The sequence below is a fragment of the Pseudoalteromonas sp. PS1M3 genome, assembly GCF_016865405.1.
Classification (GTDB): domain Bacteria; phylum Pseudomonadota; class Gammaproteobacteria; order Enterobacterales; family Alteromonadaceae; genus Pseudoalteromonas; species Pseudoalteromonas marina.
The window spans coordinates 173,015-230,685 of record NZ_AP022625.1 but is presented as its reverse complement, the minus strand read 5'-3'; the positions used below and the strand labels follow the sequence as shown (position 1 = coordinate 230,685).

Sequence of the window (57,671 nt, the reverse complement as noted above, 5' to 3'; positions counted from 1 at the left end):
AATTCATCTAAACACACAACATGCAGCTCATTTTGCTCAGCAAAACTTTTAACATGTGCGGCTGTGTTACCATTTTTTCGTGCCGATGAATAAATAATAACGGTGTTACGACTAAGTTTTTGTTGCATTTTTCCAGCTCCTTTTTTAATGTTGAAGGGAGCTTAAAACCTCAAGTTATATTGAGGTCAATACATGGAATAAAATTAATGTCTGCTGAGCAAAAAAAGCTGATCGACGCCACTTTAACAGTAGGTTACGTAGCAAAAAGAAGTGGTGTAAAAGTGTCTACATTACACTTTTACGAAACTAAACATTTAATAAAAAGCTGGCGAAACAGCGGCAATCAACGCCGCTACAAACCCGACGTACTTCGCCGAGTGGCCGTTATAAAAGCAGCACAAGCCATGGGCATTTCGCTAGACGATATAAAACAAACACTTGCCTCACTCCCCGATAACCGCACGCCCACTAAAAAAGATTGGTCTGCGCTTTCAAAACGCTGGCAAGCTCAATTAGATGAACGCATAGCGTATATGCAACGCATACGCGACCGCGTAGATGGATGTATTGGCTGTGGGTGTTTATCACTTAAAAGCTGCCCTATTTATAATAAAGACGATCATTTAGGGAGTGAGCAAAGTGGAGCAGTGTTGTTAAAAAGTGGTTAAATCAAGCAATGTGATTAGTGAAAAAAACTAGGGCGTGTTGATCTTTGTGGTATGAAAAACAAACAGCATGAAGATAAGGTATAATTGAATTCGCCAGAAAACTTTACACCGAACCTACATGCCAAGATTAATGCTAACAGACGGGACATGGAATGTCTTATCAAAAGTAATGTACTTAAGTGGTCGAATTTATAATAAGCCCGACCATAGAAAAACGCTCGAAGGCATACTGTATAAGATGCGCACAGGTATTCCATGGCGAGATTTACCTTCTGATTTTGGCCGTTGGAGTGCTATCTACAGACGGTTTAATTTATGGTCCAAAAAAGGGATTTTGAATGAACTGTTTCGCGCATTATCTCGTGATGCGGACATGGATTGGGTCTTCATTGATGGCAGTATTGTCAGGGCTCATCAACATAGTTGCGGTGCAAGAACTGCTGACAATGAATCAATTGGAAAGAGCCGAGGTGGAAATTCTACGAAAATTCATCTTGCAGTCGATAGCGGAGGGTTGCCTGTTTATTATGAATTATCCTGTGGAAATACGCATGATATCGTCCATGCAGAGTCACTCGTAGCTAATTGCCCAACAAGTAATATGGTTGTCGCAGATAAAGGCTACGACAGTGAAAAACTGAGAGCGTTTGTTCGTGATAATAACGCTACACCCGTTATTCCACGTAAGGGCAACAGTTTAGTAGGCAATGAAGATATTGACTGGTGCATGTATAAATATCGGCACTTGGTTGAGAATGCATTTGGCCGTATTAAGCAATATAGAGGGATAGCCACGCGGTATGAAAAGCTTGAACGAAATTATCATTCAATGCTCGCTTTAGCATTTACTATGATGTGGCTACCAATGTGGGCTGATTGATATATGTACTACAAAGATCAACAGCCCCTAGTGACATGAATATATTTCGCTTCAAAGGAAGTAAAAAAAGGATTTTGCAGTGAACCCCACAACTCCGTCATCTCAAAGTGAGCCCAAAAACCCTGCGGCCACTCAAAAACTAGCTCAAGCACTTAAAACAGTTGATAACAAAGAGCTAAAGAGCACAGGCTTTTGGTTAAATCAACTTTTTATGGTTATCTCTACCATATTTGGCGTGTATTTAGCCGCTCAAAGTGGTTTAGAACAAGCTTTAAAATTTGATTCTTTTAGTAAAATGGAAGATAACTATTATCTACGTACTTCTTTATTTGATGAAGTTAACGATAACGTAAATGCCGTTACGGAATATGCAGAGCGCTTAGCAAAAAGCCCACCAAAATCTGAAATGGAATTTTTTAAACCTACTTTAGAGAAGTACATATGGAAAACAATGCAGTTTTCACGTACTACACTTGAAACACCCAGTGAGTTTTTAACTAAAATTCGTCGGTTTTATTCTAGAGCAGACTTTGTAATCAATGCAGCAATATCAAGGAAAATGTCAGCTAAACAAGCCGCAATTGAACTAAAAAAAATTACTCATTTAATAAAAGATGAAACTTTACCCGCATTAAAACAAAATGCGGAACAGTTAAAAATGGAATTAAAACAAAATGATATTTCTGTTGGATCGCTAAAGGAGCTAAAAAATGCCAACTAAACACTGCCCACATTGTAAAACACACGCTTTAGAAGCTACAAACTACCAAGGTGAAGAAATAGACATCTGCCTTGAATGTGGTGGCCTTTGGTTTGAAAAAATGAAGTTAATCGCATGATTGACGAAATCAACGATGGTCCTGTCGGTGAGAAATTTGAAACCAGCTTTGGTGATTCATTAGGTATTTCAGAACTCGACTGTCCTGATTGCAATAAAAGCTTGGAACGTTTTCATCTTCTAGAAGATTTTCATACCGAAATTGATATTTGTAGGCATTGTGATGGTACCTGGATTGATAAAGATGAGCTTGAAAGCGTTAAAAAAAGTCCAGAATTAAAAGCTTTTCTAAACGAGCTAAATCAAAGAACAAGCTGGAAAACGTATTTTTTTCAATTTTTAACTCAAATGCCTGTTGAATATAATATAAAACCTCAGCGAAAAGCATGGGTCACTTTCAGTTTAGTAGCACTCAACACATTAATTTTTGCTTTATACTTTTTCAATAGTGAAGCATTTGGCTTCGCCATTGAGTTTTTTGCCATGACACCGTCAGATATAAGTGAAGGCAATAAAGTATGGACACTACTCACTTGTATGTTTTTGCATGGCTCAATAATGCATTTGCTAGGGAATATGTATTTTTTATATGTGGTAGGTGACAACTTAGAAGATGTTTTAGGACACAAGCGCTTTTTAATCTGGTATTTAGTGTGTGGGCTAATAGCTTCTCTCTCTAGTTACCTTGTTAGCCCAACATCAGCAATACCTAGCGTAGGTGCAAGTGGTGCAATTGCGGGCTTATTTGGTATGTACTTAATGTGGTTTAGGCATGCCAGCCTCACTTTTATGATTATTATTTACCAGAAAAAACTGTCTGCTGCTTGGTTTTTTTGCAATTTGGTTGATTATAAATATATCTGGTGCGTTAAGCGGCCCTGATGGCATTGATTATGGCGCACATATTGGGGGCTTTATTGCCGGGTTATTGATTGGCTATTTTTTAAAAAATAAAATATTAGAACAAAACCCTATTATTAGATTACTTAACCAAAGCGAAGCACAGTTAAAACGATAATGTTGTGATTCAATCATCGCCCCACTGATTTAGTTGTTTTTCAGTGGGGTCGTTTTTTTAAAAGCTTGCCTTAGCTATTTCCAAATACCCAAAAAACTCTAAAGCAAAAAAATATAAAACTATATTTAATAAAATGCACACCCAAAGTACCGTTATAAAACGCTTTTTTTGTGATTTATGACGCAACAATTGCTGAGCAATTAACGCCCCTGGCCAGCCCCCACATAGTGCTAATAAATGAAGAGTTCGCTCGCTCGTACGAGTCACTTTTTTATTTACCGACTGCTTAGCTTTGTGTTTATCCCACGCATACATAATAAATGTTATGGCACTAATAGCAGTTATATAAGTAGGCGCCAAAATAGTTACGCCCCACTGAAAATGTACAAACCATACTATGGATATAAAAAGTAAGGATAGAACTATTAAGATTTTCTTTATCAAGTAATTATCGCCTATACTGGTCTGTATCAATTCAAATAATAAGAGAATAATTATGACATATTTTAAAGTGCTATTTTTTACTTTGTGCTTTTTAGCTTTTACAACTCACGCAAAAGAACAACCACTTAAACTTGATAAACACCTTAGTGTATTTCAGCCTTATTTAGGCTCGTGGCAAGCTGATTTTGATGTTGCACCAGGCACTAAACCAGTTCAAGACGTAGGCTTATGGGAGCGTGCGCTTAATGGTAAGGCAATAAGAACAAAACACTCTATCAATGAGGGTGAATATGGTGGCGAGTCGATGATTTTTTACGATAGCAAAAAAGACTCACTAGTTTTTTATTATTTTACAACAGCCGGTTTTTATACAAAAGGCACTATAAAAGTACTCAGCCCTACGCAGTTTGTTGCTTACGAAGAGGTTACAGGTAGTAAAGAAGGCATTACTAAAGTGAAGTCGACCAGCGATTTAAAAGATGGGAAATTGGTTGTGTCTACCTCCTATTTAAAAAAAGGTGAATGGACCAAACCAGAGTCACGCATTTATACGCGTAGCAATCAAGCCGTAAAATTCAAATAGCTCCCGGTGCTTACGGCACAAAAAAGGCAGCTTTCGCTGCCTTTTTTGTTAATTATAACGCGATTATTTTGCGAATTTTTTAAATGGTTCGTCCACTGGCGTATTTGCTAGGTGGTTAGTGTAGTTGCTCATTACCTTTTGCGATAAACCTACAATAATCTCAAGTAGTTGCTGTTGACCGTAACCCGCTGCAAAAAACTTTTCTATTTGCTCGTCACTAATTACGCCACGTTCACGCGTCATAGCCAATGTTGTTTCACGTAATGTTTCGAGTTTTGCATCTGCAAGCGGTGTTTTATTCACTAAAGCATCAACAATACCTTGGTCAACTTTCATTGACGCTGCAATGGCACTGTGTGCTGGTACACAGTAATGACAGTCATGTTCAACGTTAATTGATTGCCATACCACTGTTAACTCTTCTGCGTTAAATGAAGTGTTTTGAAATAATTCGTGAAGTACTTGGTAACCTTTTAATAGCGTTGGTGCTTCAGCCATTACTGCGTGTAAATTAGGTAACATGCCGAATGCAGCAACTGAATCGGCTAATAAAGGTTTTGACTCTTCAGGTGCATTTTCTGCTGTATATAAAGTAAATTCTGCCATTGTTAGCTCCAAAAATAAGTTGTTTAAGTAACGTCGAAGCACATACTATTTGATTTTGAGCGACTGCTCAAGTTAAAATTGAGCAAATGTTCAAATTAATTGAGAAACAGCATGGTCAACAAAGTTAAATTTGAGCGCGAGACTGTTGTCCGCCTTGCCAGTCAGCTATTTTGGGAAAAGGGATTTAATGCCACTTCGACCCGCGATCTACAGGACGCAATTAATATGCGCCCAGGTAGTATCTATTCTGCGTTTGGCTCAAAGGAAGGGTTGTATATTGAGTCTTTAAAAAATTACACCATGCAAATAGAAGATCAAATAAAAACGTGTTTATTGGCTTCGCCTACTATTATTGGTGGTTTACAAACGTTTGTTGAAAACGTCATCATTAAAGATAAAAAAAATGCCCCGAGCGCTATTTGTATGCTAGTAAAAGCAAATTGTGAGTTTGCCGATGAAGACAGCTGTTTGTATTCATTAAGCCTTGATTTATCAGACAAATTTGAAGATTATTTAAGCGATTTATTTGCACAAGCCATTGCGCGTGAAGAGCTAAAAGGTGAGGTTAGCCCAAAAGACTATGCTCGCTTTTTTAAAGTGCAATTTACAGGCCTACGCGGCTATTTTAACCGCCCGGGTGTTGAAGAGCTTGCACAACCTATGATCGATCAAATGTTTAAAATTATGAAAACGCTGTAAACTAAACAACTCAATTAATGAAAAAACGGCGGTAATATAATTACCGCCGTTTTTTATTTTTAGGAATTATATACCTGTTAGGTTTTTAACTTATTGAGTTCGCTATCTTGTTGAGCAACCAGCTTATTAAGAACTTCGCTACTATCGCCTGCCTGCGAAGATAAACCAGACAACTGAGATGCCGCATCAGAAATAAGCGTTAAATTACGATTTATTTCTTCTGTTACTAAGCTTTGCTCTTCAGCCGCTGTTGCAATATGCGTTATTTGATTGGTTATTTCATCCACTTTTACAACCACACTGTGCAACGCGTCAAAGGCGACAGAGGTTTCGTCAACCGCATTTTGTGCTCTTACAACACCTTTTTCTATAACGGTGGAAGCATTACCAACCTCATGCAGTAGGCTGTCTATTAGGTTGCTAATGTCATCAGTAGATGAACGGGTTTTAGAAGCAAGCGCTCGTACCTCATCAGCAACAACTGCAAAACCTCGGCCGTGTTCGCCTGCCCTTGCTGCTTCAATAGCTGCATTGAGTGCCAGTAAGTTAGTTTGCTCTGAGATGGTTCTGATCACATCTAAAATTTGCGTTATGTCTTTACTACGCGTCGCTACTTTTTCAACTGCTTGGTTTGCCTCTTTTATTTCTTCAGACATGGTTTTTACTTGCGTCATAGCCGACGACAAGCTCGACTCACTGCTTACCACTAAGCCGTTTATTTCGTCAGCTTGCTGCGCTGATTGTTCTGAAGCTCTTGCAACTTCAAGCGCCGTTGCGCTCATTTCGTTCATAGCGGTAACAACGCTTTCTATTTCTTTAAACTGCGCCTGCACATTATGTTTTGTGTCGATGGCTATATGCTGGGCAATTTCGCCTTGTTGCTTAGTCTGATCTGATACGGCTTTAAGCTCAGCAATTAGGTCGCGTAATTTAGTTAAAAAGCGGTTAAAGCCACCAGCCAGTGCAATTAGTTCGGCATGGCTGTCTACATGTAAGGTGTGTGTTAAGTCGCCTTCTGAACTGGCTAGGTTATCAACGCGTTCTTGTATTTGTTCAAGTGGGGCTATAACACCTGCTACAACCAATTTCATAACTACAAAAGCAACACCCGCAATAATTAAGCCGGTTACTAAAATAATAGTACCCAATGCTGCTGCGGTACTTTGCATATTTTCACTCAAAGCCTGTGGGCCAGCCAGAGCTAAATTTGCAGGTACTTCAATAATGAGCGACCACTGAGTGTCTGCAAGCTTTATATTTATAGGGTAATTAACCAGGTAAGTGTCATCCGCTTTTAAAAGATTGTTTTCACCCCGTACCTTTTCAACTTTACTGGTAATAGTGGATGACATTGCTTCTTTGTAAGGCCGGCCAAGCTTTGTTTTGTAGTGGCTACTGCCTACGATTAAACCAAAATCACTTAATAAGGTAACCTTAGCTTGACCGTTATACAGCTCTTTTGAAAGCTGCTCTGTTAATTTTTGAAAAACCGGCAACGTTAAATCAACACCAGATATACCAACAAACCGGCCGTCTCTGATAATAGGAACCGTAAGAGACGTCATCATTTCTGAATTGCCTGGTGTAATTTCGTATAAGTAAGGTTCCATAATACACGGCTTTACGTTGTCTTTAGCACACAAATACCATTCAGACTCTCGCAGGCCAAATTCATTAAGCTTAGTGAAATATTTTTCGGCAGGGTCGTCTACAACTTGCTGCTCGACCACGCCTTCTTTACTGCGTGTAAAATAAATTTCGAGTGTACCAGCACCATCAACAGAGTGACTGTAGCCATTTGTAAATTGAGTATCTTTGGAATCATACCCATTTACTTCAAACTGGGAGTAGATGGAAGAAAGCGACTCATTATTATTTAATATGGATTTATTTAGATTAACAACGGATTCGCGGCTAAGTGCGTCATTACCAGCCGTGCCACTTAATATGGCAGCTAGTGAAAAAGGGACACGGTATGCCTCGTTAATAAACCCTGCAATTCTTTCACCGTATACAGCCGCGTTTGCACTTAGTTTTTCTTCAACTTCTGCCACTATATATTTTTCTGACTGGCTTGATAGCTCATCGTTACTCGACGACAGCTCCCACCACAGAATGCTCGATAGCAGTAACACGGTTATAAATATGCTACCTACTGTAAGCCATAATAGTTTTTTTGCTAACGATATTTCTCGCATTGACCTGCCCTTTGTTTAAACTACAAGTACAGTTTAGACGATTTTACTAATCAAGCTATCGATAACCGCGAACAAAATTTAATTTAATACAATACGTTGAGTTTTAACGCTTAGCCAAAATAGCTGTGGTTATTGAGGCACCTATGAGTAAAGCAACGCTCACCCACAAACACGCTACAAAACCATAAACCTGAAACACCCACCCCGAAAGCACCGTACCCAGTAAACGCCCCATGGCATTAGCCATATAATAAAAGCCAACATCAAGCGATACACCATCGCTTTTAGCAAAGCTGACAATTAAATAACTATGCACTGATGAGTTAACTGCAAATACACCGCCAAAAATAAGTAAACCTATAATTAAGGTAGCATGCACAGCCACATCTAATTGCATGAGTAGTGCTAAAAGTGCAGTTACACCACTTAACAGCAACACCCATAAATAGGCATGTTTAACGGTATCTACACTTGAATTGCTGGTGCCGGTAATACGCGGCGCTTGCGATTGCACACCACCGTAGCCAATCACCCAAAGTGCCATAAAGCCACTAACCCACCAAAAGTTCCAGTTAAACTGCTGGGCTAAATAAATAGGTAAAGCCACTACAAACCATACATCACGCGCGGCAAACAAGCATAATCGTGCTGCACTTAGTAAATTTATTGCACGGGATTTAGAAAATAGCTCTTTAAACTTAGGCTTATTTTTAGCCTTACCCATGTCGCCTTTTAAAAATACAACGCTAATCATCCACGCAATAGTAAGTAGTATAATAAGTGCTTTTAAAGCCCCGACAAAGCCCAGTACCGTAAGTAGTAACCCGCCTAAAAAGAAACCGACCCCTTTTAACGCGTTTTTAGAGCCCGTTAAAATAGCCACCCATTTGTAAAGCTGCCCTTGGCCGCTTTCTCCCTCGGGCACTAAATGTTTAATAGCGCTTTTGGCACTCATTTTATTTAAATCTTTGGCTATACCGCTAAGCGCTTGCGCCGCCATAACATAAGCCACTGTAAGCCACTCACTTGGCGCGCATAACATGGCAAGCGCCATTATTTGCAGCGCCAAGCCAAAGTTCATAGTTTTATTAAGGCCTAAATGAGCCCCTAGCCAACCGCCCACTAAATTGGTGATCACACCAAAAATTTCGTAAAACAAAAACAGCATGGCAATGGCCAGCGCACCATACCCTAACTGATGAAAATGCAGCACCACCAGCATACGTAGTGCGCCATCGGTTAAGGTAAATGCCCAGTAATTACCAGTAATTATTAAATACTGTTTTATTGCTGTAGGTAAATTAGCGAGTTGCTCAAACATGGTTAACGCCCTTAAAACCTTTAATTAATGGTTAAACCAAGTCACTTTTAGCAACTTTAAGCATAAGCTCGGCAGTACGATTAGCGTAGCCCCATTCGTTATCGTACCAAGCGTATAATTTAAGCTGGGTATTATTAATAACCATGGTAGAAAGCGCATCAATAATGCTACTGCGTGGATCGGTTTTGTAATCAATCGATACAAGTGGTTTTTCTTCATAACCTAATACGCCAGCAAGCTCATTTTTAGACGCTTGAGCAAACCATTCATTCACCTCAGCGGCAGTTACACCACGCTCAAGCTCAAATACACAGTCGGTAATAGATGCGTTAGTTAACGGTACGCGCACGGCATGGCCATTTAACTTACCTTTTAGCTCAGGGAATATATGCGTAATGGCTGTTGCACTACCGGTTGTGGTAGGTATTAAACTTGTCCCGCATGAACGAGCACGACGTAAGTCTTTATGTGGCGCATCAATAATAGTTTGGGTATTGGTAATATCGTGAATAGTGGTCATTGAGCCGTGCTTTATGCCTGCTTTTTCTTGCAGTACTTTTACAATAGGCGCTAAACAGTTAGTCGTACACGAAGCCGCAGTCACAATTTTGTGCTCATCTGGGTTATATAAATTATCGTTAACGCCCATAACCACATTTAAAATGCCGTCTTCTTTTACCGGAGCGGTTACCACAACGCGCTTAACACCTTGTGCTAAATATTGATTTAACAGCTCAGTGGTTTTCATTTTACCGCTGGCTTCTATCACTACATCGCAATCAGACCAATCGGTATCGCTAATGGTTTTATTATTGGTAACTGCAATAGTGTGTTTGCCTACACTAAAGCTATTCTCGTTTGCTGTAACGCTGTGCGCTAAACGCCCGTGCACTGAGTCAAACTCTAATAAATGGGCATGTGTTTTAGCATCGCCTGCAACATCATTTACTTTAATAAATTCTACTTCTGGCCACTCTAGTGCTGCGCGCAGTGTTAAACGTCCCATACGGCCAAAGCCGTTAATACCTACTTTAATTGTCATAATAAATACCTTTAGTAAAGTTATATCAATTTGCTTAATTAACAGCAGCTTGCTGCACGCTCTGGGCGATTACCCATAGCATTGAGTCGATTTAAATCGTCGTTATAAAACGCAGAATTTTCGTTTTTGGTTTGTGCTATTACGCTAAGAGCCCACTCCGGCAAGGCTTTATTAATGCTGTAATACACCCATTGATTTTGCTTACGGTCGCTCAATAAGCCACATTGCCTAAGCTGCGCTAAATGGCGCGACACTTTAGGTTGGCTAAGTTCCAGCGCTGCAACAAGCTCACACACACACAGCTCTTGCTCATGGCTAATTAATAACATGGCTTTTAAGCGTGTATCGTCGGCTAAGCATTTGTAAAATTGTAGTGGGTTGAGTTGTTCCATAGCATCCTCGTTTAGTTAGTGTGCATACAATAAAACAAAATGAGAATATATGAAATAGTGAATATACGATTTTTCGTATGTTTATTTAAAAGCCCACTTCAATTAATGTGATCTCTAGTAAATTGCAGCGCACAAAAAAGCCCAGTGGCAAACCCCTGGGCTTTTGTAGCGTTTTAGTATGGGCATACTTGGTGTGCTTTATCGCTGCTGCCATTTAAAGCCTTATGCTAACAAGGTATTTACGCAGGTCTGTGCGATAAAAAGATGCCCTACGCTTTGCTCTACTTCACGAGCAAATTCTAAATCAATAAGCAGATACGTTATACATTGTGCCTGCACAGTAGCTATTGAGGTAATTACCACTAAGTTGCAAAAGAAAGCGCAAGATGATCAAGTAATGCTCGTATTCTTGCCGGTAAGTGGCGGTTTGAAGCATACACTGCATTTAGCTCCAATATGCTTGCTTCGTAGGGTTCGAACAGTAACTGCAATGAGCCGTCTTTTACGTAAGGCTCTGTCACGTATTGCGGGCCCATGCCTATTCCCAGCCCTTGAGAAGCCATGTGGGTTACTGCTCTGGGGGAGTTAGAAGCAAAATCGCCGCTAACATTAACGGTGAACGTATTGCCATCTTCCTTGAACTTCCAGTTTTCAGGGTCGTTTTGAGAAGTTTGCAATAAACAATTGTGTGTTGCCAGCGCACGGGGATGGCTTGGTTTGCCATTGCGCTTTAAATACTCAGGAGAGGCAAAGAAAACAATACGCATATCCATCAATTTTTTTGCGATCAGCGTTGAATCTTTCAACGGCCCAAACCTCACAGCAACATCCACACCTTCATCGATAATAGCCACGTACTGATCAGACAGGTTCAACTCAACATTAATTTTCGGATGCTTGGCTAAAAATGGGGCCAGTGCATCGACTAATTTAGTACTGCCAAATGCGGTAGGTGCGGTTAAGCGAACCGTGCCAGACAGATCAGACTGCCGATGCTGAATGACATCTTCTAGCTCTTCAAATTGTTCCAACAAAGGAACGCATCGCACAAAATACGCCTGCCCAGTTTCGGTCAACGTAACACTGCGCGTAGTACGGTGGAACAACAAAGCACCGTGTTTTTGCTCCAGCTGAGCAATGTATTTACTCGCCAGTTTAGTGCTTATGCCTAGTTGCTTAGCACCACCTGTGAAAGATTTTTGCTTTGCCACCGCAATAAACGTGCGCATGCCGTCAAGTGTATCCATAAGAGCTCCTTATATTGCTTCGTGTAATGCTTTGCCCAATTTGTGAACATTCTGTACATAGTTATTCCATAAATCAACATATTGTTCATAAGAAACGCAGCGCCTAATATTTACCCATGTCACGACAGGTCAGTGGCTAACAGCAAAAGTCATTAGTTAACGATTAAATAAGGTAAATATCATGTCAAACGCCATTAAAATTCACGGTTTTCCATTATCCGGTCATGCCCACCGAGTAGAGTTATTTGCGAGTGTTGCAGGCATAGCCCATGAAGTTATTTATGTAGACTTACCCGCGGGGGAGCATAAACAAGCCCCCTTTTTGGCTCTCAATCCATTAGGTGTAGTACCAGTAATTGAGGATTCTGACGTGGTAATCCACGATTCAATATCAATCTTGATTTACTTGGCACGCAAATACGCACCTTCATATATTCCGCAAGATCTTGCCAGCGAAGCTGAGATGCATCGTTTTCTTGCCATGTCTGCAGGAGAGATATCCTACGGTCCTGGTGCAGCGAGGTTAATTAATGTTTTCAACTCGCCGGTTGATCCTGTTTTCGCTAAAGAAACAGCAGCAAAAGCCCTAACAAAACTGGAACAGCAACTCAATGGCAATGACTTCTTGGTGGCTAATAAAGTGAGCTTGGCTGATTTTGCGATATACAGCTATGTCGCCCACGCTCCCGAGGGGGATGTATCTCTTGACCCATATCCGAATATACGTCGCTGGTTATCTAACGTAGAAGGGTTAAGCGGTTTCGTTCCTATGCAGGCTACAAAAGCGGGACTGGTAAAGTAAGTATTTGTTAAAGCGGCTCTGCCTTTCAATGAATAGGTTTGAGCCCGACATTCTTTTGCATCACCAGTTTAATATTTTTGGCAAATGCTTTTCCGGCGCACTGCGCTAATGGAGTCATTATGAACACACACATTACTTCAAGTGCTTTTCACGAAGGTGAACAGCAAATGCAAAGACGTGCCGGAAGTTACGAAAAAATGCGTACTATTGGCCGCCGCGCGATCCGCGAATTTATGCCAGATCAGCACAGGCAGTTTTTCCAACAACTGCCGTTTATGGTGCTGGGTAGTACATCAGATAAGGGGCAACTTTGGGCGTCAATTTTGCCTGGAAAGCCCGGCTTCGTGCAGTCCCCTTCCCCGACTCAGCTCACAGTAAACACCCCAATTTTATCAGGTGATCCATTAGCAGCAGCAATCACACAAGGTGCTCGATTGGGTTTATTGGGGTTAGAAATGTCGACCCGGCGTAGAAATCGCGTCAACGCTTGTGTTACCAGCGCAGCGAACAACCAGTTTGCTTTAGAGGTTGAGCAATCTTTTGGCAATTGTCCGCAATATATTCAAACTCGCGACCTTCACTTTATCCGTTCGCCAGATGCGCCATACAAGGCCCCGCGCGCTGAAACGTTTTTTGAACTAAGTGATAGCCTAAAGGCCTTTATCCGCCAAGCGGATACGTTTTTTGTTGCCAGTTCTGCGGGTCACGAACCTGCAAACGAAGTAAACCGTCAGGTATCTGCCCGTAATGCTATGGGGGTTGATGTGTCACACCGTGGTGGCATGCCAGGTTTTATAAAGGTTGACGAAAACACCCTCACCATTCCTGATTATGCAGGAAATAACTTCTTCAATACGCTGGGAAACTTCTTAGTCAACCCCAAGGCAGGGTTATTGTTTGTTGATTTTACCAGCGGCGATGTTTTTATGTTAACCGGCACGGTTACCTTGCTGGCGAGTGACTCACCGATAATTAAAGGGTTTCAAGGTGCGCAGCGCGGCTGGCAATTTACCCTAACCCAAGGGGTGACATTAAAAGCGGCACTGCCATTTCGCGCTCAATTCGACAGCTATTCTCCCAATTCTGAAGCAACGGGTACTTGGTCACAGGCAGAAGCAATCGTTAAAGCACAAGCTAAACGCAACCAGTGGCGCGCATTTACCGTCAGTAAAACCGAAGACGAGAGTAGTACAATCCGCTCATTTTATTTACAGCCTAAAGATGACTCTCCCGTACTGCCATTTTCCCCAGGGCAACATTTAACCCTGCGTATTAAGCAGCAAAATACTGAAAACTGGCTTGTGCGCAATTACACTGTATCCAGTGCCCCAACGCAAAGTGGTTATCGTATTTCAGTAAAACGTGAAGAGTATGGTCTGGTATCAAGTACCTTGCATTCTCGAATATCGATTGGCAGTGAAATACAGATTAAAGCACCAAGCGGCCATTTTTTTATCGATAACACACAACAGCGCCCAGCCATTTTAATAGGTGCGGGTGTGGGCATAACGCCAATGGTAGCCATGGCTAATGATGCAGTTAATGAAGGTATACGCACTCGCTATATCCGCCCAATGGCAGTTATTCAAGCGGCCAAAAACAGTGAGCAACGCGCTTTTTATGCAGAACTGAGCAACATTGCTAAGCGAAGCGCTGGGCGTATTCAGTATTATTCTGTGTTAAGTGATATTCACTACGCTCAGACAGAGAGTTCTGCGGCGTCGAACAATTACACTTCCCAAGGGCGAATTAGCCAAAGCTTGGTAATGGACGTACTCAATGCAATGGCCACAGAGCATAGCGTCGATTTCCCATCGCTGTTCGACAAAGACTTTTATCTGTGTGGCCCCCAAGGTTTTATGCAAAGTATGTATGACTTACTGATCGGCATTGGGGTAAAAGATCAAGATATTCATGCCGAAGCGTTTGGGCCATCATCTTTACTTCGCCAATCAACAGATACCAGCAACCACGCTGAGCTAGAGGCTGAATCTGCTGTGATAAAGTTTGCCCACTCGGGTATTGAACAAAGCTGGAATAAAGGTGATAGCCCCTTGCTAGAGGTGGCCGAAAGCAAAGGACTTACGCCACCATACAGTTGCCGCAGCGGCCAATGTGGCTCATGTGCGGTTAAACTAAAAAGTGGTGCTGTAACGTATCGCACCAAGCCAAGTGCGCATATTGACCCATCAGACGTATTGTTATGCTGCGCTGTGCCAGCGAAAGATTGCGACACTGTTATATTAGATTTGTAGCTCAATTAAACAGGCTAATATTCAAAGTCACTTATTGATGAAACCTATACAAGTTATTCAACGTTACTTTACCCAAAGAGGATTTAAACATGAGTACACGCCCACCACTGCCCCCTTTTACCCGCGAAAGCGCCATCGAAAAAGTGCGTCTAGCAGAAGATGGTTGGAACAGCCGTAACGCTGAAAAGGTATCACTTGCTTATACAGTGGATACCAAATGGCGTAATCGCAGCTCTTTCGTGAACAGCCGCGAAGAAGCCGCTGCATTTTTAACAGGAAAATGGGAAAAAGAATTGGAATATAGGCTGATAAAAGAGTTATGGGCTTTCACTGAAAATCGTATTGCCGTGCGTTACGCGTATGAGTGGCACGACGACAGCGGCAACTGGTTTCGCTCCTACGGCAACGAAAACTGGGAATTCGATGAAAATGGCTTAATGCAAAACCGCTTTGCTTGCATCAACGACTTACCCATCAAAGAATCAGAGCGCAAATTTCACTGGCCCCAAGGGCGCCGCCCCGACGATCACCCAGGACTGTCGGAGTTAGGGTTGTAAGCACACCCAATACAGACGATAAAGTTTGCCCTCTATCGGCGTTCATGCAGAACGCCTTAACCCTTTTCATCCTCCCAACATTTTTCAGCATTAAAGAGCTGCTTACTTAATCACTGCAAGACAAATACAGCTGTGTCAATTGATGGTACATGGGTTAATTTAATCATGCTGTTTTCATGTATTTATAAAGCTATTTCATAAACTTTGCATACAAAAAAGCCCAGTGGCAAACCACTGGGCTATTACAATGCTAAGTGATCAGTTAATTAAATAACCGAAAGCTCTACTTCAATATTACCGCGAGTAGCGTTTGAGTATGGGCATACTTGGTGTGCTTTATTTACCAGCTCTTGCGCTGCTGTTTTATCCATATCACCGAGTGATACAGCTAATTTAACTGCAATGCCAAAACCGCCTTCAATCGCGCCAATAGATACTTCAGAGTTAATGTGTGTATCACTTGGTAGCGCAATTTTTTCGCTACCGGCTACAAATTTTAGTGCACCAATAAAACACGCTGCATAACCAGCTGCAAATAATTGCTCTGGGTTTGTGCCTTGTCCGTCGTCGCCACCTAGCCCTTTTGGGGTTGATAAGTTTACATTTAAACGGCCATCGTCTGATTTAGCTACACCTTCACGACCACCGGTTGCAGTCGCTTTTGCTGTGTAGGCAACGTTTTGTAATACATTCATAGTGAACTCCAAAGTTTATCAATTAATTTAGTTTGCATGCAAAATAATAGGGCAAGTAATTAGAGATTGCAAATACTTTGCATGCAAATTAAAATGTTTTGTGAGTTGAAGGTATTAACGCACTAGGAGTTGGGTATGTCATTTGAGCAATTAAAATTAAAAAATCAGCTGTGTCATAGGTTATATATGGCATCAAATAGCATTGCACGTGCTTACCGTGAGCCTTTAGCTGCACTTAATTTAACGTATCCGCAGTATGTAGTAATGATGGCGCTGTGGGAGCAAGACAAAATAACCATAGCGCAGCTAATAGATAAAACCGCTATTGATGGCGGTGCTATGACTCAAATACTCAAAAAAATGACCGAAAAGTCTCTACTGGCTGTTATTAAAGATGAGCACGATAAGCGTAAGCGCCTAATTCAGCTTACCCAAAGTGGGCAAGCCCTTGAAAACGAAGCTGCTGATATTCCAAAAACTATATTATGTAAGTTTGAAAGTGTAGACCCCACACAAGCCAAACAGCTAATGCAGCTGCTTGATTTAGTAATAAGCGATTTAACAACTAAAAACGATGATGAGTTAGCCAACTAACGCGGTTATTTTTTGTTGAATAAACGCCCTAAATGCGCTGATCACCGGGGTCATTTGGCGTCGGTCGGCGTACATCATATAAAGCGGTAGCGGATCGCTTTGCCACTCGGGGCATAAATGAACGAGTTGCCCGCTTGCTAAATCATCAATTACATCTAAGTACGACTTATACGCAATGCCTTTGCCCTCTAGCGCCCAGCGCCTAACCATTTCGCCATCGTTTACTATGTGTTGGCAATTTAGCTGTACTTTTTGCACTGCGCCATTTTTATAAAATCGCCACTCTTTAAACACCTCGCCAAAGCGCATAAAGGTAATGGTGGTGTGCTGCGTTAAATTAAGTGGATGTGTAAGCAATCCATTTTTAGCAATATACTCAGCAGAGGCCACTAAAATACGCGCATTATTTAAAAAAAGTGGCGCTGCAATTAACTGCGAATCTTTTGGTACACCAAAGCGCAGTGCAATATCAATTGATTGGCTGTAAATGTCGCTTACTTCGTCACTTAAGTGCAGTTTAAGTTTTACATTCGGGTAGTGTGCTAAAAACTCATTAAGCCATTCACTTAGTTTATTGCGCCCTAAGTCGCACGGGGCCGATACCTGTAGCGTTCCCGTTACTTCGCCCACTGCGGTTTGTACTGCAGCTACCCCTTGTTGAATAAGCGAAAGGGAGTCTTTGGCGTAACTTAAAAACTGCTCCCCTGCCACACTTAAGCGTAAGCTGCGAGTAGAGCGAATAAACAGCACGTTTCCTAAGTCTTTTTCTAGGCGCTTAATAGCTGCACTTACCGCCGCTGGGGTTTGCTCGTTTTGCCGTGCAGCTTCAGAAATACTGGCGCAACTGGCTACATCCATAAAAGTTTGAATATCGTTAAATGATCGCATATTTTCAATTAAAATTTGAAAGTGCTTTAGTTTTTCATGTCTTTTTCTATTTTTCAACTGAGCTATAGTGCTTATAAGTTAAAAACACTTGGTTAAAATCATCAGGAACGCACATGAAAGCATTTGGCTACACCAAAAACACTAAAACGCTTACAGCAAGCTCTATACAAGCAATTGAGCTTGATACCCCAACAGCCAGCGGGCACGACCTACTTATTGAAGTAAAGGCTATTTCGGTAAACCCTGTAGATACAAAAATACGTGCAAATGTAGCGCCAGAGCAAGGCTACAAAGTATTAGGCTGGGACGGCGTAGGCGTTGTAAAAGCCGTTGGCGAGTCGGTATCGTTATTTAATGTGGGAGATCGTGTATTTTACGCTGGCGATTTATCGCGCCAAGGTAGTAATGCGCAATTTCAATTAGTTGATGAGCGTATTGTAGGGGGTGCGCCTAAAACATTAACCGACGCACAAGCCGCAGCGCTGCCGCTAACCAGTATTACCGCCTACGAAATGCTGTTTGAGCGCTTACAAGTGCCTAAAAATAAGCAAAATACTCAGCAATCTATTTTAGTTATTGGCGCCGCAGGTGGCGTTGGATCTATTTTAGTACAGCTTGCCAAGCAGCTTACGGGGCTAAAGGTGGTAGGTACTGCATCACGCGAGCAAAGCGTAACCTGGCTTAAAGAGTTAGGAGCCGATCACGTGCTCGATCATTCTAAAAACTTAAACGAGCAGCGCAAAGAGCTAGGTTTAGCTGAATTTGATTACGTTATTGGCTTAACCCATACCGACCAATACCAAGATCAAATAGTAGAGTGTATTAAACCGCAAGGTAAATTTGCGCTAATAGATGACCCTACATCGTTCGATATTTTAAAGTTTAAGCGTAAGTGTATATCGGTGCATTGGGAGTTTATGTTTACCCGCTCGCTATTTATTACCGCCGATATAACAGCGCAGCACACCTTACTTAATGAAATTAGCGAACTGATAGACGCAGGTACACTTAAAACCACGCTAGGGCAAAATTTAGGATTAATTAACGCTGCTAATTTATATAAAGCACACCAAATTTTAGAATCGCACACCTCACGCGGTAAACTTGTTTTAGAAGGCTTTTAACCATGAATCAGATTAAAAAAATACTTTTAGTTGCAGCCTGCAGCACCGCGTTTTTAACCAGCAGTGTGTTTGCTAATACCGCTAATCAAAACGCTGATTTAAAAACAGTAGCCACATTCGACGCGCAGCACCCACCGGGTAATATTGCTATTACGCCCTCGGGTCGTAAGTTTTTATCGGTACATGGTTTTTACGGCCAAAAACAAAAAATTATGGAGCTATTAAGCGATGGCACCACCAAACCCTACCCTAATGAAGAATGGGCATACGCGTATAAAAACGGCAAAGGCTTTTACGACGTACTTGGCATAAATGTATCTGCCGATGGCGTGTTATGGATGCTTGATACATCAGGCCCTGATCATGCTGGGCGTTTAGTCGGATGGGATACCAATAAAGAGCAGCTGCATAAAATAATTTATTTAGCTAAACCCACCATTACCGACACCTCGTTTTTAAACGATTTAGTTATCGATAATAAACACGGCGTTGTATACATTGCCGACACCGCACAAGGCAGCCAAGCCGCTATTATTACCGTAAATTTAAAAACAGGTGAGGCGCGCAGAGTCTTACAAAATAGCCCATACACCACAGCCGAAAATATCGATATGGTCATTGAAGGGCGCACCATGAAACTAGGCGGCCAACCAGCACGTTTAGGGGTAAACCCAATCACACTCGACCCAAGCGAACAGTGGCTTTACTTTGGCTCTATGTCTGGCACGTCGGTTTATCGTATTGCCACAAGCGATATTAACAATAAAAGCCTGAGCGCAAGCGCCCTTGAAAGTAAAGTAACGCGTTACGGCACTAAACCCATTTCCGACGGCATTATTGTTGATGGCGGCGGCAATGTATATGTTACCGACATAACCAACGGCGCAATTGGCGTGGTAAAACCAAGCGGTAAATACCAGGTATTATTTAAAGACGAGCGCTTAAGCTGGCCTGATGGCTTTAGTTATGGCGCCGATCATAAAATATATTTTACCGTAGATGAGCTACATCGCTCGCCAGTATTAAATAACGGTAAAAATGCCAGCCAAGGAAAATTTAGTGTGCTGTCCTTCGACCCACTAGTAAAGGGTAATGTAGGGCGCTAAATACAGCGTATAAACCATACGCCACGCACCCGCTGCGTGGCTTTTTGGTGCAACTTTTAAGCCTTTTAGCCCCAAAGTGGTGCTAAGCGCTCAAAAGTTATTTTTAGTGTTTTAATAAATATCTGATTTGTATTCATAAAATATTCAATTAACAGTTGGCATAATTCTTTCAAAGTACAGATGTGTTCAGTGAAACTTTCAAGGAAAATACCATGGCTAACCTATACCACACCCTTTACCTACTATGGCGTTTAGACATTAGCGTATGGCAGGTAAACGATCCGAGCAATACCCATACTACGTGCGATAAAGAGCGAGTTTACAGCCGATAAATTTCGTATTTATAGGCTTTGCAAGCGCGGCCATTGCGTTGTATTGTTAAGTAACTAAAAACAATATGATTGGAACGTGTATGCACGCCTTAGAAGTAAATTTTGATGGCTTAGTTGGCCCTACTCACAACTATGCGGGTTTATCGTATGGTAACGTTGCCTCGTTAAATAATGCGGCAAGTTTTTCAAACCCTCAAGAAGCTGTGTTACAGGGCCTTGAAAAAATGAAAGCCATGCACGACAAAGGCCTAACACAAGGTGTGTTTGCGCCCCACGCACGCCCCGATTTAAACGTACTACGTCGCCTAGGTTTTACCGGCAACGACTCGCAAGTTATTCATAAAGCATTTAAAGCCGACCCTATTTTATTGCGCGCGTGTTATTCGGCCTCTGCAATGTGGACCGCCAATGCAGCCACTGTTTCACCTTCGCCAGACACCCTCGATGGCAAAGTGCATTTTACCTCAGCTAATTTAAACAATAAGTTTCATCGCTCCCTAGAGCCTGCTACAACTACCCGCTTACTAAAAGCCATGTTTAATAACGATAGCTACTTTGCACACCACACGCATTTACCCGATCAGGGCTTTTTTGGCGACGAAGGCGCGGCTAACCATACCCGACTTTGCGACAGCCACGGCGAGCAAGGCCTAGAAATGTTTGTATTTGGTGCAAGTGCCTTTAACAGCCAATTACCAAAACCGGCTAAGTTTCCTGCAAGGCAAACACTAGAAGCTTCAGAAGCCATTTGCCGATTACATAATTTAAAAGAATCGAGCCAAATTTTACTGCAGCAAAACCCAGATGTTATAGACCAAGGCGTGTTTCATAACGATGTAATTGCAGTAGGTAACGCAAACGTATTGCTTTGCCACCAGCAAGCATTTTTAAACCAACAAGATGCCCTGCAAGAAATTCGCGATGCCTACACCGGCAGCAAACAGCTATACATAATTGAAGTACCTACCGATAAAGTAAGCATTAGCGATGCAGTAAGCAGTTACTTATTTAATAGCCAATTAGTAAGCCTAGATGATGGCTCAATGCTATTAGTAGCGCCACAAGAGTGCCAACGTAATAGCGCAGTAAACGCCTACATTGAAGAAATGATTTTAGCGGATAACCCAGTCAACCAAGTGCAGTTTTTTGACCTGCGCCAAAGTATGCAAAATGGCGGCGGCCCTGCATGCTTGCGTTTACGCGTAGCCCTTAACCAACAAGAGCTAAGCGCTGTAAACCCAGAAGTTATTTTAACCGATACTAAATACACACAGCTTTGTGACTGGGCAAAACGTCACTACCGCGATAAATTAGGCGCAAACGACTTTGCCGATTCAGCCCTACTTACCGAAAGCTACCAAGCACTGGATGAACTAACCCAACTGCTTAACTTAGGCTCAGTGTACGACTTTCAATTAGAAGGTTAATACCTCAGCCAACACAAAGGCTAATACAAAAATAGCGAGCCAAGGCTCGCTATTTTTATTTGTGCTTATGCTAATAGAGTTTAAGTTTCTTTACTTACTGTTATTGCCGATGCCATCGACTCAGATATATGCAGCGTTCGCTGCGGAAACGGAATGCTCAGCCCCGCGCCTTCTATGGCCTCTTTAACGCGCTTATTTAAATCCCACACGGTTTGCCAGTAATCGCCATTTACAGCCCATGCACGTAATTGAATATTTACTGCGCTTTCGCCTATTGAGGTAACCATTACTTTAGGTGCGGGCTCTGCAAGTAATCGGCTTTCTGATTCGGCAACTTCTTTAAGTACATTTAAGCCAACATCAATAGAGTCGGCGTACGAAATTCCCACCACTATATCCATGCGCCTTTTACCGTTGCGGGTAAAGTTTTTAATGTTGCCGCCCCACACTTTACCGTTAGGCGATGCGATATAAAGGCCATCGGTGGTTTTAAAAATAGTCGTAAATAAGTTTATTTCATTCACTGTGCCAAGCGTGCCGCTAGCATCTACAAAATCGCCTACTTTAAATGGCCTAAGTATTAATAACATAATGCCGGCTGCAATATTACTTAAGGTGTTTTTAAGCGCCAAACCAATCGCTAAACCCGCCGCGCCCATTAGCGCTATTAAGCTTGCCGTATTAACGCCAAAAATATCTAAAATAAACAGCCCAGCAATTATGTAAACTAAATACCCCGCAATGCTCGATAACAGCGGCAGTAGCGTTTCGTCTACTTTTTTTAATGGCGATTTAGAATTTTTAATCGCTTTTTTAACCGAACGCGCAATAAGTGCACTCGCAACTAAAATAGCCAAAGCTAATACCACTTTGTAACCTAAAGTGATGATAGTTTCTGAATGGCTTTGCCAAAACACAATAAGTTTATCTTTCATACATATTCCAAAAAACGGCTGACAACCAGCACAATTTAAATAAGCCAAATACGTTTTAGCTAATAATTTAACGTTAACGACCAAATACCTATAGGCCCTACAGGATTATTTTCACTCTATTTTGCGGTGATTAAATCTAACACTAGAACAAAAAACAACCGCGCTAACGAAAAGCCGCGCGAGTATATAGCCATAAATAAAATTAACCTATTTTTTTATACACACAGCTAAATTAAAGTAATAAATGAGTCGCTATATGTTCAATTTAGGTTAACTTCAGCCTGCTATGGTAAGTCTTATTCGATTCACTATTTAACTAATCGAATTTCTATAATTTTGAATATGTAAACATAGGAGAAATAATCATGGCGAAAGAAAAAGTAGTTCTAATTACAGGTGCTTCTAGTGGCATAGGTGAAGCGAGTGCAAAAACATTGGTTAATAACGGCCATAAAGTCATTCTTACCGCCAGAAGTGAAGATAAATTAGCTGAACTAGTTGAGTCATTAGGTGAAGATAACGCACTGAGTGTACCCGCAGATGCCACCGACTTTACCGAACTTGAAAACGTAGTAACAAAAGGGCTTAAAAAATTTGGCCGACTAGATGCCGCATTTGCCAACGCAGGTATGGGCGTTTCAACCGCAGGCACTGAAAAAGGCGATCCCGATGAATGGTCAACCATGATAGACATAAACATTAAAGCCCTGCTGTGGACGGCAAAAGCAACCCTGCCCCATTTACGCCAAAACAAAGGCCACTTTATATTAACCAGCTCAGCCGCTGGCCGTAAGCCAATAAAAGGCTCTATTTACGGTGCAACTAAATGGTTTGCTTACGGGTTTGGGCAAAACTTAGCTGAGGAAATGAGCGAATGGAACGGCCGCTGTACCACCATAGCCCCTGGCATGGTAAACACCCCATTTTTTGATGAAGCAAAGCCCGATAAGCTCGACCCGCAAGATGTAGCCGACGCCGTACTGTTTGCCATTGAAGCAAACCAGCGCAACAATGTTCGCGAGATATATTTAATGCCGACTAATTAACGCTGATTGGTTAAATTTGAGCTGTCAGGTTTAATGCCAATGGCGTTAAGCCTGATAGTTGTTTGTATTTTGAGGTTAGATTTTAATAGCGTAAAGTTGAACATTGCATAATTAAAGATCTGATTTGTATTAGCTGCGTACTTCTACACGCCAAGGTGGATTAACCCTATTAACACCCGCCCAATATAGCTTAATTTTATGACCTGACGGATCATGCAGTACGGCCTCTCGCCATAAATAACTCTGGTCTGTAGGTTCTTGTATAAATACAAAACCTTTAACTTTTAAAGCCTCAACCAGTTGATCTAATTGTTCATGTTCAAAATATATTACCGTGCCACAATCAAACTCACCTCGATCTAAAGACAAGGAGAAAGTTGAATCCCCGTCTGGGCATTCAAAGCGAGCATAATGCGGGGTGTCTACAATTTGAGTAAAACCTAAGTCGCGATAAAATTTAGTCGAAATTTCCATATCTGTAACAGGTAATGTAATTTGATTTAAGTTCATTTAACTTCCCTGTGAAAAAATTAAAGTAGGTGAGCACTTAATTAATTTACGATTGTTATGTAATACTTTACTTATTTCTTCACTAATTAAAGCCTGATACGTAGCTCATCAAAGTGCGAAAATAAAAGTATCTGTCTAGTTTATTATGTTTTTGTACTGTTTCACATTCGAAACCTTCGTCGCTATTTTTGAAACTCATACTTTACGAAACACATAACGCCGCAAATAAACGGCTAAAAATAGTGGGCTATAATTTGTGAGGTACGAACAAAGCCCACTGTTTTTTGTCCGCACTTTTAATTTACTTTGTTATACTGCGATTTACACAATACATTTTGATTAGCGCCACTACCATACAACTTTAACCTTTCTGTACCACCTGTTTTTTCAAAAAACTCTTGTAATGTAATTTCCTTTTGCTCGTAGCTCATTAGCTGCCAGAAACCGTAAAAACCTTGGAACCAAAAATAATAGAACACAGCTCCGACGGCTAATAGTAAATATGCCGATTTACCTACTTTTTGTTTGTACTTTATACCGCAATAAAATAACCAAATGCAGCTAAATATTGCCACAATAAAAAATGCAGAGAATGGTGTTATTACAGTATCAGAGTTACTCCAAATAGAGCTTAAGCAAGTGGAATCCCTGACTGAAACTATAGAGAAAATTAAAGTAATTTTAAAAAAGAAATACAACAGAACGGTAATGAACACCGCATATAAGATGCCGCTTTCCTTCCTTTCTTTTAAATTCAATACTTGACCTTACAAAGCAATATAACGCCCTAATAATGGGCAAAAAATTGTTGGCTAAAATGTTGAGGAACGAAAACAGCCAACTGTTTTTTGTCCTTATTAATTAGCTTGATACTCATTGAGCCTCCTCCCCAGCATCGCGATTATTCGCTACGCTGAAAAGGCAACCAACCTTACAGGAGAAAGCTCAATGAACTTTTACAATAACATGCATCCATATTATTGTGGAATCGATTTACACGCGCGATTACTTTACGTCTGTATCATTGATAATACAGGACTTATACTTGTTCACAAGAAAATTAAAGATGACCCAGAAGCACTATTAAAACTACTAAAACCGTATATCGGTGATATTGTGGTTGGCGTAGAATGCATGCATTGCTGGTATTGGGTCGCTGACTTTTGTAAAGAACACACTATCGACTTTATTCTCGGTCATGCGTTATATATGAAGGCGATTCATGGCGGTAAAGCCAAAAACGATAAAATAGATTCATATAAAATTGCCAAACTCATCCGTGGGGGGAACTTTCCACTTGCTTATGTGTATGACAAAGATATGCGTGCTACGCGCGACTTATTACGCCGAAGAACTAAAATTGTTCGCCACGGAGCTGATTTAAAAGCCCATGTCGCCAATACCGCCAGCCAGTACAATTTACCTGCCCACAACGTGAATTTAAAGAACGTCTGCGACAGAGAAAAGATGCGCTACTACTTCCCTGACCCCGTTGTGCAACGATCCATTAATTTAAATATGGCCATACTCGATTGCTATCACAGCGAGCTTAAGCCTTTAGAGCATTATATTGAACAAATGGCCAAGCAACACAATCCTGTTCACCTTAATATCTTGCAAACAATAAATGGTATAGGCCGCATTCTCGCACTTACCATTATTTATGAGATTGGTGACATTAATCGCTTTTCAAGCGTACAAAAGTTCGCTTCATATAGTCGGTTAGTCAAATGTAAAGCAGAGTCTGCCGGCAAAACCTATGGCACCCAAGGCAACAAAATTGGCAATGCACATCTAAAATGGGCGTTCTCCGAAGCCGCTGTATTGCTGCTGCGTCACAATCACAACGCCAACAAATACCTCGAAAAACTACAAAAACGAATGAGTAAAGCCAAAGCACTGTCAGCGCTTGCGCATAAGCTTGGTCGCTGTGTTTATTATATGCTTAAAAAAGAGACGGTATTCGATGAAGCAAAATTCTTAAAGAGTTAGTCACGGTATTGAGTGAGCTGAACATCTAACTGGATATAAGGCTGAGCATCAATCAATTGGGTGAGTTAATAACCAACAAGGTTTAACCTGATTATATGCCTACAGACCTAAGCCACTTGTCTTGATTAGACGCTCAGTACGCGTGCATTAATACAATAAACAAAGTCGCTTACACCTGACTTGAGCCTGAAACTAACTGGATCATAATGATGAAACCAGCCGCCTTGAATAGTGCCATGATGAGGTTAACCGATGAATGTCTAGTGCCCCAGCAACCCCAAAAGGATATGGGAAAAAGCTGGCTGCGATGAGATCGCAATAAGAGAGCCTCTATATGTGTTTGCCGTAAGCTACTTGCTTAACAGCCGCATCGACATACGAAGTAAACGAATTTGTTTATTGATTTAGAATTGACCGTCAATTTATAAAAACGGTCAAAAAGAAAACTAATGCCTATTGACAGAGTTAAGGCTCATATGTGTTATGCTTGACCAACTTATTTCGCTTAAGCGTCCTTAACAACCTAAATAACCTATATCTAGTTGTCGGGTGGAGAGAGTGCGACTCAACAACTTCTTCAGTATTGTTGAAGAGCGCTTTTGCAATGGCTCTTCCTGTCGATAGTAGTTCATATGCTTGATCATTGTTGATTGTATAGAAGATTCCTTCCTTATCCTCTTGACCTGAATACTCAGAGCCGAACTTTCTAGCGATTAATGCTTCTCGAAGACTATTTCTATCGTTTTTTAATTGAATTACACCGAACAAGGCCGGATTATATAGTGGCCATTCAGTGTAGTGGTCAATAAAATTTGGCCACAGCTTTAGAATCTTGGTATCTAACCTCAGATTCATTTGGCGCTAAACCGGCATTATAATGATGTGGCCTAACGTTGTTGTAATACCCGTTGATATAATCACTCACACTATATTTAGCATCTTTAAAGTTTTCGTATCCAACCTTTGGCATCCACTCCGTTTTAAAGCTTCTAAAAAATCGCTCCATTGGCGCATTATCCCAACAATTTCCGCGCCTGCTCATACTTTGTGTAATTTTATAGCGCCATAAACGTTGACGATATTTTAAACTTGTATAATGACTACCTTGGTCTGAATGAAACATCAGTCCACTTGGCTTACCTCTGCTTTCATACGCGAGTTCAAGCGCTTTTAGCGTTAAGTTAGTATCTGGCGACAACGACATTGCCCAACCAACGACTTTACGTGCAAACAAATCAACAACGACCGCTAAATAGGCCCAGCGATTGCCTGTCCAAATATACGTCACATCACCGCACCACACGGTATCTGGCTCAACAACATCAAATTGTCTATCAAGCAGATTTGGAATTTCAAGGTGCTCATTACCACCGCGTTTATATGAATGTTGAGGTACTTGGCAGCTTTCAAGCTTTAATTTAACCATTAGCTTAGCAGCACGATAACGACTCAATTCAAAATCATTGTTCGTTGCTATTGCCGCGATTGTCCGCGCCCCAGCTGAGCCGCCGCTCATTGCATGTATGGCTTTAACTTCAGCTTCTAGCCTTATTTGCTCTGGCGTCGGCGTTGTATCCCGTATAGCCCAATATTTATAGCTGCTACGATGCACATTGAATACGTTACACAGCACGCTAATTGGGTAACGCTCTCGTTGATTTAGTTTCTCAATTAACGAGAATTGTTCAGGGAGTCGGACATCAAGAGAGCGGTAGCCTTTTTTAATATATCCTTTTCTAATTTAATGCGTTGGATTTGCTTTTTAAGTTCGCGGATTTCAATTTGTTCGGGCGTCATTGGTGAAGCAGATGGTGTCTGGCCACTCCGCTCTTGCTTTAATTGAGTAACCCACTTACTGACGGTTGATTTACCCACCCCCATCGCTTTGGCTGCTTCTTCTTGAGTATAACTTTGGTCAACTACAAGCTGAGCTGTTTCTAATTTGATTGCCGCAGAATACGTTGCGCGTTTTAATTTCGTCATTTTTTCACCCAAATTTGTATGCTTATTAGCATAACATTTCTTTCTTAATGGGTGGCCAAAATCACTGTACCACTACAGTCGCCAAATATAGCCACCGCACTTATCTTTGAAGATTTAGAAGCAATTCAAGAACTAATAAAGCCTATTCTTACTCGTACAGATGTAATCTCTGCTATTGTTACTAATCGAACTGGAGATATTGTAGCAAAAACTAATTCGCACATGTTATCCGATAATGTTGAGCATGCTGTTGAAGTAAAAAAACAACTGACTATAGATGGTAACAACGTTGGCGAATTAGTAATCTATGCTAACAATAGCTATATCAATAATCGAATAGATTTTTATGTAAAGTTTATAATTAGTCTCACGCTACTATCCTTTGCTGTCAGCCTAATTATTTCATTGTTCCTGAGGCGTCGTTTTTTAAGCCCCATTTTATATTTAGCTCAAACAGCTAACGATATCACTAAATCAAATGACTATAGTTTACGTGCCGAGCAACTCTCTAATGATGAGGTTGGCGAATTAACCGTATGTTTTAACGATATGCTCTATACAATAGAGCAACGTGAACACGCTTTAGAAAATCAAGTTAAAACACGTACCCAAGAGCTTGAAAATGCTAACAGCGAACTTCACCGCTACGCATATCAAGATGGCCTTACGGACCTGCCTAATCGCCGCTATTTCTATGAAAAGATACAATCGTTAATCAATACGCATGATACAAATTTCGCATTAATTTTTATCGACCTTGATGGGTTCAAAGAAGTAAATGATAATTTAGGCCATGATTACGGTGACTTACTGTTGCATCAAGTTGCAAATAGACTAAAAGCATGCATTACTGAACAAGATATTATTGCGCGACTGGGGGGGGACGAGTTTACTTTAATACTTCAAAACGTCACCGACCTAGAAAGAGCCGCAAAAGTTGCAAATAGCGTACAACATGCCCTATTAACTTCAATTCAAGTAAAAAAAGAGACAGTGTATGTTACCGCAAGTATAGGTATTACTCTTTACCCAGAACATGGTAAAACAGTTGAAGAGCTCGTTAAGCGTGCCGACCAAGCAATGTATTTGTCTAAAAAGAAAGGTAGAAATAGGTACGAATTTTTCTCTTATTCAATTGAAGAAAAAGCCACTGAGAAAAGAAAACTCATAGAAGAAATAAAACTTGGTTTAAAAGAAAATCAGTTTGAATTGTACTATCAGCCTATTTTTTCTGTAGACGGTAAGAGCATTACTAAAGCCGAAGCATTGATCCGCTGGAATCATCCACAAAAAGGATTAATAGGGCCCAATGAATTTATCCCTATGGCAGAAAAAAATGGCTTAATAAGCGACATAGGCCGCTGGGTGAAATCGCAAGCAATACAAGACTGCACTTTATTCAATAAAATATCTAAACGCCTTATACAAGTTAGTGTTAATACCTCACCACTGGAGATTGATCGATCTGGTGAGTGGGTTGAGCAATGGATACAGGCAAGCAAACAATTCAATTTACCCGAACACTCTGTCTTAATAGAAGTAACAGAGAACACCCTAATGGGAACTGATTCAGAAATAAAGCGACAGCTAAGGCGACTAAGTGAATTTCAAATAGATGTTGCTATTGATGATTTTGGCGTGGGTTACTCATCATTGGCATATTTGCAACGATTAGATATCGACATCCTTAAAATAGATCGTTCATTTATAAAGGATATAGAAAAAAATGATAATAGCATTGCACTAGTAAGGGCTATTATCACAATGGCCCATAACTTAAATGTAGAAGTAGTTGCTGAGGGAGTAGAAAAACAAGAGCAGTACATGTTACTAAAACAGATGCAATGTGATTATATTCAAGGCTATTACTTTTCTAAACCAGTTTCAAAAAAGGTGTTTGTCAGCGAGTTCATTGAAGAATAACGCGCAATTAAAACCAGCGAGGCACTACCTGTGAATATTGTTTATATTCAACTGTAAAGCTCTCGGTTAAATGCTTTTCTTCTACCAGAGTTTGCCTGTATATAGCTGCGACCCCAATGACTAAGCATATTAAACTAAATAAGCTTGGCAACGCTAAGAAAAATCCAATTTGAGCGGCTATCACGCCCAAATACATTGGGTTTCTAGAAAACTGATATAACCCTTTTGTTTTTAATTCCCGTGGACCGTTTGGATCAACTCCTGAACGCCATAATGAAGCCATATTAAAATGAACAAGCATCGATAAAGCAAAACCTGCTGTCAAAAGTACATTGCCAAACATAACACCGGGCCAATCATTCAAACCAGCAAATAGCCCTAAGTAATTATCAAGTGAAGGAACAAACACTCGCAATACACATACAAACCATATCAAGGCTCTAAAGAACTTAAACACAGTATGGTTCCACCAACTTGCACAATACTTAACTCCAGGAAAAACAATGTTTTCTTTCTCAGTACGTGACATATAAATAATTCTATAGGTATAAAAGCCTGCTACAAATGTATAAAACAAAGCAAGGTAGATACGAGTAAACTCTATTAAAGAAGGTGAGTCATCAATAAATAAGGGGAAAGACATAGAGGACCCTAAATGAGTAAAAGCGTTAACAAAAGGAGAGCATAAAGTGAATCGCCCCGAGTTCATCGGAGACCAGTTTGTTTAAGTCAGGCCACTTTACCTGACTCGTTTAAATTATCATAGTAGTCTGTTTCATATTGAGCTGGTGAAATATACCCAATTGAAGATAATAAGCGTTGATTATTAAACCAATTGACCCACTCTAACGTTGCGTATTCAACAGCATCAACATTCTTCCACGGGCCATTTCTGCGAATAATCTCTGTTTTAAATAATCCATTTATTGTTTCAGCCAATGCATTGTCATAAGAGTCACCCACACTGCCTACAGACGCTTGAATTCCAGCTTCAGCAAGTCGCTCAGTGTATCGTATAGACAAATATTGGCTGCCTCTGTCGCTGTGGTGAATTAACCCTTCGGGGTTGCCACGATGCCAAATAGCTTGCTCTAACGCATCAAGAATAAGCTCTGTGTGCATTGTCGTTGATACACGCCAACCTACAATGTATCGTGAAAAAACATCTATCACGAAAGCGACATAAACAAACCCACTCCATGTGGCAACATAGGTGATGTCAGCTACCCAAAGTTGATTTGGCTGCTCAGCAGTAAATTGACGATTAACTAAATCAAGTGGCTTATCTTGTTGCTCGTCAGGTATCGTTGTCTTATGTGCTTTACCCCGACGAACACCTTGAATTCCCATAACTCGCATCAATCGTTCGACTGTACAGCGGGCGACTTGATGGTCGTCAAGCTGTAGCTGCTTCCATATTTTTCTTGCACCATAAACTGACATATTATCCTCCCACACTTCGCGAATGAGTATTATCAGCTCAGCATCACGCTTTTTGCGGTTAGACAGTCGCTCAGGCTCTCTTTGTATCTGTTTATGAGAATAATACGTTGATGGTGCAATCGGCAATTCCTTGCAAATTGACTCGACACCGTAATGCTCTCTGCAAGCATCAATAAAATCCACTATTACTTCTGTTTGCGGTCGAGCTCCGCTTGGGCGAAAAAAGCGGCAGCTTGCCTCAGGATATCATTCGTTCGCTTGAGCTCTTTATTCTCGCGCTCTAAGACGGCAAGGCGTTCTTCAGTTGATTGCGTATTAGAAGAGGGTTTAGACGGTTGAGCTTGAGATTTCTTGACCCATGCTCTAAGTGTTTCTGGGGTACATCCCAGTTTATCTGAAATCGATACTAGCGCAGCCCAAAGAGAAGGGTATTCATGCTGTTGTGTGGTAACAAGCCTAATTGCACGTTCACGAAATTCTGATGTATAGCGATTTGATTTTTTCATAGTTCCAGTTTCTCAAGTTATTGAGTCTCTGGCAAACACGGGGCGATTCAAAGCCCATAAGGATTTTTAACAAGTAAAGTTAAACAAAACCAATAATAACTTTATCTCTATAGGATGTATTAGCCCATACACTTAATTGTATCACTAGTATTTTTTATATTGTTATAAACTTAAATCAATACATAGAGAAGTAAATCTGTAAAAGTCACCGTGAAATAGAAATTATTATTATGTAAAGGCTGACTTGTGCGGATCTCGCTTTGACTTTGTTATGCATAATGTATGGGAATTAAAATACCGTTGAGCACAGGATATGCATCAGCAGCCGCTACTGAGTTCGGCATAGGGTTTTGACTATTTACTAAACCCCAGACGGAAAAAACGACTATCGCTAGTCGGGCTCTCTACAATTTTAAGCCTGCGTAATGTCGTGGTGCCCACAGCGGTAGAGAGTCACATAGCAAATGTTACCTATCATAGGTCAGTGTATTGAATAACCAAAACACTGTCCACAAAGAGGCGCTTCGCTCAGGAGACGCTTCGCTTTAGAAAAGGAAATACTGAATATTACTTTTCTATAAACATAAAAAAATTTAGCGAATTGAGCTTTATTGTATTTGAAGCCTGCGGCCTGCGTAATGTCTTGGTGTCCACAGCGGTGGAGAGTCACAGTGAAATGTTACCTACCATAGGTCAGTGTATTTAATAGCCAAAACACTCTTAACAAAGAGGCGCTTCGCTTAGGAGACGCTACGCTTTAGAGAAGAAAATGTTGAATATTACTTTTCTGCAGACGTAAAAAAAGCCGCTTCATTTCTGAAGCGGCTTTCTACAATTTGAAGCCTGGTAATGTCGTGGTGCCCACAGCGGTAAAAAGTCACAGTGAAATGGGGTACTATCGTTGTGTTGGGGCGGCCTTGTGCGGGGCTCGCCTTCGAGCTGTTTTGTTTGACTACTGAGTTTGGTATGGGCTATTGCTATTTATTAAACCCCAGACAGCAAAAAACCCGTTACATTGCTGTAACGGGTTTCTCTTATTTGAAGCCTGGTAATGTCCTACTTTCACATAGCAAATGCTACACTATCATCGGCGCTGTTTCGTTTCACTACTGAGTTCGGCATGGAGTCAGGTGGGTCCAAAACGCTATTGTCACCAAGCAAATTTGGGCGTTAATCCGTATTTCTACGCACTAACTGAATCTGGAAAATATCTGATAATATTTTTTAAGTCTTTCTAAGTAATATCTACTTTAGTTATATTAACTTCTGTCTTAACTGTCACACAAAACGCGTTTGGCGTTGTATGGTTAAGCCTCACGGGTAATTAGTACAAGTTAGCTTAATGGCTCACACCACTTCCACATCTTGCCTATCAACGTTGTAGTCTTCAACGGCCCTTCAGAGACTTTAAAAGTCTAGTGAGAACTCATCTCGAGGCCTGCTTCGCGCTTAGATGCTTTCAGCGCTTATCAGTTCCGAACGTAGCTACCGGGCAATGCCATTGGCATGACAACCCGAACACCAGCGGTTCGTTCACTCCGGTCCTCTCGTACTAGGAGCAACCCCTCTCAATTCTCAAACGCCCACGGCAGATAGGGACCGAACTGTCTCACGACGTTCTAAACCCAGCTCGCGTACCACTTTAAATGGCGAACAGCCATACCCTTGGGACCGACTTCAGCCCCAGGATGTGATGAGCCGACATCGAGGTGCCAAACACCGCCGTCGATATGAACTCTTGGGCGGTATCAGCCTGTTATCCCCGGAGTACCTTTTATCCGTTGAGCGATGGCCCTTCCATTCAGAACCACCGGATCACTATGACCTACTTTCGTACCTGCTCGACGTGTCTGTCTCGCAGTTAAGCTGGCTTCTACCATTACACTAACCGTACGATGTCCGACCGTACTTAGCCAACCTTCGTGCTCCTCCGTTACTCTTTGGGAGGAGACCGCCCCAGTCAAACTACCCACCAGGCACTGTCCGTAACCCCGATTCAGGGGCCAACGTTAGAACATCAAAACTACAAGGGTGGTATTTCAAGGACGACTCCAACAAGACTAGCGTCTCATCTTCAAAGTCTCCCACCTATCCTACACATGTAGGTTCAATGTTCAGTGCCAAGCTGTAGTAAAGGTTCACGGGGTCTTTCCGTCTAGCCGCGGGTACACAGCATCTTCACTGCGATTTCAATTTCACTGAGTCTCGGGTGGAGACAGCGTGGCCATGGTTACACCATTCGTGCAGGTCGGAACTTACCCGACAAGGAATTTCGCTACCTTAGGACCGTTATAGTTACGGCCGCCGTTTACCGGGGCTTCGATCAAGAGCTTCTCCGAAGATAACCCCATCAATTAACCTTCCGGCACCGGGCAGGTGTCACACCGTATACGTCATCTTGCGATTTTGCACAGTGCTGTGTTTTTAATAAACAGTCCCAGCCACCTGGTCACTGCGGCTCCCGTCCGCTTAGAGAGCAAGTCTCATCACAGATAGGAGCGTACCTTCTCCCGAAGTTACGGTACGATTTTGCCTAGTTCCTTCACCCGAGTTCTCTCAAGCGCCTTAGTATTCTCTACCTGACCACCTGTGTCGGTTTGGGGTACGATTCGGTATAATCTGAAGCTTAGAGGCTTTTCCTGGAAGTATGGCATCAGCAACTTCACTACCGTAGTAGCTCGTCTCGTGTCTCAGGTTTAATGTTCGTCCGGATTTACCTAAACAAACGCCCTACTCACTTTCACATGGACAACCATCGCCATGCTTGCTTAGCCTTCTCCGTCCCCCCATCGCAATTATACCAAGTACGGAAATATTAATCCGTTTCCCATCGACTACGCCTTTCGGCCTCGCCTTAGGGGTCGACTTACCCTACCCTGATTAACATGGGATAGGAACCCTTGGTCTTCCGGCGTGCGGGTTTTTCACCCGCATTATCGTTACTCATGTCAGCATTCGCACTTCTGATACGTCCAGCATACCTCCCGGTACACCTTCAACCGCTTACAGAACGCTCCCCTACCACTCATACAAAGTATGAATCCGCAGCTTCGGTGCATAGTTTAGCCCCGTTACATCTTCCGCGCAGACCGACTCGACCAGTGAGCTATTACGCTTTCTTTAAAGGATGGCTGCTTCTAAGCCAACCTCCTGGCTGTCTGGGCCTTTCCACATCGTTTCCCACTTAACTATGACTTTGGGACCTTAGCTGGCGGTCTGGGTTGTTTCCCTCTTCACGACGGACGTTAGCACCCGCCGTGTGTCTCCCGGATATTACTTTACGGTATTCGGAGTTTGCAAAGGGTTGGTAAGTCGGGATGACCCCCTAGCCTTAACAGTGCTCTACCCCCGTAAGTATTCGTCCGAGGCTCTACCTAAATAGATTTCGGGGAGAACCAGCTATCTCCCGGTTTGATTAGCCTTTCACTCCTAGCCACAGGTCATCCCCTAACTTTTCAACGTTAGTGGGTTCGGTCCTCCAGTTGATGTTACTCAACCTTCAACCTGCCCATGGCTAGATCACCGGGTTTCGGGTCTATACCTTGCAACTATTCGCCCAGTTAAGACTCGGTTTCCCTACGGCTACCCTAATCGGTTAACCTCGCTACAAAATATAAGTCGCTGACCCATTATACAAAAGGTACGCAGTCACAGAACAAGTCTGCTCCTACTGCTTGTACGTACACGGTTTCAGGTTCTATTTCACTCCCCTCACAGGGGTTCTTTTCGCCTTTCCCTCACGGTACTGGTTCACTATCGGTCAGTTGGGAGTATTTAGCCTTAGATGATGGTCCACCTATATTCAGTCAAAGTTTCACGTGCTCCGACCTACTCGATTTCACTTAAAATGTCTTTTCATGTACGGGACTATCACCCTGTATCGTGGCACTTTCCAGAGCCTTCCATTAACACATAATAAGCTTAAGGGCTGTTCCGATTTCGCTCGCCGCTACTTTCGGAATCTCGGTTGATTTCTTTTCCTACGGGTACTTAGATGTTTCAGTTCTCCGCGTTCGCCTCGTTAACCTATGTATTCAGTTAACGATACCTGCAAGCAGGTGGGTTTCCCCATTCGGAAATCCTAGTCTCAAGTGCTTTTTACTAGCTTGACTAGGCTTATCGCAAGTTAATACGTCCTTCATCGCCTCCAACTGCCAAGGCATCCACCGTGTACGCTTAGTCACTTAACCATACAACCCAAACGGGTCTTTGTTTTGTGACAGTTTAACTTCGCCAGAAGTTAATATTGAATACTAAAGTAGATACCAATCAATCGACTCATAAGAGTGATTAAATGGCACTGAATGATACTGCTATCATTCTTTTTTACTTTTGAAAACTCTGTACAAATAACAATGTTATTCATACGAATTTTATTATCAGCTTTTCCAAATTTTTAAAGAGCATATTAATTAACTAAGCCAGTGGCTTAACTAACTAACAATCATCTGTGTGGACACTACGAACAAATAAGTTCTAAATCGTATAAGGAGGTGATCCAGCCCCAGGTTCCCCTAGGGCTACCTTGTTACGACTTCACCCCAGTCATGAATCACTCCGTGGTAAACGTCCTCCCGAGGGTTAGACTATCTACTTCTGGAGCAACCCACTCCCATGGTGTGACGGGCGGTGTGTACAAGGCCCGGGAACGTATTCACCGCGTCATTCTGATACGCGATTACTAGCGATTCCGACTTCATGGAGTCGAGTTGCAGACTCCAATCCGGACTACGACGCACTTTAAGTGATTCGCTTACCTTCGCAGGTTCGCAGCACTCTGTATGCGCCATTGTAGCACGTGTGTAGCCCTACACGTAAGGGCCATGATGACTTGACGTCGTCCCCACCTTCCTCCGGTTTATCACCGGCAGTCTCCTTAGAGTTCTCAGCATTACCTGCTAGCAACTAAGGATAGGGGTTGCGCTCGTTGCGGGACTTAACCCAACATCTCACAACACGAGCTGACGACAGCCATGCAGCACCTGTATCAGAGTTCCCGAAGGCACCAATCTATCTCTAGAAAGTTCTCTGTATGTCAAGTGTAGGTAAGGTTCTTCGCGTTGCATCGAATTAAACCACATGCTCCACCGCTTGTGCGGGCCCCCGTCAATTCATTTGAGTTTTAACCTTGCGGCCGTACTCCCCAGGCGGTCTACTTAATGCGTTAGCTTTGAAAAACAGAACCGAGGTTCCGAGCTTCTAGTAGACATCGTTTACGGCGTGGACTACCGGGGTATCTAATCCCGTTTGCTCCCCACGCTTTCGTACATGAGCGTCAGTGTTGACCCAGGTGGCTGCCTTCGCCATCGGTATTCCTTCAGATCTCTACGCATTTCACCGCTACACCTGAAATTCTACCACCCTCTATCACACTCTAGTTTGCCAGTTCGAAATGCAGTTCCCAGGTTGAGCCCGGGGCTTTCACATCTCGCTTAACAAACCGCCTGCGTACGCTTTACGCCCAGTAATTCCGATTAACGCTCGCACCCTCCGTATTACCGCGGCTGCTGGCACGGAGTTAGCCGGTGCTTCTTCTGTCAGTAACGTCACAGATGTGAGGTATTAACTCACACCCTTTCCTCCTGACTGAAAGTGCTTTACAACCCGAAGGCCTTCTTCACACACGCGGCATGGCTGCATCAGGCTTTCGCCCATTGTGCAATATTCCCCACTGCTGCCTCCCGTAGGAGTCTGGACCGTGTCTCAGTTCCAGTGTGGCTGATCATCCTCTCAAACCAGCTAGGGATCGTTGCCTTGGTGAGCCATTACCTCACCAACTAGCTAATCCCACTTGGGCCAATCTAAAGGCGAGAGCCGAAGCCCCCTTTGGTCCGTAGACATTATGCGGTATTAGCAGTCGTTTCCAACTGTTGTCCCCCACCTCAAGGCATGTTCCCAAGCATTACTCACCCGTCCGCCGCTCGTCAGCAAAGTAGCAAGCTACTTTCTGTTACCGCTCGACTTGCATGTGTTAGGCCTGCCGCCAGCGTTCAATCTGAGCCATGATCAAACTCTTCAATTAAAAAGTTTTGTGTCTTTCGACAGCTCAATGAATTCTGAATTTATTTAATATCTTTCGATATTGAATTGACTGTGCTGCAATTCCTACCGAAGTAGTTATTGCTGTTGGTCACTCAGTTTCAATTGAGACTCTAATTTGTTTGCCTCACTTAGCGAACTAAGCTTGGCTGTTAGAACTCAACCTGTACGAGTGCCCACACAGATGATTGCTTTATATTGTTAAAGAACGTTTGAGTTGCCTTAGCGACTCAAGGGAAGCGAATCTTACGCTTTCCTGTATTTTTGTCAACACTTAATTTTAAATTTTACAAAAATCTAAACTTAAGTTTTACTCGACTCACTAAGTGGCTTGCTTGCAGCTTAAGCGTTGCCTGCTCTGCCGTCTCAGTGGGGTCGCATTATAGGGATATTCGAATGATGGTCAACGTTTATTTCACGCTTATTCAAAAGAATTTGGTTTTAGTACAAAATACATACAAACCGCGGTTTGAGGGGGTATAATTTGCATATAAAAAGACCTTTCAATCAGTTTATACAAAGGATGAGGTTATTTACTTTGAACTAATTTCACTTTTACGAAAATAATAACTTTGAGCTTCCTCATAAATATTCATCTTAAGCACTCACACAAACTGCCTTTATATATAACTGTATGAGTGAAATTGTTAGGTACTATTACTAACCATTAATACGTATATATTTATCAGCTAACTCATCAATAGTTTCTCGGCAATTTGGATCTGGTTTAATGCAATCTATTGGACATACACTGATACAGGTTGGCTTTTCATAATGCCCTACACACTCGGTGCACCTTTCAGAATCTATCTGATAAATTTTAGCACCCATATATATAGCTTCATTTGGGCATTCGGGATCGCACATATCACAGTTAATGCATTTACTATTTATTAGTAGTGCCACTATTACCTCCTTCGTTGACCTTGAATAAAGTGCGAATACTGAATCGCACTTGTTTTATATAGTTTATAAGTTACTTAACGCTTTTCATCTCTAAAAAATACACCGAGCACCCATTAACTTTTTATTGCAAACCACTAAGAAAACATTAATCTTAATGTCATTAATTAAGTTTTGGAGTTAAAAATAATGGCTGATTATGTATGGATATTCCCCGCAGTTGTACTTACTATCATTTTGGTTAAACTGGTTATAACTCATATAAACACTAAGAAAGAAGAGTCTTGATTTAACAGACTGCATGTAAATTAGTTCATTTCTTTAATAAGTAGCTTTTATTATGAATAAACTTTTTCGTTTTATTTAAGTAATAAAGTTCACAGTGATATACAGATACCTTCATTACTAAGTTTAATCGTTAAGTTACTACTGTATGCTTATGGGGGTTACGTGTATCTTGGTGCTCATCTAAATTACGCATCAATATAGCGTGCTCTAAATTAATACCTTCATCTAACTGAACTTTTACAATATATCCTGAGCCTTTGGCATCGCTAATACTTTCGCCCTTTTTGTTTTGCATGTATTCAAGCTCAAACGTAATGTTTCCTTGCGGTGTCATCAGCTCTAAAGCATGCCCAACACAAAATTTATTTTTAACGTCTATTTCAACTAGTCCATTTTCGCAGCGCCCTAGTACTTCACCCACAAATTGCTGCTTAGTAGACACCGAATGACCGTATTCGTAGTTTTGATATTCTTGGTGAGCATGGCGTTTTAAAAAGCCTTCGATATAGCCTCTATGTGCTAAGTTCTCAAGCGTCTTAAATAAGCTTGTATCGAATGGTTTACCCGCAACCGCATCATCTATTGCTTTACGATACACTTGCGCGGTGCGCGCAACGTAATAAAATGATTTAGTACGCCCTTCTATTTTTAAACTATGTACGCCCATTTTTGTAAGTTGTTCAACATACTGCACGGCACGCAAATCTTTTGAATTCATAATATAAGTGCCATGCTCATCCTCAAACGCAGGCATGTATTCACCTGGGCGACCTTGCTCTTCAAGCATAAATACATCATTGCTTGGTGCGCCTTCGCCAAGAGTAGGAATTACCTGTTTCGGATCAAACTTATGCACCATTTCGCCCGTCTCGTTTTCAACCCCAGGTTTTACATCGTATTCCCAACGGCATGCATTGGTACACGTACCTTGATTTGGGTCGCGCTTATTTATATAACCCGAGAGTAAACATCGTCCAGAATAAGCCATGCATAATGCACCATGCACAAATACTTCTAGCTCGGTGTCTGGACACTGTGTGCGTATTTCCTTTATTTCTTCAAGCGATAGCTCGCGAGATAAAATAACACGCTCAATACCTTGTTTTGCCCAAAACTGCACGCTAGCGAAGTTAACGGCATTTGCTTGCACTGATAAATGAACCGGCATTGCTGGCCATTTTTCACGAACAAGCATAATTAAACCCGGATCGGACATAATCAGTGCATCGGGCTCCATTGCTATTACCGGTTCAATATCACGTAAATACGATTTAACCTTAGCATTATGCGGTGCAATATTTGATACCACATAAAACTTTTTATTTAATGCGTGTGCTTCATTAATGCCTATTTGTAAGGTCTCTAAGTCAAACTCATTATTACGCACACGCAAACTGTAGCGAGGCTGGCCGGCGTAAACGGCATCGGCCCCATATGCAAAGGCGTAACGCATATTTTTTAAACTGCCTGCAGGGCACAATAGTTCAGGTATAAAAGGGCTTGAAGAAACAGGTGACATTTGCGCTCCCTACAACAAAGGGCATTAAGCCAATGGTGTGCGTAATAAATTTAAATATAAAATCAAAGCGCGGCAGTATAAATAGCACTAAAAATTTCCCCTTGATCAAGATCATAAAATTGTAATTGAACTGGTTTTTAATAAAATTAGGATTTTTCAGCTAAAGCGCGTATAATTCGCGCCCGTTAATATTCACACTTTTACTTATAAATTATTGGAGCATAAAGATGGCTTTAGAGCGTACTTTCTCAATCGTAAAACCTGATGCAGTAGCTAAAAACCACATCGGCGCTATCTACAACCGTTTCGAAACTGCTGGCCTTAAAATCGTTGCAGCTAAAATGGTTCACCTTTCACAAGAGAAAGCTGAAGGCTTCTACGCTGAGCACAGCGAACGTCCTTTCTTTGGCGCTTTAGTTTCTTTCATGACTTCTGGCCCAGTAATGGTTACAGTTCTTGAAGGCGAAAACGCTGTTCTTAAAAACCGTGAAATCATGGGTGCTACTAACCCTGCTGAAGCACTAGCTGGTACTTTACGTGCAGACTACGCTGACAGCATTGACGAAAACGCTGTTCACGGTTCTGACGCTGTTGAATCTGCTGCTCGCGAAATCGCGTACTTCTTCGCTGACGAAGAGCTTTGCCCACGTACTCGTTAATTTGAGTTTCACAGTTAACCCTGTGATGCAAAGTATGAAAAGGGCTTTCGAGCCCTTTTTTAGTCATTAATTAAAGTATTACACTGGCATATTTGATGTTTTACTTAATGATTAAAGTGAGTGAATTGTGTACAATTCGCCCTTGTAAATTTTATCACCACCGTTACTGATTAAGGTTGTTTCATGACCACTGCGCAAAAAAAGATTAACTTATTAGATTTAAACCGAGATGCAATGCGTGAGCTATTTGTATCGTTCGGTGAAAAGCCGTTTCGTGGCGATCAGGTGATGAAATGGATTTATCATTTTGGCGTAGATAACTTCGACGAAATGAGCAATGTAAATAAAAAACTTAAAGAAAAGCTCAAAGCTGAATGCGAAATTGTCGCCCCTGAAATATCAGTTCGCCAACAAGCGAGCGACGGCACAATCAAATACGCATTAGTACTTGAAGGCGGCCAAGAAGTTGAAGCCGTGTGGATCCCAGAAAAAGAACGTGCAACGTTATGTGTATCTTCGCAAGTTGGCTGTGCTTTAGAATGTACGTTTTGCTCTACCGCACAACAAGGCTTTAACCGTAACTTAAAAGTGTCTGAAATTATTGGCCAAGTATGGCGTGTAGCTAAAGATATTGGCCTAGATGGCAACAGCGAAAAACGCCCTGTTACTAACGTAGTAATGATGGGTATGGGCGAGCCATTGCTTAACGTTAAAAATGTAGTACCCGCTATGGAATTAATGATGGACGACTGGGGCTTTGGTTTATCTAAGCGCCGCGTAACATTAAGTACATCGGGCGTGGTACCGGCACTTGATTTATTAAAAGAGAAGATTGACGTAGCACTTGCTATTTCACTTCACGCGCCAGATAACGCACTGCGTGATATTTTAGTGCCTATTAATAAAAAGTACCCTATTGAAGAGTTTTTAGCGGCATGTCGTCGTTACATTGATGGCTCTAAAGCCAATAAAGACGTAACAATTGAATACGTAATGCTTAACGGCGTTAACGACAGCACCGACCAAGCTCACGAATTAGTTAAAACGTTAAAAGGCACACCTTCTAAGGTAAACCTTATTCCGTTTAATCCATTTCCGGGTAACGAATACACACGCTCGAGCAACAGCCGAATAGACCGTTTTTCTAAGGTTTTACAAGCTGCTGGCATTACCTGTATTGTGCGTCGTACTCGCGGGGATGATATTGATGCAGCATGTGGGCAATTAGCCGGCGATGTAGTTGACCGCACTAAACGTATGGCGAAAAAGAAAATGCGTGACGATAACAAAATCTCAGTTAACATCCAGCAAGCCTAAATTTAGTTAAATTACTAAAAGCCCTCCTGTTAAATCGTTTATTATTAAATAATTGATGCAACATGAGGGCTTTTAGGTAATATAGGCAATATGGACAAAAATAAAGAGATAAGGTAATGCGATCTATACTTGCTATAACACTATCGGCACTGGCTTTAAGTGGCTGTGTTACCGAAAGTAGTTATAACGGCAGTAATAAGCCCGTTGTCAAAAATAAAATCAATAACGCCGGGGCAGCACGCACTCGAATAGCTTTAGCCTTACAGTACCTAAAAACAGGTAATAATTCACAAGCAAAATACAACCTAGAACGCGCTGCTGAATTCGCTCCCAACTTACCTGAAGTTCATTACTCTATGGCCTATTACTACCAGCAAGTAGGTGAAAACCCATTAGCCGACAGAGCCTATCAAAAAGCATTAGATATAAAGCCTGATGATCCTAATACACTCAACAACTACGGTGTATTTTTATGTGGTATTGATGAATACGACCGCGCCACTGATCAATTTTTAAAAGCCATTGAAATTCCAACGTATATTCGTGTTGCCGAGAGCTACGAAAATCTAGCGTTGTGCGCCATTGAATTTGATGATTTTGAAAACGCAGAAACTTACTTTAAGCAAGCGCTTAATCACAGCTCTCAACGAACCTCTACTCTTATAAGCTTAGCGGCTCTGTTTTATGCAAAAAGTGACTTATACAAAGCGAACGACATTCTTAAAAAACATGACGACACAGGTCGAGTATCCTCGCGTGCTTTAATGCTTAGCTATTTAGTTAAAAATCGCATGGGTCGAATAGAAGAAGCCGAAAAAGTAGCAAGCACACTTTTACAAACCTATTCTACTAGTAACGAAGCATACGCAATTAGAGAGCAACGCACACGATTTAACGAATTTGAAATGCTGCGCGAGAAATATCGTAAGGCAAAACTCAACGAGTTAAAAGCTGATGCAGACGGCACATATATAAGTGCAAAACCAAAAATAAAAATAGTAAGAAAAAAGGCACCTAACCAAGACAGCACAACAAGCCTGGTTATTAAGCAACCTGCACAAGTAACTCCAGCAAAGCCTGAACAAAACACGCAAGATGCGAATCCGGTCATAGCCAGAAATGATATAAACACAAGCGCAGATACAGCTGTTGATGAAGCTGCAACAACACAAGAAGTCACTCCAAAAAAAGTTACACCTAAAGCACCTGTAACAACAATTGTAAAACAGCCAGTACAAGCTGAAACACAACAAATTAAACCCTCTGGGCCATCAACAGATACGTCTGCGATATTACTTGCGTTAACAACTCAACCAAATACAACAAATATGCCTGAGTCAGTTATTGAAGAGCCTGCTACTAAGACAAGCACAGCAGCTTCAACAGTTATAGCTAAAGTAGTACCAGCAGCACCAAAAGAAGAAGTGAAAATTATTTCTTTTGGGGCGCCTAAAACGGCTAACTTTAATTCACCTCAAACAAATCAGCCAACAGTCACGACGAACACGACAGCTGCCAGTAACGACTCAAATGTTGTTTTTTACGAAGCCACTAAAAATGAAGATATTTTTGAAACGAGTGGTTACCAAAACGGTAGTGACGTTACATTTACAAACTTATCATCAAATAAGCAAACAGCGTTACCTATGTTAAATCCTAAAGTCGCAACATTACGAGTGCCTTTTCATATCATTGAGTTTGGTGAAAACCTATTTAGCATTTCGGTGCGATACAATGTTAAACTACAAAAGCTCCTACAATGGAATGGATTAAAAGAGTCGGATCGGGTAATGAATGGCAGCAAAATTTACTTAAACGATCCTAATATTTATTACGAAATTAAATCTGGCGACTCCCTTTACGATATTGCTACCCAGAAGCAAGTATTAATTGATGAATTAATGCGATGGAATAAATTAAGTCCTGATATAGAGCTAAAACCAGGACATAGACTTTTACTAGTGGATCCAGACTCATACCTATTATGAATGAAGAAAATACGCAAAGCGAACAGCCTACAGTAGGCCAAATTTTAAAAGCACACAGAGAGCAAGCTAAGGTAAGCATTGAAACCATCGCTAAACCACTAAAGCTATCTGAGTTTCAAATTAAGCACCTTGAAAATGACGACTTTCAAGCGTTAGGACCTATTACTTTTGTTAAAGGCTACATAAAGAACTATTGCCGTGAATTAAAAGTAGATAGCGCACCTATATTAGCCATGTTGCCAGCACCACCTGAACCAGCAAAACCAGCTAACATGCAAAGCTTTTCTCGTCGTACAGAAAAAGAAGCAAGCGATAGCCGTTTAATGTTGGTAACTTACATTATTATAGCCATTGTTATTGGCTCGTCTGCTTTATGGTTTTGGCAAAACGCCACCCCAATTGAAGAACAAACCACAAATATAAATATTGGCAACACCATAATGAGTGAACGCCAAGCCATTCAATCAACTAATATTGAACAGCAAAAAACAGCAAACGATGTTGATGAGTTACGCCAAGAGCCTGTTGAGCAAAGTACAGATTTAACAAATAACGAAATAACACAAGCAGTTAACGAAAAAACTTCAGAGTCAGATACCGATAAAGCCGACATCAGCACAATAGAAATGCTATTTAATGACGAAAGCTGGGTCGAAATTCACGACGGCGAAGGCGAAAAAATAGCCTTTGGCGTTAAAAAAGCAGGTTACAGAATGACTGTTTCTGGTACACCTCCTTTTGCTGTTGTGCTTGGTAAGCACAATGTAGTTAACATTACCTTAAACGGTGAGCCAATAGATATTTCGGCTTTTCCTAAGAACCGTTTAGCCAAATTTACATTACCATTAGCAGAGTAGTCGCTATGTTTTCAGAATCACCAATTAAACGCAGAAAATCCACCCGTATTAATGTAGGCAATGTGCCTATTGGCGACGGCGCTCCAATTGCCGTGCAGTCGATGACTAATACCGACACCATGGATGTTGATGCAACCGTTGCACAAATTCAAGCTATACAAGATGCTGGCGCCGACATAGTAAGAGTATCGGTACCGACTATGGACGCAGCTGAAGCGTTTAAAAGTATAAAAGAGCAAGTCAGTATTCCGCTTGTTGCCGACATTCATTTTGATTACCGCATAGCCCTAAAAGTGGCAAAGTATGGCGTAGATTGCTTACGTATAAACCCTGGTAATATCGGAAGCGAAGAGCGCATTAGAGCTGTTGTTGATTCAGCTCGCGAGCACAACATTCCTATTCGTATTGGCGTTAATGGCGGCTCACTTGAGCGCGATTTACAGGAAAAATATGGTGAACCAACACCTGAGGCGTTATTGGAATCAGCAATGCGCCATGTTGATATATTACGTCGCCTTGATTTTGATCAATTTAAAATATCGGTAAAAGCGTCAGACGTATTTTTAGCTGTAGGCGCATATCGCTTGCTTGCAAAAGAAATAGACCAACCTTTGCATTTGGGTATCACTGAAGCTGGCGGCATGCGTTCAGGTTCAGTGAAATCGGCTGTTGGCTTAGGTATGTTACTTGCCGAAGGCATAGGCGATACATTACGTGTATCACTCGCCGCCGACCCGGTACAAGAAATAAAAGTAGGCTTTGATATATTAAAATCACTGCGCATTCGCTCTCGTGGTATTAACTTTATTGCCTGTCCTAGTTGCTCACGCCAAGAATTTGATGTAGTGAGCACTATGAACCAATTAGAAGAACGCCTTGAAGATATAATCGAACCGGTTTCTGTATCGGTTATTGGTTGTGTAGTAAATGGCCCTGGTGAAGCACTCGTCAGTGATATTGGCCTTGCCGGTGCAAATCGCCGTTCTGGTTTGTATATTAATGGTGAACGTCAAAAAGCCCGTATCGACAATAACAATATTGTTGAGCAACTAGAGGGCTACGTTCGCGATTTCATAGATAAAAAACAAAGCCAAACCCCTATCGATGTAAAAATAGTCGAATAAATAACGTATAAATCGCCAAGCACTCGTGTTTGGCGTTGACCTTTATAATAGATTTACCCAAGCATTCAAAAATACAGAGCTCAGCGCTTCATCGGGCTTTATATCAAAGTATTACTTTTAATAATGGTAATTTCTTTTAATTCCAACGACGCTCGCATCTTGAGGTCGTTTGGGTATATAATATTGGGTCAATTTTTAGCATTCTCGTTGTGTAAGCATTTTTTTATTACACATAAACAGTAATTAGGATTTATCAGTGGCAAAACAAATTCAGGCAGTTCGCGGTATGAACGATTGTCTGCCGGGCGATACACAAATTTGGCAGAAAGTAGAAAACATTTTACGCGAGACTGTAGCATCGTTCGGTTATCAAGAAATTCGTTTTCCTATTGTAGAATCAACCGATTTATTTAAACGCTCTATTGGTGAAGTAACCGATATAGTAGAAAAAGAAATGTACACCTTTGCTGATCGTAACGGCGACTTGCTAACACTTCGCCCTGAAGGCACCGCAGTGTGTGTACGTGCTGGCAACCAAAATGGCTTACTGTACAATCAAGAACAACGACTTTGGTACATGGGCCCAATGTTTCGTCATGAACGCCCGCAAAAAGGTCGTTATCGTCAGTTTCACCAATTTGGTTTAGAAACCTTTGGTATTGCCACAGCCGACATAGACGCAGAAGTTATTTTATTAACAGCGCAATTATGGAAAGCGTTCGGCATTAGCGAGCACGTACGTTTAGAGCTTAACTCTTTAGGTTCTAACGAAGCGCGCGCCGATTACCGAGATGCGCTTGTTGCTTACCTTGAACAACATACCGACGTGCTTGATGAAGACTCAAAACGCCGTATGTATTCAAACCCGTTACGTGTACTTGATAGCAAAAATCCAGACGTTCAAGCAATCTTAGTTGATGCGCCTAAATTATCTGAGCATTTAGATGCTGAATCAAAAGAACATTTTGAAAATTTATGTGAACGTTTAGACGCAGCTGGCGTCTCATACACGGTTAACGAAAAATTAGTGCGCGGTTTAGACTATTACAACCGCACAGTATTTGAATGGGTAACCGACAGCCTTGGCGCGCAAGGCACTGTGTGTGCAGGTGGACGTTACGACGGTTTAGTAGAGCAACTTGGTGGAAAAGCAACCCCAGCAGTTGGCTTTGCAATGGGCCTAGAGCGCTTAGTATTGTTACTCCAAGCACTTGAATGTGTTGGTGACATTCGTCGTAATGCTGATGTATATTTAGCGGCAATGGGCGACAAAGCAAGTATTCAAGCCCCAATTATCGCGTCAGAACTACGCCGTGATGTGGCTGGCCTTCGTGTGATGGTTCACGCGGGTGGCGGAAACTTTAAAAAACAATTAAAACGTGCCGATAAAAGCGATGCACTTGTTGCCGTAATTATTGGTGAAGATGAATTAGAGCAAGGCGTTGTGACCATAAAGTATTTACGCGAGCGTAAAGAACAAGTCACATTAAAATTAGAACAAGCTAAAGCGCTACTAGCTGAGCTTATAAACGGCTAAGCAGATATTAGAGGTAATCATGGATATACATTCAACAGAAGAAGAACAAGCAGAAGCAATTAAACGCTTTTTCCGTGAAAACGGTCTTTCACTGGCACTTGGTGTAATTGTCGGCTTAGGTGGCTTATACGGTTGGAAAGCTTACAACCAAAACCAAATTACAACCGCTGAGCAAGCGTCAGATTCTTACACTAAATTAGTTGAAGGTGATGATGTTTTATCGTCAGCTGATGCTTTTATCAGTGAAAATAAAGACACGAACTATGCTGCACTTGCAGCGTTTGTTGCCGCTAAAGATGCGGTAGAAGCACAAAAATTAGATGTTGCTAGCGAAAAGCTAAGCTGGATTGTATCAAACGTTGATAATGCAGAATTAAAAGCAATTGCGATTACACGTTTAGCGCGTATTCAAATTGCACAAACTAATTTTGACGATGCTTTAAGCACACTAAATGCACCATTACCTGAAGCATTTAATGCAAACGTTGCAGAGCTTAAAGGCGATATTTATGCTCAGCAAGGTAATAAAGAGCAAGCACGTACTGCTTATCAAGCCGCGGTAGATGCAGGAGGGTTAACAGGTAACCCACTTTTACAAGTTAAGTTAGATGACCTAGCAGTAACTAGCCCAGCGGCATAAGGTTTTAGGTATGAAAAAATTAACGACCGCAACCCTTGCCCTATGTATGGCAACGCTAATGGGTTGTTCATCAAGTGATGAAGAAGACGAACTAGTCCTTCCAGAAATCGTCAATCAGTTTGAAACTGATGTTGTTTGGCAAGAGTCTGTAGGTAGCGGCGTAGAGCATTATTTTTCTCGCTTAACACCTGCGGTTTACAAAGACACTGTTTATGTTGCTAACCGCGAAGGTCAAGTAGAAGCGTTATCGCTTGCTAACGGCGATGTACAGTGGGATACCGACGTACGCCAAGACACTTCTTTTTGGCCTTGGAGCGACGACGGTTCAGCAAAATTATCAGGTGGTATATTACAAGCTTATGGTAAACTGTATATCGGTTCTGAACATGGCTTTGTTGTAGCACTTGATCGCGAAACCGGCGAAGAGGTATGGCGTAAAAACGTACCTGGTGAATCACTTTCAAAAGCAGCAGCTGGCGACGGCTTAATATTTGTAAACTTAGGCTCGGGTAAATTACTGGCCCTTCATCCAGATACTGGTGAAGAGCGTTGGAGCTTTGAGCAAGAAGTGCCTGCGCTTACATTACGCGGACAAAGTGCACCCACTGTTGCCAATGGTGGTGTTTTAGTTGGCCTTGAAACAGGTAAATTAAGCGTATTAATTTCAGAAAGTGGTTACTCAGCTTGGAGTGCAGAAATTGCAGCTGCAAAGGGTGCCTCAGAATTTGAACGCCTAGTTGATGTAGACACACAGCCACTCATTAGCGGCCCATACGCTTATGCAATTGCATATAACGGCAACTTAGCTGCAGTAGATATTCGCTCTGGTAATGTTGTTTGGAAGCGCGAATACAGTAGCTATCGCGAAATTTCGATGGATGCGCAAAGTATTTATGTAGTAGACAGCAACGGCGTTGTTTATGCATTAGATAAAAATTCAGGTATTGAACGTTGGAGCCAACCCGCACTTCGTGGTTGGTACTTAACAGGTCCTGCTGTTACAGGTAACTATTTAGCCTTAGGCGACCAGGAAGGTAACCTACATTGGCTAAACAAAGACACTGGTGAGCTTGTATCTCGTGAAGACTTTGACAGCTCAGGCTTCTTTGTTGAACCTGTTGTTGCCGACGACAAACTGATATTATACACCCGTGACGGTGAAGTAAGTGCGGTAACAATACCAAACTAACTAGCTAACACTTAAAGGTTTTTTGTAAGGCTTCGCTCTGCGAAGCCTTTTGTTGTTTTTTAAAGAGGTAGTTTATGCTTCCCGTGATCGCTCTAGTTGGGCGACCCAATGTGGGCAAATCCACATTATTTAACCGTTTAACACGTACTCGTGATGCACTCGTAGCCGATTTTCCAGGTTTAACACGAGATAGAAAATATGGCCAAGCTAATTACGATGGCTATGAATTTATCGTGGTGGACACGGGCGGTATTGATGGCACAGAAGAAGGCATCGAGATCGAAATGGCTGACCAATCGCTACTTGCTATTGAAGAAGCCGACATCGTACTGTTTTTAGTAGACGCACGCGTAGGTATGACCGTTGCCGACCAAGCTATTGCCAATCATCTTCGCAAGCAAGACAAAAAATGTTTTGTTGTTGCCAATAAAACCGATGGCATAGACGCTGATTCAAACTGTGCTGAATTTTACCAGCTATCACTGGGTGAAATTCATCACATAGCAGCAGCGCATGGTCGTGGTATTACACTTTTACTTGAGCACACACTTCAACCTGTGATTGCCGAACTAGCAGCACAAGATGAAGACGTAGCCGATGACGATGAAGAGCTAATAGACCTTTACGAAGAAGGTGAAGGCGATGATACCGACCACCAAGCATTTGCAGATAAGCCGGTAAAGCTTGCAATTATTGGTCGTCCCAATGTAGGTAAGTCAACACTTACAAACCGTATACTAGGTGAAGAACGTGTAATTGTGTACGATATGCCAGGTACAACGCGCGACTCTATCTATATCCCTATGACACGTAACGAAAAAGAGTACGTGTTAATCGATACAGCCGGTGTACGTAAACGTAAAAAAGTAAGCGACGTAGTAGAAAAGTTTTCAGTTATTAAAACACTGCAGGCTATTGAAGATTGTAATGTTGTTTTACTAGTTGTAGATGCGCGCGATGGTATTTCTGATCAAGACTTAAGTTTATTAGGTTTTGCGCTTAACTCAGGTCGTTCATTGGTTATTGCCGTGAACAAATGGGATGGGCTTGATGACTACGTTAAAGATCGTATTAAAACCGAGCTTGACCGTCGTTTAGGCTTTATTGACTTTGCACGCTTGCACTTTATATCTGCACTTCATGGTACAGGTGTTGGCCACTTATTTGAATCCGTTGATGAAGCGTACGAGTCAGCAACTAAACGTATAAGTACTGCAATGCTACGCCGTATTATGGACATGGCACAGGCCGATCACCAGCCGCCTCTTGTTCGTGGTCGTCGTGTTAAGCTTAAATACGCGCATGCCGGTGGTTATAACCCGCCGCGTATTGTAATTCACGGTAACCAAGTTCATGATTTACCAGATAGCTACAAGCGCTACCTAATGAACTACTACCGTAAAGCACTTAAAATTATGGGCACCCCAATCAAAATTGAATTTAGAGAAGGTGATAACCCATTTGCAGGGCGTACTAATAAAGTAACGCTTTCGCAAAAACGTAAAATACGTGCTTTTGCAAAAGAAAACCGTAATAAATAAACGGCATAAGCGTTAATTTATTACAAAAAACGGCGTACTTTTTAGTACGCCGTTTTTGTTTTAATACATTATTAAACGTTACAAGCTAAGTAAAGCTAAGCGCACTAAGTTCTCAACCGTGGTTTCGTGCGCACTTTTATTTTTATTAGTTGGCATAAACCTAGAAGCAGGCGGTTTAATAGTTATAAACCCATGATTGGTGGACATTTCGTGCACTAACAGTTTTCGTTCTTTGGGGGTTAGGTGGTTTTCGTGTATTTTTGCAAGCTCGCCGCTATCAAGCCATATTCCCGCACAGTTTGGGCATTCATCTATTTCAACTGCTTTTAGCGGTGAAAAATACCTACGCATCATTACAATGCTTTTGCATTTTGGGCAATTTACTCGCATTGAAACATCGCCTTCATTTTCGGTATAGTTACTTAAGTGTTTAAGTAAAACCTGACCATGCTTTAACTCAGGCGAGCTAAACTTAAAAATTTGGCTGTTATCAAAAAACACGCCACCTTGCGCTGACGTAAAAACAGTAATGCCGCCAACAAGTAAAGGTTCAAGTGGCGTATTACTACGAGGACAATACATTTAAAATTCCTTTTTATTTATGTTCTTTTACTCAAGCGCTTTATCGATAAGCCCAACAAGCGGCGCTGGCAATGTAATATTACCTGCAAGTACAAACTCATGCGCGTCATCTGACATTTTTTGCCATGTACGGCGAATAATCCCTATCCATTTTTGCTCATCGTAATCAGGCTTACTATTAGCAAACCCCAACATGTAATGCTCAATAAATACGAGGCTTGCTACGTCTTCTACTAATTGGCTGTCTGGGTTACGTTTAATATTTTTTTTAGCCACCGCATCGTACACTCTGTTTTGCTCAGCTTCGCCGTAACCAGCTTGCTTCATAAGCGCAACAACACTACTTGCATGAAATATATAAAGTGCACTGCGCCATTGATGATAGCCTTGCTTGTTCATTTCAAAGTCACTACGCGGCGACTTCCAGCGTTGTATATGCTGCCCACGCACTGCAATTTGCATAAGCTCGCCAGCATCGGGGTTAAAACGGCTAAGCATGTCGCTCATTCGAGTAGCATAAAGGCTTTCTTTGGGCACGCTTTGCCCATTAAATTGCTCACTATTTGGGTCTTGGTTGTTTGCTTCATCAATCAAGGCGATTACTTTATTAAACATGACGGTCATTTTTTATAATAAGTTTTAATCATTCTAAACGCTGATAAAACAATAAACTAGAGCTGCTGTAAGTTATGTAGTGAAATTTGCTCAATCTTAAAATACAACCGATAAATACATAAGGGTAAAAGTAAGCGCATTGATTAAGTTAACTTGGTACTATATTGAGCACAAATTAAAATAAAAAAGCGCGACTAACTCGCCAATAACGGATCACTATGTTTAAAAAACGTATTTTAGCTATTTGCTTAGCAACCACCTCGCTACCAAGCCTTGCCGACAGCAACAGCGATTTAAAAACCATTATTGATAACCACTGGCAAAATGCCAAAGTTGAAAAAATATTTTTTCGAACCGACCCTGACGGTTGGAAACCAAACGGCACATTACCAAACTGGAGCGAGCAAGCCATTGCTAATCGCCAAACTTATAACAACAGCGTACTAAAAAGCTTAGCCAACATTGACCCAAAAACGCTCAATAACGAGCAACTAATGAACTATCGCTTATTTAAATATGAGCGCGAAACCGAGCAGCAAAGCTACCTTTATCAAGATAAGTATTTTCCGGTTAATTTTTTAAGTGGCTGGCATACTTACTTTGCAGAAGCACCCGCTAACATGGCTTTTTTAACAGCGGATGATTACAACGCATTTTTAATCAGCCTTGCCGACTACCCGCGCTTTAATCAGCAAAATATTGATTTAATGAAAGAAGGTATAAAAACAGGCTTTACTCATTACTGTAAAACCTTTGAAAATTACAGCCAAAGCATTAGCGCGCATTTAGTTAAAAACCCCGAAAAAAGCGCCCTTTACGAGCCCTTCACGCGTATACCTAATACATTTAGTGCAGCGCAAAAAGCGAGTTTAAAACAAAAAGCACAAGCGTTAATTGAAGAAAAAGTAATTCCTGCCTATCAGCATTTTTATGACTTTTTTAAAAATGATTACATGTCACACTGTAGAGCGAAGCCGGGCATTGCAAGCGTTGAAGGCGGGCTTGATTATTACAAATACACCGTTAATTACTACACCACAACTAACGCTACACCTAAACAAATACATGAGTTAGGCCTAAAAGAAGTCGCGCGTATTAAGGCGCAAATGCAAGCCATTATTGATGAAGTAGAATTTGATGGCACCTATAGTGAGTTTTTAGAATTTTTAGCAACCGATGAGCAATTTTACGCAAAAGACGCGCAAGACCTGCTTGAAAAAACAGCCTTTATTACGCAGAAAATGTATGGCAAATTGCCTACTTACTTTGGCCACTTACCGCGTAACACCTTTACTATTAAAGGCTCAGCAAGTCGTGGCGCGTTTTATATGCCACCGCCAGATAACCGCTCGCCAGGCACTTACTTTTTAGCCTCAACCCCTAAACTGCAGCCTTTATATAATTTAGAAGCACTTAGTCTGCACGAAGCCATACCCGGGCACCATTTACAAAACGCCATTGCTATGGAGCTAAATGTACCCGAATTTAGACGCACACTCAGCCACTCTGCATTTGGCGAAGGTTGGGCACTTTATACAGAACGTTTAGGTAAAGAAGCGGGTTTTTATCAAAGCCCTTACAGCGATTTTGGCCGTTTAGGTTACGAAATGTGGCGTGCAGTGCGCTTAGTGGTTGATACCGGTATTCATGCGTTTGGCTGGAGCCGCCAAAAAGCAATTGACTACCTAGCAAGCCACACAGCGTTGCCACAAAGCGCCGTGGAAGATCAAATAGACCGTTATATTTCATGGCCAGGCCAAGCGCTCTCTTACAAAATGGGCGAAATAAAAATACGCGAACTGCGCGCAAAAGCCGAAAAAGAACTAGGCCCACAATTTGATATACGCAGCTTCCACGATACCGTTATTGGCCAAGGCTCCCTGCCAATGGCTGTTCTTGAAGACGTTATAAACGATTGGATAGCAAAACAAAAAATGACAAAGTAAAACCGTACTTTAATAAAATAAGAGGCGGTTACTCTATCGCCTCTTCTCAAATCGCAACCTTGCACGTATTTATAAATTTACTCGATTAAAAACACGATTAACTAATCCTCAGCTACTTTTGTTTCGTAAATACAACATCTACAAAACCAGAGCAAAAGTATGAGCAAACGCATTTTATATTGGCTACAAAACGATTTACGCCTAAACGACAACCCAATTTTTAGCAAACTTGCACTACAGCAATGCGCACTAGACGTGGTGTTTGTAATTAACCCCAACTGGTTTAAAAACACGAATTATCAGCAAAAGCAGTATGGTGAAAACAAGTACACCTTTTTAATGCAAAGCCTTTATGAGTTACAGCAAGCATTAATTGCGTGTGGCCAAACTCTGCACGTGCTAGAAGGCGAACCAGTTAGTGTTTTAAAGCAACGTATTAAAGAGCAACACATTGATGAAGTGGTTTACAGTGAGCAATTTGGTGTGTACGAACAACGCGAAATTAATTTATTAAAAGCTCATTGTCCTGAAACCCAGTTTACCGGTACCCTGCAGGATACCTTGTATCAGCAAAACGACCTGCCATTTAACTTAACAGATTTACCCAAAAGCTTTACCCCATTTAAAAAGAAGGTTGAAGCTGCCAACATACCAATCACACTGTCGCACATTACAACCGAGCTATTGCCTAAACCTATTACGCTGTGCGCTAAAAACCCAATTGAGTTACCAAAAGCAGTTAACAACTCAATGCATGGCGGCTTAACAAGCGCACAAAAACACTGTGAACAATACTTTGCAGGCGAATTACCTAGCACTTACAAAATAACTCGCAACGCGCTTGACGGCTTTGACAACACCACTAAATTTAGCCCATGGCTTGCTTTTGGGTGTATTAGCGCAAAACAAATATACAATGCGGTTGAGCAATACGAACAAACATATACCGCTAACGATTCAACCTATTGGATTAAGTTTGAACTACTGTGGCGCGAATACTTTAAATGGCACGCGCTAAATGTACAAAGCAGCTTGTTTAGTTTTAAGGGGCAAAAGCAAACTAAGCCACTTACTACGTTTATGCCAAACCGTTTTGCTGCTTGGTGCCAAGGCACAACGCCTTACCCCTTGGTTAATGCCATCATGAAAGAGCTCAATGCCACCGGTTTTATAACAAACCGCTCAAGGCAAATTGTGGCAAGCTGCTTAGTTAACGAGCTGGCACTCGATTGGCGTTACGGCGCAGCTTATTTTGAGCAGCAGCTAATTGATCATGACGTAGCAGCCAATTGGGGCAACTGGCAGTACATAGCGGGAGTAGGCGTTGACCCACGTGGCGGGCGGCACTTCAATATTGAAAAGCAAACACAGCAGTTTGACCCTAAATCCATTTACACCAAAAAATGGGGAGGCAATCAAAGCCCAGATGCACAGCTCGATCACTTAAACGAAGTAGATTGGCCTATTTAAGCCAATCTACCTCCACCTAGTTATATTTAAAACAGCTGAGCAATGCCTACATTAATGGAAAAGCCACCTAAGGTTAAAAACAAAAATAAGCAGCCAGCTAATAACAGCGGTTTTATACCGGCTTGGCGAATAGCGCCAACATGTGTACGCAGCCCAAGTGCGACCATGGCAATGGTAAGTAGTATATTGTCAAACCATACAATGGCGTTTGTAGTACCTTGCGGAATAACCGATATCGAATGTATCCCGCTTGCCACTATAAACAAAACCGCAAACCAAGGGATTGTAATTCTTGATTTTTGCTCGCCGCCCTGTGCGTTTATGTTTGCATGCTTTTTACTTTGCCAAAACGATAAGCCTACTAAAAATGGCGCAAGCATCATTACGCGTAGCATTTTTTCTATCACTGCGGTGTCGGCTGCATTGGCACTTACCGCAGTCCCTGCTGCTACCACTTGCGCGACTTCATGAATGGTTGAACCAACAAAAATACCATATGCGTGCTCACTCAGCCCCATGTACTCAAGCATAATAGGGTAGGCAAACATACTTAACGTGCCAAACACCACAACCGTTGCCACCGCTACCGATACTTTATGTGCCTGAGCTTTTATAACCGGCTCTGTTGCCATTACCGCTGCAGCGCCACAAATAGAGCTACCCGCACCTATTAGTATGGTTGTTTGTTCATCAAGCTTAAAAACGCGCTTGCCTAGCTGCACTGCCAAAATAAATGTACCTAACAGCATTACTATATCGGTTAATAGGCCATGCCAGCCTACACCCGCTACTTGTGCAAAAGTAATCCTAAACCCAAATAAAATAACGCCCGCTTTAAGTAATATACTTTTAGCGTAATCAACGCCTACATCTGTACGCGTAGCAATGTGCGCAAAAACGCTGTTGCTCACAATAATGCCAAGCACAATACCAATTGTTAACGAGCTAAATTGCGCACTTTGCATTATAGGTAACTTACTTAATGCAACAGATGCCCCCGCTAACACAACCACCAGCAGCATACCTAACCACCAGCGCGTATCGCCGTATTGCTTAGTATTAATAACCAAAGGCTGAAACCCATTTTTAATAGCGCTAAGCATAATATTCCCTCACTTAAACCATATTGATGTGTTGACTTAATTGTAAGAAAGCTCAAAATATAACTCCAATATATTAAAATCATGATTTTATAACTTAAGGTTATACAATTTAGAGTTATACAATTTAAGGTTGTTTAATGAACTTACATGCACTTAGGGTGTTTTATACAGTGGCTAAATTGGGTAGCTTTTCAGGCGCAGCCGAAGCGCTTTTTATAAGCCAGCCCGCTGTTTCTAAGGCGCTAAAAGAGCTAGAGCATCAGTTAAATATGCAACTTATTGAGCGCGCATCTAAGGGTAAAAAGCTCACCTTAAGCGAAGGCGGTCAAGCTTTGTATGATCACGCCCGCAGTATTTTTG

General features: G+C 41.6%; 51 protein-coding genes, 3 rRNA genes and 1 other annotated feature (2 of these 55 running past the window's edge). Of the genes, 30 read left to right on the top strand and 24 right to left on the bottom strand.

Features of this window, described 5'->3' with window-relative positions; translation table 11 throughout:
• Nucleotides 1-128, bottom strand: the beginning of a protein-coding gene (locus PS1M3_RS17790; RefSeq protein ID WP_039037509.1) for a flavodoxin family protein. The gene continues 346 nt to the left of window position 1, outside the view; only the first 128 of its 474 coding nucleotides appear in the window; it begins with the start codon at nucleotides 126-128; its stop codon lies off the left edge, out of view.
• Between the two features lie 78 nt (nucleotides 129-206).
• On the opposite strand from PS1M3_RS17790, the gene soxR reads away from it, so the two are divergent.
• From soxR to PS1M3_RS20090, 6 genes are all read left to right on the top strand, one after another.
• The gene (gene soxR, locus PS1M3_RS17785) at nucleotides 207-668 is read left to right on the top strand and encodes a redox-sensitive transcriptional activator SoxR (protein WP_058429932.1); all 462 of its coding nucleotides are present in this window, start codon (nucleotides 207-209) and stop codon (nucleotides 666-668) included.
• A 118-nt stretch (nucleotides 669-786) separates the two neighbouring features.
• Nucleotides 787-1,548, top strand: coding sequence for an IS5 family transposase (locus PS1M3_RS17780; RefSeq protein WP_024600859.1), 762 nt, complete (start codon nucleotides 787-789; stop codon nucleotides 1,546-1,548).
• Between the two features lie 79 nt (nucleotides 1,549-1,627).
• Nucleotides 1,628-2,269 carry a hypothetical protein gene (locus PS1M3_RS17775; RefSeq protein WP_203987885.1) on the top strand — a complete coding sequence of 214 codons (642 nt, stop codon included), beginning with the start codon at nucleotides 1,628-1,630 and terminating at the stop codon, nucleotides 2,267-2,269.
• Complete coding sequence (locus tag PS1M3_RS20095) at nucleotides 2,259-2,387, top strand: zf-TFIIB domain-containing protein (RefSeq protein ID WP_239104518.1); 129 nt, start codon at nucleotides 2,259-2,261, stop codon at nucleotides 2,385-2,387. Before PS1M3_RS17775 ends, PS1M3_RS20095 begins: the two co-directional genes overlap by 11 nt.
• A complete protein-coding gene (locus tag PS1M3_RS17770) occupies nucleotides 2,384-3,208 on the top strand; it encodes a rhomboid family intramembrane serine protease (RefSeq protein WP_239104517.1) in 825 nt (274 codons plus the stop codon). Before PS1M3_RS20095 ends, PS1M3_RS17770 begins: the two co-directional genes overlap by 4 nt.
• The gene (locus PS1M3_RS20090; protein ID WP_239104516.1) at nucleotides 3,171-3,344 is read left to right on the top strand and encodes a rhomboid family intramembrane serine protease; all 174 of its coding nucleotides are present in this window, start codon (nucleotides 3,171-3,173) and stop codon (nucleotides 3,342-3,344) included. The genes PS1M3_RS17770 and PS1M3_RS20090 overlap by 38 nt, the downstream gene beginning before the upstream one ends.
• Before the next feature lie 57 nt (nucleotides 3,345-3,401).
• Here the strand turns inward: PS1M3_RS20090 and PS1M3_RS17765 are convergent, their stop codons facing one another.
• Entirely contained in the window at nucleotides 3,402-3,788 is a 387-nt protein-coding gene (locus tag PS1M3_RS17765) for a DUF1294 domain-containing protein (protein ID WP_138739528.1), read from the bottom strand.
• A gap of 52 nt (nucleotides 3,789-3,840) precedes the next feature.
• Between PS1M3_RS17765 and PS1M3_RS17760 the strand changes: the two genes are divergently transcribed.
• On the top strand, nucleotides 3,841-4,371 hold the full coding sequence (locus PS1M3_RS17760; RefSeq protein WP_006794431.1) for a hypothetical protein: 531 nt from the start codon (nucleotides 3,841-3,843) through the stop codon (nucleotides 4,369-4,371).
• Nucleotides 4,372-4,434: 63 nt separating this feature from the next.
• Here PS1M3_RS17760 and PS1M3_RS17755 read toward each other — a convergent pair whose 3' ends face one another.
• On the bottom strand, nucleotides 4,435-4,977 hold the full coding sequence (locus PS1M3_RS17755) for a carboxymuconolactone decarboxylase family protein (protein WP_006794430.1): 543 nt from the start codon (nucleotides 4,975-4,977) through the stop codon (nucleotides 4,435-4,437).
• A 111-nt stretch (nucleotides 4,978-5,088) separates the two neighbouring features.
• Here PS1M3_RS17755 and PS1M3_RS17750 point away from each other — a divergent pair, with 111 nt between their 5' ends.
• Nucleotides 5,089-5,676 carry a TetR/AcrR family transcriptional regulator gene (locus PS1M3_RS17750; RefSeq protein WP_138739527.1) on the top strand — a complete coding sequence of 196 codons (588 nt, stop codon included), beginning with the start codon at nucleotides 5,089-5,091 and terminating at the stop codon, nucleotides 5,674-5,676.
• A gap of 77 nt (nucleotides 5,677-5,753) precedes the next feature.
• On the opposite strand, the gene PS1M3_RS17745 is transcribed toward PS1M3_RS17750, so the two are convergent.
• The 5 genes from PS1M3_RS17745 to PS1M3_RS17725 form a co-directional block, all read right to left on the bottom strand.
• The gene (locus PS1M3_RS17745) at nucleotides 5,754-7,874 is read right to left on the bottom strand and encodes a methyl-accepting chemotaxis protein (RefSeq protein WP_203987882.1); all 2,121 of its coding nucleotides are present in this window, start codon (nucleotides 7,872-7,874) and stop codon (nucleotides 5,754-5,756) included.
• Nucleotides 7,875-7,977: 103 nt separating this feature from the next.
• Nucleotides 7,978-9,195 (bottom strand): organoarsenical effux MFS transporter ArsJ, encoded by a 1,218-nt coding sequence (gene arsJ / locus PS1M3_RS17740; RefSeq protein ID WP_203987878.1) that lies wholly within the window; start codon nucleotides 9,193-9,195, stop codon nucleotides 7,978-7,980.
• Between the two features lie 31 nt (nucleotides 9,196-9,226).
• The gene (locus PS1M3_RS17735; protein ID WP_203987875.1) at nucleotides 9,227-10,237 is read right to left on the bottom strand and encodes an ArsJ-associated glyceraldehyde-3-phosphate dehydrogenase; all 1,011 of its coding nucleotides are present in this window, start codon (nucleotides 10,235-10,237) and stop codon (nucleotides 9,227-9,229) included.
• 38 nt (nucleotides 10,238-10,275) lie between these two features.
• A complete protein-coding gene (locus PS1M3_RS17730) occupies nucleotides 10,276-10,629 on the bottom strand; it encodes a metalloregulator ArsR/SmtB family transcription factor (RefSeq protein ID WP_006794425.1) in 354 nt (117 codons plus the stop codon).
• Nucleotides 10,630-10,991: 362 nt separating this feature from the next.
• Nucleotides 10,992-11,876 (bottom strand): LysR family transcriptional regulator, encoded by an 885-nt coding sequence (locus PS1M3_RS17725; protein WP_203987872.1) that lies wholly within the window; start codon nucleotides 11,874-11,876, stop codon nucleotides 10,992-10,994.
• A gap of 181 nt (nucleotides 11,877-12,057) precedes the next feature.
• Here PS1M3_RS17725 and PS1M3_RS17720 point away from each other — a divergent pair, with 181 nt between their 5' ends.
• From PS1M3_RS17720 to PS1M3_RS17710, 3 genes are all read left to right on the top strand, one after another.
• On the top strand, nucleotides 12,058-12,678 hold the full coding sequence (locus tag PS1M3_RS17720; RefSeq protein WP_203987869.1) for a glutathione S-transferase family protein: 621 nt from the start codon (nucleotides 12,058-12,060) through the stop codon (nucleotides 12,676-12,678).
• Nucleotides 12,679-12,797: 119 nt separating this feature from the next.
• Complete coding sequence (locus PS1M3_RS17715) at nucleotides 12,798-14,933, top strand: pyridoxamine 5'-phosphate oxidase family protein (protein WP_203987866.1); 2,136 nt, start codon at nucleotides 12,798-12,800, stop codon at nucleotides 14,931-14,933.
• Nucleotides 14,934-15,022: 89 nt separating this feature from the next.
• Nucleotides 15,023-15,490, top strand: coding sequence for a nuclear transport factor 2 family protein (locus PS1M3_RS17710; RefSeq protein ID WP_008129990.1), 468 nt, complete (start codon nucleotides 15,023-15,025; stop codon nucleotides 15,488-15,490).
• A gap of 266 nt (nucleotides 15,491-15,756) precedes the next feature.
• Here PS1M3_RS17710 and PS1M3_RS17705 read toward each other — a convergent pair whose 3' ends face one another.
• Complete coding sequence (locus PS1M3_RS17705; RefSeq protein ID WP_004587024.1) at nucleotides 15,757-16,185, bottom strand: organic hydroperoxide resistance protein; 429 nt, start codon at nucleotides 16,183-16,185, stop codon at nucleotides 15,757-15,759.
• Nucleotides 16,186-16,320: 135 nt separating this feature from the next.
• On the opposite strand from PS1M3_RS17705, the gene PS1M3_RS17700 reads away from it, so the two are divergent.
• The gene (locus PS1M3_RS17700; RefSeq protein ID WP_096042724.1) at nucleotides 16,321-16,779 is read left to right on the top strand and encodes a MarR family winged helix-turn-helix transcriptional regulator; all 459 of its coding nucleotides are present in this window, start codon (nucleotides 16,321-16,323) and stop codon (nucleotides 16,777-16,779) included.
• Here the strand turns inward: PS1M3_RS17700 and PS1M3_RS17695 are convergent.
• On the bottom strand, nucleotides 16,768-17,667 hold the full coding sequence (locus tag PS1M3_RS17695) for a LysR family transcriptional regulator (RefSeq protein ID WP_239104515.1): 900 nt from the start codon (nucleotides 17,665-17,667) through the stop codon (nucleotides 16,768-16,770). The genes PS1M3_RS17700 and PS1M3_RS17695 overlap by 12 nt on opposite strands.
• Before the next feature lie 113 nt (nucleotides 17,668-17,780).
• On the opposite strand from PS1M3_RS17695, the gene PS1M3_RS17690 reads away from it, so the two are divergent.
• The 3 genes from PS1M3_RS17690 (at nucleotide 17,781) to astB (ending at nucleotide 21,656) form a co-directional block, all read left to right on the top strand.
• Nucleotides 17,781-18,791 (top strand): zinc-binding alcohol dehydrogenase family protein, encoded by a 1,011-nt coding sequence (locus PS1M3_RS17690; protein ID WP_203987862.1) that lies wholly within the window; start codon nucleotides 17,781-17,783, stop codon nucleotides 18,789-18,791.
• A gap of 2 nt (nucleotides 18,792-18,793) precedes the next feature.
• A complete protein-coding gene (locus PS1M3_RS17685) occupies nucleotides 18,794-19,897 on the top strand; it encodes an L-dopachrome tautomerase-related protein (protein WP_138739516.1) in 1,104 nt (367 codons plus the stop codon).
• A gap of 412 nt (nucleotides 19,898-20,309) precedes the next feature.
• On the top strand, nucleotides 20,310-21,656 hold the full coding sequence (astB, locus tag PS1M3_RS17680) for an N-succinylarginine dihydrolase (RefSeq protein WP_138739515.1): 1,347 nt from the start codon (nucleotides 20,310-20,312) through the stop codon (nucleotides 21,654-21,656).
• Between the two features lie 80 nt (nucleotides 21,657-21,736).
• Here the strand turns inward: astB and PS1M3_RS17675 are convergent, their stop codons facing one another.
• Nucleotides 21,737-22,591 (bottom strand): mechanosensitive ion channel family protein, encoded by an 855-nt coding sequence (locus tag PS1M3_RS17675; RefSeq protein ID WP_058429943.1) that lies wholly within the window; start codon nucleotides 22,589-22,591, stop codon nucleotides 21,737-21,739.
• 365 nt (nucleotides 22,592-22,956) lie between these two features.
• On the opposite strand from PS1M3_RS17675, the gene PS1M3_RS17670 reads away from it, so the two are divergent.
• Entirely contained in the window at nucleotides 22,957-23,637 is a 681-nt protein-coding gene (locus PS1M3_RS17670; protein ID WP_004587015.1) for an SDR family oxidoreductase, read from the top strand.
• Between the two features lie 129 nt (nucleotides 23,638-23,766).
• Here PS1M3_RS17670 and PS1M3_RS17665 read toward each other — a convergent pair whose 3' ends face one another.
• The gene (locus PS1M3_RS17665; RefSeq protein ID WP_008130011.1) at nucleotides 23,767-24,147 is read right to left on the bottom strand and encodes a VOC family protein; all 381 of its coding nucleotides are present in this window, start codon (nucleotides 24,145-24,147) and stop codon (nucleotides 23,767-23,769) included.
• A 296-nt stretch (nucleotides 24,148-24,443) separates the two neighbouring features.
• Nucleotides 24,444-24,905, bottom strand: coding sequence for a hypothetical protein (locus PS1M3_RS17660; protein WP_138739514.1), 462 nt, complete (start codon nucleotides 24,903-24,905; stop codon nucleotides 24,444-24,446).
• Between the two features lie 190 nt (nucleotides 24,906-25,095).
• On the opposite strand from PS1M3_RS17660, the gene PS1M3_RS17655 reads away from it, so the two are divergent.
• Nucleotides 25,096-26,139, top strand: a complete 1,044-nt coding sequence (locus PS1M3_RS17655) for an IS110 family transposase (protein WP_203983636.1) — start codon at nucleotides 25,096-25,098, stop codon at nucleotides 26,137-26,139.
• Nucleotides 26,140-26,941: 802 nt separating this feature from the next.
• Here the strand turns inward: PS1M3_RS17655 and PS1M3_RS17650 are convergent.
• A protein-coding gene (locus PS1M3_RS17650; protein ID WP_086007400.1) for an IS3 family transposase occupies nucleotides 26,942-28,122 on the bottom strand; the annotation gives its coding sequence in 2 pieces (ribosomal slippage) (nucleotides 26,942-27,864 and nucleotides 27,864-28,122; 1,182 coding nt in all).
• 51 nt (nucleotides 28,123-28,173) lie between these two features.
• On the opposite strand from PS1M3_RS17650, the gene PS1M3_RS17645 reads away from it, so the two are divergent.
• A complete protein-coding gene (locus PS1M3_RS17645; protein WP_239104514.1) occupies nucleotides 28,174-30,045 on the top strand; it encodes a bifunctional diguanylate cyclase/phosphodiesterase in 1,872 nt (623 codons plus the stop codon).
• A 7-nt stretch (nucleotides 30,046-30,052) separates the two neighbouring features.
• Here PS1M3_RS17645 and PS1M3_RS17640 read toward each other — a convergent pair whose 3' ends face one another.
• The 7 genes from PS1M3_RS17640 to yegQ all read right to left on the bottom strand — a co-directional run bounded on the left by PS1M3_RS17640 (nucleotide 30,053) and on the right by yegQ (nucleotide 40,743).
• Complete coding sequence (locus PS1M3_RS17640; protein ID WP_008131379.1) at nucleotides 30,053-30,688, bottom strand: isoprenylcysteine carboxylmethyltransferase family protein; 636 nt, start codon at nucleotides 30,686-30,688, stop codon at nucleotides 30,053-30,055.
• An 86-nt stretch (nucleotides 30,689-30,774) separates the two neighbouring features.
• A protein-coding gene (locus tag PS1M3_RS17635; RefSeq protein ID WP_223230517.1) for an IS3 family transposase occupies nucleotides 30,775-31,994 on the bottom strand; the annotation gives its coding sequence in 2 pieces (ribosomal slippage) (nucleotides 30,775-31,706 and nucleotides 31,706-31,994; 1,221 coding nt in all).
• Nucleotides 31,600-31,716: a sequence feature (AL1L pseudoknot), on the bottom strand. Its footprint overlaps the gene before it by 117 nt.
• Before the next feature lie 1,043 nt (nucleotides 31,995-33,037).
• A 5S ribosomal RNA gene (rrf, locus tag PS1M3_RS17630) occupies nucleotides 33,038-33,152 on the bottom strand.
• A 145-nt stretch (nucleotides 33,153-33,297) separates the two neighbouring features.
• Nucleotides 33,298-36,184 (bottom strand): 23S ribosomal RNA (locus tag PS1M3_RS17625).
• Between the two features lie 296 nt (nucleotides 36,185-36,480).
• Nucleotides 36,481-38,016 (bottom strand): 16S ribosomal RNA (locus tag PS1M3_RS17620).
• The 16S, 23S and 5S rRNA genes sit together here, the layout of an rRNA operon.
• A gap of 677 nt (nucleotides 38,017-38,693) precedes the next feature.
• Nucleotides 38,694-38,939 (bottom strand): YfhL family 4Fe-4S dicluster ferredoxin, encoded by a 246-nt coding sequence (locus tag PS1M3_RS17615; RefSeq protein ID WP_203987860.1) that lies wholly within the window; start codon nucleotides 38,937-38,939, stop codon nucleotides 38,694-38,696.
• A 415-nt stretch (nucleotides 38,940-39,354) separates the two neighbouring features.
• A complete protein-coding gene (gene yegQ / locus PS1M3_RS17610; RefSeq protein WP_203987858.1) occupies nucleotides 39,355-40,743 on the bottom strand; it encodes a tRNA 5-hydroxyuridine modification protein YegQ in 1,389 nt (462 codons plus the stop codon).
• A gap of 227 nt (nucleotides 40,744-40,970) precedes the next feature.
• Between yegQ and ndk the strand changes: the two genes are divergently transcribed.
• The 9 genes from ndk to der all read left to right on the top strand — a co-directional run bounded on the left by ndk (nucleotide 40,971) and on the right by der (nucleotide 51,595).
• Nucleotides 40,971-41,402 carry a nucleoside-diphosphate kinase gene (ndk, locus tag PS1M3_RS17605; RefSeq protein WP_008111339.1) on the top strand — a complete coding sequence of 144 codons (432 nt, stop codon included), beginning with the start codon at nucleotides 40,971-40,973 and terminating at the stop codon, nucleotides 41,400-41,402.
• 183 nt (nucleotides 41,403-41,585) lie between these two features.
• Complete coding sequence (locus PS1M3_RS17600) at nucleotides 41,586-42,719, top strand: bifunctional tRNA (adenosine(37)-C2)-methyltransferase TrmG/ribosomal RNA large subunit methyltransferase RlmN (protein ID WP_006793574.1); 1,134 nt, start codon at nucleotides 41,586-41,588, stop codon at nucleotides 42,717-42,719.
• A 116-nt stretch (nucleotides 42,720-42,835) separates the two neighbouring features.
• Complete coding sequence (gene pilW / locus PS1M3_RS17595; protein ID WP_138740912.1) at nucleotides 42,836-44,707, top strand: type IV pilus biogenesis/stability protein PilW; 1,872 nt, start codon at nucleotides 42,836-42,838, stop codon at nucleotides 44,705-44,707.
• Nucleotides 44,704-45,564 (top strand): RodZ domain-containing protein, encoded by an 861-nt coding sequence (locus PS1M3_RS17590; protein ID WP_008126590.1) that lies wholly within the window; start codon nucleotides 44,704-44,706, stop codon nucleotides 45,562-45,564. Before pilW ends, PS1M3_RS17590 begins: the two co-directional genes overlap by 4 nt.
• 5 nt (nucleotides 45,565-45,569) lie before the next feature.
• Nucleotides 45,570-46,688: a flavodoxin-dependent (E)-4-hydroxy-3-methylbut-2-enyl-diphosphate synthase gene (ispG, locus tag PS1M3_RS17585; RefSeq protein WP_006793571.1), complete on the top strand. Its 1,119-nt coding sequence runs from the start codon at nucleotides 45,570-45,572 to the stop codon at nucleotides 46,686-46,688.
• A 256-nt stretch (nucleotides 46,689-46,944) separates the two neighbouring features.
• Nucleotides 46,945-48,225: a histidine--tRNA ligase gene (hisS, locus tag PS1M3_RS17580; protein ID WP_008126587.1), complete on the top strand. Its 1,281-nt coding sequence runs from the start codon at nucleotides 46,945-46,947 to the stop codon at nucleotides 48,223-48,225.
• Between the two features lie 19 nt (nucleotides 48,226-48,244).
• Nucleotides 48,245-48,865, top strand: coding sequence for a tetratricopeptide repeat protein (locus PS1M3_RS17575; protein ID WP_006793569.1), 621 nt, complete (start codon nucleotides 48,245-48,247; stop codon nucleotides 48,863-48,865).
• A 10-nt stretch (nucleotides 48,866-48,875) separates the two neighbouring features.
• Nucleotides 48,876-50,054: an outer membrane protein assembly factor BamB gene (bamB, locus tag PS1M3_RS17570; protein WP_008126586.1), complete on the top strand. Its 1,179-nt coding sequence runs from the start codon at nucleotides 48,876-48,878 to the stop codon at nucleotides 50,052-50,054.
• A 74-nt stretch (nucleotides 50,055-50,128) separates the two neighbouring features.
• Nucleotides 50,129-51,595, top strand: a complete 1,467-nt coding sequence (gene der / locus PS1M3_RS17565; protein ID WP_010556037.1) for a ribosome biogenesis GTPase Der — start codon at nucleotides 50,129-50,131, stop codon at nucleotides 51,593-51,595.
• 78 nt (nucleotides 51,596-51,673) lie between these two features.
• Here the strand turns inward: der and PS1M3_RS17560 are convergent, their stop codons facing one another.
• Together PS1M3_RS17560 and PS1M3_RS17555 are read right to left on the bottom strand one after the other, a co-directional pair.
• Nucleotides 51,674-52,177 (bottom strand): zf-TFIIB domain-containing protein, encoded by a 504-nt coding sequence (locus tag PS1M3_RS17560; RefSeq protein ID WP_203987856.1) that lies wholly within the window; start codon nucleotides 52,175-52,177, stop codon nucleotides 51,674-51,676.
• Nucleotides 52,178-52,204: 27 nt separating this feature from the next.
• Nucleotides 52,205-52,792, bottom strand: a complete 588-nt coding sequence (locus PS1M3_RS17555) for a DUF4202 domain-containing protein (protein WP_008126583.1) — start codon at nucleotides 52,790-52,792, stop codon at nucleotides 52,205-52,207.
• 218 nt (nucleotides 52,793-53,010) lie between these two features.
• Between PS1M3_RS17555 and PS1M3_RS17550 the strand changes: the two genes are divergently transcribed.
• On the top strand, nucleotides 53,011-54,738 hold the full coding sequence (locus tag PS1M3_RS17550) for a DUF885 family protein (RefSeq protein WP_008126582.1): 1,728 nt from the start codon (nucleotides 53,011-53,013) through the stop codon (nucleotides 54,736-54,738).
• Between the two features lie 159 nt (nucleotides 54,739-54,897).
• Nucleotides 54,898-56,208: a DASH family cryptochrome gene (locus tag PS1M3_RS17545; protein ID WP_008126580.1), complete on the top strand. Its 1,311-nt coding sequence runs from the start codon at nucleotides 54,898-54,900 to the stop codon at nucleotides 56,206-56,208.
• Nucleotides 56,209-56,234: 26 nt separating this feature from the next.
• Here the strand turns inward: PS1M3_RS17545 and PS1M3_RS17540 are convergent, their stop codons facing one another.
• A complete protein-coding gene (locus PS1M3_RS17540; protein WP_008126579.1) occupies nucleotides 56,235-57,311 on the bottom strand; it encodes a YeiH family protein in 1,077 nt (358 codons plus the stop codon).
• A gap of 137 nt (nucleotides 57,312-57,448) precedes the next feature.
• Here PS1M3_RS17540 and PS1M3_RS17535 point away from each other — a divergent pair, with 137 nt between their 5' ends.
• Nucleotides 57,449-57,671, top strand: the start of a protein-coding gene (locus PS1M3_RS17535) for a LysR family transcriptional regulator (protein ID WP_008126578.1). It continues 656 nt past the right edge of the window; only the first 223 of its 879 coding nucleotides appear in the window; the start codon lies at nucleotides 57,449-57,451; its stop codon lies beyond the right edge, outside the window.

What these genes read in the sequence shown, in the direction of transcription:
- PS1M3_RS17720 (WP_203987869.1), top strand. Translation starts at nt 12,058, where the DNA reads ATGTCAAACGCCATTAAAATTCACGGTTTTCCATTATCCGGTCATGCC.
- PS1M3_RS17665 (WP_008130011.1), bottom strand. Translation starts at nt 24,147, where the DNA reads ATGAACTTAAATCAAATTACATTACCTGTTACAGATATGGAAATTTCG.
- pilW (WP_138740912.1), top strand. Translation starts at nt 42,836, where the DNA reads ATGCGATCTATACTTGCTATAACACTATCGGCACTGGCTTTAAGTGGC.
- PS1M3_RS17545 (WP_008126580.1), top strand. Translation starts at nt 54,898, where the DNA reads ATGAGCAAACGCATTTTATATTGGCTACAAAACGATTTACGCCTAAAC.
- PS1M3_RS17700 (WP_096042724.1), top strand. Translation starts at nt 16,321, where the DNA reads ATGTCATTTGAGCAATTAAAATTAAAAAATCAGCTGTGTCATAGGTTA.
- PS1M3_RS17575 (WP_006793569.1), top strand. Translation starts at nt 48,245, where the DNA reads ATGGATATACATTCAACAGAAGAAGAACAAGCAGAAGCAATTAAACGC.
- PS1M3_RS17710 (WP_008129990.1), top strand. Translation starts at nt 15,023, where the DNA reads ATGAGTACACGCCCACCACTGCCCCCTTTTACCCGCGAAAGCGCCATC.
- soxR (WP_058429932.1), top strand. Translation starts at nt 207, where the DNA reads ATGTCTGCTGAGCAAAAAAAGCTGATCGACGCCACTTTAACAGTAGGT.
- PS1M3_RS17550 (WP_008126582.1), top strand. Translation starts at nt 53,011, where the DNA reads ATGTTTAAAAAACGTATTTTAGCTATTTGCTTAGCAACCACCTCGCTA.
- PS1M3_RS17685 (WP_138739516.1), top strand. Translation starts at nt 18,794, where the DNA reads ATGAATCAGATTAAAAAAATACTTTTAGTTGCAGCCTGCAGCACCGCG.
- yegQ (WP_203987858.1), bottom strand. Translation starts at nt 40,743, where the DNA reads ATGTCACCTGTTTCTTCAAGCCCTTTTATACCTGAACTATTGTGCCCT.
- PS1M3_RS17715 (WP_203987866.1), top strand. Translation starts at nt 12,798, where the DNA reads ATGAACACACACATTACTTCAAGTGCTTTTCACGAAGGTGAACAGCAA.
- PS1M3_RS17745 (WP_203987882.1), bottom strand. Translation starts at nt 7,874, where the DNA reads ATGCGAGAAATATCGTTAGCAAAAAAACTATTATGGCTTACAGTAGGT.
- PS1M3_RS17640 (WP_008131379.1), bottom strand. Translation starts at nt 30,688, where the DNA reads ATGTCTTTCCCCTTATTTATTGATGACTCACCTTCTTTAATAGAGTTT.
- PS1M3_RS17695 (WP_239104515.1), bottom strand. Translation starts at nt 17,667, where the DNA reads ATGCGATCATTTAACGATATTCAAACTTTTATGGATGTAGCCAGTTGC.
- PS1M3_RS17730 (WP_006794425.1), bottom strand. Translation starts at nt 10,629, where the DNA reads ATGGAACAACTCAACCCACTACAATTTTACAAATGCTTAGCCGACGAT.
- der (WP_010556037.1), top strand. Translation starts at nt 50,129, where the DNA reads ATGCTTCCCGTGATCGCTCTAGTTGGGCGACCCAATGTGGGCAAATCC.
- PS1M3_RS17555 (WP_008126583.1), bottom strand. Translation starts at nt 52,792, where the DNA reads ATGTTTAATAAAGTAATCGCCTTGATTGATGAAGCAAACAACCAAGAC.
- ndk (WP_008111339.1), top strand. Translation starts at nt 40,971, where the DNA reads ATGGCTTTAGAGCGTACTTTCTCAATCGTAAAACCTGATGCAGTAGCT.
- ispG (WP_006793571.1), top strand. Translation starts at nt 45,570, where the DNA reads ATGTTTTCAGAATCACCAATTAAACGCAGAAAATCCACCCGTATTAAT.
- PS1M3_RS17725 (WP_203987872.1), bottom strand. Translation starts at nt 11,876, where the DNA reads ATGGATACACTTGACGGCATGCGCACGTTTATTGCGGTGGCAAAGCAA.
- PS1M3_RS17735 (WP_203987875.1), bottom strand. Translation starts at nt 10,237, where the DNA reads ATGACAATTAAAGTAGGTATTAACGGCTTTGGCCGTATGGGACGTTTA.
- PS1M3_RS17600 (WP_006793574.1), top strand. Translation starts at nt 41,586, where the DNA reads ATGACCACTGCGCAAAAAAAGATTAACTTATTAGATTTAAACCGAGAT.
- PS1M3_RS17780 (WP_024600859.1), top strand. Translation starts at nt 787, where the DNA reads ATGCCAAGATTAATGCTAACAGACGGGACATGGAATGTCTTATCAAAA.
- PS1M3_RS17590 (WP_008126590.1), top strand. Translation starts at nt 44,704, where the DNA reads ATGAATGAAGAAAATACGCAAAGCGAACAGCCTACAGTAGGCCAAATT.
- PS1M3_RS17670 (WP_004587015.1), top strand. Translation starts at nt 22,957, where the DNA reads ATGGCGAAAGAAAAAGTAGTTCTAATTACAGGTGCTTCTAGTGGCATA.
- arsJ (WP_203987878.1), bottom strand. Translation starts at nt 9,195, where the DNA reads ATGTTTGAGCAACTCGCTAATTTACCTACAGCAATAAAACAGTATTTA.
- PS1M3_RS20095 (WP_239104518.1), top strand. Translation starts at nt 2,259, where the DNA reads ATGCCAACTAAACACTGCCCACATTGTAAAACACACGCTTTAGAAGCT.
- PS1M3_RS17770 (WP_239104517.1), top strand. Translation starts at nt 2,384, where the DNA reads ATGATTGACGAAATCAACGATGGTCCTGTCGGTGAGAAATTTGAAACC.
- PS1M3_RS17755 (WP_006794430.1), bottom strand. Translation starts at nt 4,977, where the DNA reads ATGGCAGAATTTACTTTATATACAGCAGAAAATGCACCTGAAGAGTCA.
- PS1M3_RS17675 (WP_058429943.1), bottom strand. Translation starts at nt 22,591, where the DNA reads ATGAAAGATAAACTTATTGTGTTTTGGCAAAGCCATTCAGAAACTATC.
- PS1M3_RS17690 (WP_203987862.1), top strand. Translation starts at nt 17,781, where the DNA reads ATGAAAGCATTTGGCTACACCAAAAACACTAAAACGCTTACAGCAAGC.
- PS1M3_RS17655 (WP_203983636.1), top strand. Translation starts at nt 25,096, where the DNA reads ATGAACTTTTACAATAACATGCATCCATATTATTGTGGAATCGATTTA.
- PS1M3_RS17560 (WP_203987856.1), bottom strand. Translation starts at nt 52,177, where the DNA reads ATGTATTGTCCTCGTAGTAATACGCCACTTGAACCTTTACTTGTTGGC.
- astB (WP_138739515.1), top strand. Translation starts at nt 20,310, where the DNA reads ATGCACGCCTTAGAAGTAAATTTTGATGGCTTAGTTGGCCCTACTCAC.
- PS1M3_RS17750 (WP_138739527.1), top strand. Translation starts at nt 5,089, where the DNA reads ATGGTCAACAAAGTTAAATTTGAGCGCGAGACTGTTGTCCGCCTTGCC.
- bamB (WP_008126586.1), top strand. Translation starts at nt 48,876, where the DNA reads ATGAAAAAATTAACGACCGCAACCCTTGCCCTATGTATGGCAACGCTA.
- PS1M3_RS17705 (WP_004587024.1), bottom strand. Translation starts at nt 16,185, where the DNA reads ATGAATGTATTACAAAACGTTGCCTACACAGCAAAAGCGACTGCAACC.
- PS1M3_RS17540 (WP_008126579.1), bottom strand. Translation starts at nt 57,311, where the DNA reads ATGCTTAGCGCTATTAAAAATGGGTTTCAGCCTTTGGTTATTAATACT.
- PS1M3_RS17760 (WP_006794431.1), top strand. Translation starts at nt 3,841, where the DNA reads ATGACATATTTTAAAGTGCTATTTTTTACTTTGTGCTTTTTAGCTTTT.